49 protein-coding genes, 2 tRNA genes, 1 other RNA gene and 1 pseudogene (1 of these 53 only partly in view) are annotated in these 56,994 nt (G+C 72.7%); 30 read left to right on the top strand and 23 right to left on the bottom strand.

What is annotated here, in order from left to right; genetic code table 11:
* From ACFWP2_RS32360 to ACFWP2_RS32350, 3 genes are all read left to right on the top strand, one after another.
* On the top strand, positions 1-440 hold the 3' portion of the coding sequence (locus ACFWP2_RS32360) for a helix-turn-helix domain-containing protein (RefSeq protein WP_380458120.1). 103 nt of this gene lie to the left of the window's left edge; 440 of the gene's 543 nt are visible here — the last part of the coding sequence; its start codon lies beyond the left edge, outside the window; its stop codon occupies positions 438-440.
* Positions 441-801: 361 nt separating this feature from the next.
* Entirely contained in the window at positions 802-1,107 is a 306-nt protein-coding gene (locus tag ACFWP2_RS32355; RefSeq protein WP_380458118.1) for an excisionase family DNA-binding protein, read from the top strand.
* 10 nt (positions 1,108-1,117) lie between these two features.
* On the top strand, positions 1,118-2,362 hold the full coding sequence (locus ACFWP2_RS32350; RefSeq protein WP_380458116.1) for a tyrosine-type recombinase/integrase: 1,245 nt from the start codon (positions 1,118-1,120) through the stop codon (positions 2,360-2,362).
* A gap of 415 nt (positions 2,363-2,777) precedes the next feature.
* On the opposite strand, the gene ACFWP2_RS32345 is transcribed toward ACFWP2_RS32350, so the two are convergent.
* Genes ACFWP2_RS32345 through ACFWP2_RS32335 form a run of 3 tightly spaced genes read right to left on the bottom strand, consistent with a single transcriptional unit; the run spans position 2,778 to position 4,791 of the window.
* The gene (locus tag ACFWP2_RS32345) at positions 2,778-4,118 is read right to left on the bottom strand and encodes a ThiF family adenylyltransferase (RefSeq protein ID WP_380458114.1); all 1,341 of its coding nucleotides are present in this window, start codon (positions 4,116-4,118) and stop codon (positions 2,778-2,780) included.
* 11 nt (positions 4,119-4,129) lie between these two features.
* Positions 4,130-4,516, bottom strand: coding sequence for a hypothetical protein (locus ACFWP2_RS32340; protein WP_031067563.1), 387 nt, complete (start codon positions 4,514-4,516; stop codon positions 4,130-4,132).
* Positions 4,513-4,791, bottom strand: coding sequence for a multiubiquitin domain-containing protein (locus ACFWP2_RS32335; RefSeq protein ID WP_380458112.1), 279 nt, complete (start codon positions 4,789-4,791; stop codon positions 4,513-4,515). The genes ACFWP2_RS32340 and ACFWP2_RS32335 overlap by 4 nt, the downstream gene beginning before the upstream one ends.
* Before the next feature lie 122 nt (positions 4,792-4,913).
* On the opposite strand from ACFWP2_RS32335, the gene ACFWP2_RS32330 reads away from it, so the two are divergent.
* Together ACFWP2_RS32330 and ACFWP2_RS32325 are read left to right on the top strand one after the other, a co-directional pair.
* A complete protein-coding gene (locus tag ACFWP2_RS32330; protein WP_380458110.1) occupies positions 4,914-5,363 on the top strand; it encodes a helix-turn-helix domain-containing protein in 450 nt (149 codons plus the stop codon).
* A 3-nt stretch (positions 5,364-5,366) separates the two neighbouring features.
* Positions 5,367-5,963, top strand: a complete 597-nt coding sequence (locus tag ACFWP2_RS32325) for an ImmA/IrrE family metallo-endopeptidase (protein WP_380458108.1) — start codon at positions 5,367-5,369, stop codon at positions 5,961-5,963.
* A 123-nt stretch (positions 5,964-6,086) separates the two neighbouring features.
* On the opposite strand, the gene ACFWP2_RS32320 is transcribed toward ACFWP2_RS32325, so the two are convergent.
* Positions 6,087-6,171: transfer RNA gene (locus tag ACFWP2_RS32320), tRNA-Ser, on the bottom strand.
* 111 nt (positions 6,172-6,282) lie between these two features.
* Here ACFWP2_RS32320 and ffs point away from each other — a divergent pair.
* From ffs to ACFWP2_RS32270, 10 genes are all read left to right on the top strand, one after another.
* Positions 6,283-6,373, top strand: an RNA gene (ffs, locus tag ACFWP2_RS32315) — signal recognition particle sRNA small type.
* An 80-nt stretch (positions 6,374-6,453) separates the two neighbouring features.
* Positions 6,454-8,652, top strand: a complete 2,199-nt coding sequence (locus ACFWP2_RS32310; protein WP_380458106.1) for a DNA polymerase III subunit gamma and tau — start codon at positions 6,454-6,456, stop codon at positions 8,650-8,652.
* 145 nt (positions 8,653-8,797) lie between these two features.
* Complete coding sequence (locus ACFWP2_RS32305) at positions 8,798-9,136, top strand: YbaB/EbfC family nucleoid-associated protein (protein ID WP_359905653.1); 339 nt, start codon at positions 8,798-8,800, stop codon at positions 9,134-9,136.
* A 251-nt stretch (positions 9,137-9,387) separates the two neighbouring features.
* Positions 9,388-9,987, top strand: coding sequence for a recombination mediator RecR (gene recR, locus ACFWP2_RS32300; protein WP_218198914.1), 600 nt, complete (start codon positions 9,388-9,390; stop codon positions 9,985-9,987).
* Entirely contained in the window at positions 9,980-10,693 is a 714-nt protein-coding gene (locus ACFWP2_RS32295) for a DUF5063 domain-containing protein (RefSeq protein WP_380458103.1), read from the top strand. The genes recR and ACFWP2_RS32295 overlap by 8 nt, the downstream gene beginning before the upstream one ends.
* A gap of 372 nt (positions 10,694-11,065) precedes the next feature.
* A complete protein-coding gene (locus tag ACFWP2_RS32290; RefSeq protein ID WP_380458101.1) occupies positions 11,066-12,346 on the top strand; it encodes an aspartate kinase in 1,281 nt (426 codons plus the stop codon).
* 118 nt (positions 12,347-12,464) lie between these two features.
* Positions 12,465-13,643 carry an aspartate-semialdehyde dehydrogenase gene (locus tag ACFWP2_RS32285; RefSeq protein ID WP_380458099.1) on the top strand — a complete coding sequence of 393 codons (1,179 nt, stop codon included), beginning with the start codon at positions 12,465-12,467 and terminating at the stop codon, positions 13,641-13,643.
* A 290-nt stretch (positions 13,644-13,933) separates the two neighbouring features.
* Positions 13,934-14,479: a SigE family RNA polymerase sigma factor gene (locus ACFWP2_RS32280; protein ID WP_360347339.1), complete on the top strand. Its 546-nt coding sequence runs from the start codon at positions 13,934-13,936 to the stop codon at positions 14,477-14,479.
* Entirely contained in the window at positions 14,472-15,806 is a 1,335-nt protein-coding gene (locus ACFWP2_RS32275; RefSeq protein ID WP_380458091.1) for a hypothetical protein, read from the top strand. The genes ACFWP2_RS32280 and ACFWP2_RS32275 overlap by 8 nt, the downstream gene beginning before the upstream one ends.
* A 133-nt stretch (positions 15,807-15,939) precedes the next feature.
* A complete protein-coding gene (locus ACFWP2_RS32270; protein WP_380458089.1) occupies positions 15,940-16,719 on the top strand; it encodes an SURF1 family protein in 780 nt (259 codons plus the stop codon).
* An 8-nt stretch (positions 16,720-16,727) separates the two neighbouring features.
* Here ACFWP2_RS32270 and ACFWP2_RS32265 read toward each other — a convergent pair whose 3' ends face one another.
* The 3 genes from ACFWP2_RS32265 to ACFWP2_RS32255 form a co-directional block, all read right to left on the bottom strand.
* Entirely contained in the window at positions 16,728-17,357 is a 630-nt protein-coding gene (locus tag ACFWP2_RS32265) for a hypothetical protein (protein ID WP_380458087.1), read from the bottom strand.
* Entirely contained in the window at positions 17,354-19,255 is a 1,902-nt protein-coding gene (locus ACFWP2_RS32260) for a S9 family peptidase (RefSeq protein WP_380458085.1), read from the bottom strand. Before ACFWP2_RS32260 ends, ACFWP2_RS32265 begins: the two co-directional genes overlap by 4 nt.
* A 203-nt stretch (positions 19,256-19,458) precedes the next feature.
* Positions 19,459-20,400 carry a YDG/SRA domain-containing protein gene (locus tag ACFWP2_RS32255; RefSeq protein ID WP_380458083.1) on the bottom strand — a complete coding sequence of 314 codons (942 nt, stop codon included), beginning with the start codon at positions 20,398-20,400 and terminating at the stop codon, positions 19,459-19,461.
* Positions 20,401-20,612: 212 nt separating this feature from the next.
* Between ACFWP2_RS32255 and ACFWP2_RS32250 the strand changes: the two genes are divergently transcribed.
* On the top strand, positions 20,613-21,713 hold the full coding sequence (locus tag ACFWP2_RS32250; RefSeq protein ID WP_380458081.1) for an MrcB family domain-containing protein: 1,101 nt from the start codon (positions 20,613-20,615) through the stop codon (positions 21,711-21,713).
* Between the two features lie 216 nt (positions 21,714-21,929).
* Here the strand turns inward: ACFWP2_RS32250 and ACFWP2_RS32245 are convergent.
* The 4 genes and pseudogenes from ACFWP2_RS32245 to ACFWP2_RS32230 all read right to left on the bottom strand — a co-directional run bounded on the left by ACFWP2_RS32245 (position 21,930) and on the right by ACFWP2_RS32230 (position 25,381).
* Positions 21,930-22,003: transfer RNA gene (locus ACFWP2_RS32245), tRNA-Pro, on the bottom strand.
* A 100-nt stretch (positions 22,004-22,103) separates the two neighbouring features.
* The gene (locus tag ACFWP2_RS32240; protein ID WP_380458079.1) at positions 22,104-23,048 is read right to left on the bottom strand and encodes a metallophosphoesterase; all 945 of its coding nucleotides are present in this window, start codon (positions 23,046-23,048) and stop codon (positions 22,104-22,106) included.
* A 134-nt stretch (positions 23,049-23,182) separates the two neighbouring features.
* Positions 23,183-23,869: pseudogene (locus ACFWP2_RS32235) on the bottom strand (CGNR zinc finger domain-containing protein); the annotation flags it as partial.
* 213 nt (positions 23,870-24,082) lie between these two features.
* The gene (locus ACFWP2_RS32230) at positions 24,083-25,381 is read right to left on the bottom strand and encodes a helix-turn-helix domain-containing protein (protein ID WP_380458077.1); all 1,299 of its coding nucleotides are present in this window, start codon (positions 25,379-25,381) and stop codon (positions 24,083-24,085) included.
* Positions 25,382-26,155: 774 nt separating this feature from the next.
* On the opposite strand from ACFWP2_RS32230, the gene ACFWP2_RS32225 reads away from it, so the two are divergent.
* Positions 26,156-26,608 carry a GatB/YqeY domain-containing protein gene (locus ACFWP2_RS32225; RefSeq protein WP_380458076.1) on the top strand — a complete coding sequence of 151 codons (453 nt, stop codon included), beginning with the start codon at positions 26,156-26,158 and terminating at the stop codon, positions 26,606-26,608.
* Positions 26,609-26,808: 200 nt separating this feature from the next.
* Here ACFWP2_RS32225 and ACFWP2_RS32220 read toward each other — a convergent pair whose 3' ends face one another.
* Entirely contained in the window at positions 26,809-29,082 is a 2,274-nt protein-coding gene (locus tag ACFWP2_RS32220) for a transglycosylase domain-containing protein (protein ID WP_380458075.1), read from the bottom strand.
* Between the two features lie 501 nt (positions 29,083-29,583).
* Between ACFWP2_RS32220 and ACFWP2_RS32215 the strand changes: the two genes are divergently transcribed.
* A complete protein-coding gene (locus tag ACFWP2_RS32215; RefSeq protein WP_195911063.1) occupies positions 29,584-29,907 on the top strand; it encodes a WhiB family transcriptional regulator in 324 nt (107 codons plus the stop codon).
* 69 nt (positions 29,908-29,976) lie between these two features.
* On the opposite strand, the gene ACFWP2_RS32210 is transcribed toward ACFWP2_RS32215, so the two are convergent.
* Together ACFWP2_RS32210 and ACFWP2_RS32205 are read right to left on the bottom strand one after the other, a co-directional pair.
* On the bottom strand, positions 29,977-31,149 hold the full coding sequence (locus ACFWP2_RS32210; RefSeq protein WP_380458073.1) for an ArsA family ATPase: 1,173 nt from the start codon (positions 31,147-31,149) through the stop codon (positions 29,977-29,979).
* The gene (locus ACFWP2_RS32205; RefSeq protein WP_380458071.1) at positions 31,146-32,234 is read right to left on the bottom strand and encodes an ArsA-related P-loop ATPase; all 1,089 of its coding nucleotides are present in this window, start codon (positions 32,232-32,234) and stop codon (positions 31,146-31,148) included. The genes ACFWP2_RS32210 and ACFWP2_RS32205 overlap by 4 nt, the downstream gene beginning before the upstream one ends.
* A 212-nt stretch (positions 32,235-32,446) precedes the next feature.
* Between ACFWP2_RS32205 and ACFWP2_RS32200 the strand changes: the two genes are divergently transcribed.
* The 5 genes from ACFWP2_RS32200 (at position 32,447) to ACFWP2_RS32180 (ending at position 35,203) form a co-directional block, all read left to right on the top strand.
* Entirely contained in the window at positions 32,447-32,605 is a 159-nt protein-coding gene (locus tag ACFWP2_RS32200; RefSeq protein ID WP_094743074.1) for a DUF4177 domain-containing protein, read from the top strand.
* The gene (locus ACFWP2_RS32195; protein ID WP_380458069.1) at positions 32,602-33,069 is read left to right on the top strand and encodes a RidA family protein; all 468 of its coding nucleotides are present in this window, start codon (positions 32,602-32,604) and stop codon (positions 33,067-33,069) included. The genes ACFWP2_RS32200 and ACFWP2_RS32195 overlap by 4 nt, the downstream gene beginning before the upstream one ends.
* Positions 33,070-33,186: 117 nt before the next feature.
* Entirely contained in the window at positions 33,187-34,053 is an 867-nt protein-coding gene (locus ACFWP2_RS32190) for an NUDIX hydrolase (RefSeq protein ID WP_380458067.1), read from the top strand.
* A gap of 143 nt (positions 34,054-34,196) precedes the next feature.
* Positions 34,197-34,370, top strand: coding sequence for a hypothetical protein (locus tag ACFWP2_RS32185; RefSeq protein WP_380458065.1), 174 nt, complete (start codon positions 34,197-34,199; stop codon positions 34,368-34,370).
* Positions 34,367-35,203, top strand: a complete 837-nt coding sequence (locus ACFWP2_RS32180; protein WP_380458063.1) for an MBL fold metallo-hydrolase — start codon at positions 34,367-34,369, stop codon at positions 35,201-35,203. Before ACFWP2_RS32185 ends, ACFWP2_RS32180 begins: the two co-directional genes overlap by 4 nt.
* Before the next feature lie 121 nt (positions 35,204-35,324).
* Here the strand turns inward: ACFWP2_RS32180 and ACFWP2_RS32175 are convergent, their stop codons facing one another.
* The gene (locus ACFWP2_RS32175) at positions 35,325-35,999 is read right to left on the bottom strand and encodes a Crp/Fnr family transcriptional regulator (RefSeq protein WP_030060009.1); all 675 of its coding nucleotides are present in this window, start codon (positions 35,997-35,999) and stop codon (positions 35,325-35,327) included.
* Between the two features lie 297 nt (positions 36,000-36,296).
* Between ACFWP2_RS32175 and ACFWP2_RS32170 the strand changes: the two genes are divergently transcribed.
* The 3 genes from ACFWP2_RS32170 (at position 36,297) to ACFWP2_RS32160 (ending at position 39,958) form a co-directional block, all read left to right on the top strand.
* Positions 36,297-38,042 (top strand): FUSC family protein, encoded by a 1,746-nt coding sequence (locus ACFWP2_RS32170; protein WP_380458060.1) that lies wholly within the window; start codon positions 36,297-36,299, stop codon positions 38,040-38,042.
* Between the two features lie 42 nt (positions 38,043-38,084).
* Positions 38,085-38,585 (top strand): MarR family winged helix-turn-helix transcriptional regulator, encoded by a 501-nt coding sequence (locus ACFWP2_RS32165; protein ID WP_380458058.1) that lies wholly within the window; start codon positions 38,085-38,087, stop codon positions 38,583-38,585.
* Between the two features lie 140 nt (positions 38,586-38,725).
* The gene (locus ACFWP2_RS32160; RefSeq protein ID WP_380458056.1) at positions 38,726-39,958 is read left to right on the top strand and encodes a sensor histidine kinase; all 1,233 of its coding nucleotides are present in this window, start codon (positions 38,726-38,728) and stop codon (positions 39,956-39,958) included.
* Positions 39,959-40,004: 46 nt separating this feature from the next.
* Here the strand turns inward: ACFWP2_RS32160 and ACFWP2_RS32155 are convergent, their stop codons facing one another.
* Positions 40,005-42,533, bottom strand: a complete 2,529-nt coding sequence (locus ACFWP2_RS32155; protein WP_380458054.1) for an FtsX-like permease family protein — start codon at positions 42,531-42,533, stop codon at positions 40,005-40,007.
* A 238-nt stretch (positions 42,534-42,771) separates the two neighbouring features.
* Positions 42,772-43,386, bottom strand: a complete 615-nt coding sequence (locus ACFWP2_RS32150; RefSeq protein ID WP_380458052.1) for a DNA-binding response regulator — start codon at positions 43,384-43,386, stop codon at positions 42,772-42,774.
* Between the two features lie 123 nt (positions 43,387-43,509).
* Between ACFWP2_RS32150 and nth the strand changes: the two genes are divergently transcribed.
* From nth to ACFWP2_RS32130, 4 genes are all read left to right on the top strand, one after another.
* Positions 43,510-44,388: an endonuclease III gene (nth, locus tag ACFWP2_RS32145; RefSeq protein ID WP_380458050.1), complete on the top strand. Its 879-nt coding sequence runs from the start codon at positions 43,510-43,512 to the stop codon at positions 44,386-44,388.
* Positions 44,385-45,158: an NUDIX hydrolase gene (locus ACFWP2_RS32140; protein WP_380458048.1), complete on the top strand. Its 774-nt coding sequence runs from the start codon at positions 44,385-44,387 to the stop codon at positions 45,156-45,158. The genes nth and ACFWP2_RS32140 overlap by 4 nt, the downstream gene beginning before the upstream one ends.
* 46 nt (positions 45,159-45,204) lie before the next feature.
* Positions 45,205-46,392 carry a MarP family serine protease gene (locus ACFWP2_RS32135; protein ID WP_380458045.1) on the top strand — a complete coding sequence of 396 codons (1,188 nt, stop codon included), beginning with the start codon at positions 45,205-45,207 and terminating at the stop codon, positions 46,390-46,392.
* A 273-nt stretch (positions 46,393-46,665) separates the two neighbouring features.
* Positions 46,666-47,367, top strand: coding sequence for a metal-dependent hydrolase (locus tag ACFWP2_RS32130; RefSeq protein ID WP_380458043.1), 702 nt, complete (start codon positions 46,666-46,668; stop codon positions 47,365-47,367).
* Positions 47,368-47,489: 122 nt separating this feature from the next.
* Here the strand turns inward: ACFWP2_RS32130 and ACFWP2_RS32125 are convergent, their stop codons facing one another.
* From ACFWP2_RS32125 to ACFWP2_RS32100, 6 genes are all read right to left on the bottom strand, one after another.
* A complete protein-coding gene (locus ACFWP2_RS32125; RefSeq protein WP_380458041.1) occupies positions 47,490-47,699 on the bottom strand; it encodes a hypothetical protein in 210 nt (69 codons plus the stop codon).
* A 194-nt stretch (positions 47,700-47,893) separates the two neighbouring features.
* Entirely contained in the window at positions 47,894-49,048 is a 1,155-nt protein-coding gene (locus ACFWP2_RS32120) for an alpha/beta fold hydrolase (protein ID WP_380458039.1), read from the bottom strand.
* A 193-nt stretch (positions 49,049-49,241) separates the two neighbouring features.
* Positions 49,242-49,718 (bottom strand): phage holin family protein, encoded by a 477-nt coding sequence (locus ACFWP2_RS32115; protein WP_380458037.1) that lies wholly within the window; start codon positions 49,716-49,718, stop codon positions 49,242-49,244.
* Positions 49,719-49,907: 189 nt separating this feature from the next.
* Positions 49,908-51,362, bottom strand: coding sequence for a Na+/H+ antiporter NhaA (gene nhaA / locus ACFWP2_RS32110; protein WP_380458035.1), 1,455 nt, complete (start codon positions 51,360-51,362; stop codon positions 49,908-49,910).
* A 442-nt stretch (positions 51,363-51,804) separates the two neighbouring features.
* Entirely contained in the window at positions 51,805-53,763 is a 1,959-nt protein-coding gene (gene acs, locus ACFWP2_RS32105) for an acetate--CoA ligase (protein WP_380458033.1), read from the bottom strand.
* 242 nt (positions 53,764-54,005) lie between these two features.
* Positions 54,006-56,438 carry a SulP family inorganic anion transporter gene (locus ACFWP2_RS32100; RefSeq protein ID WP_380458031.1) on the bottom strand — a complete coding sequence of 811 codons (2,433 nt, stop codon included), beginning with the start codon at positions 56,436-56,438 and terminating at the stop codon, positions 54,006-54,008.
* Between the last annotated feature and the right edge of the window lie 556 nt (positions 56,439-56,994).

The raw sequence follows: 56,994 nt of genomic DNA, 5'->3' as shown, positions 1-56,994 counted from the left end.
AACGCATCAAGATGGAGCGCGAGGCGCGCGGGTGGAGTACTGCCACGCTCGCGGAGCGCCTGACCGAGGCCGGCTACCCGCTCAACCAGTCGGCGGTGTGGCGCATCGAGAGCGGTGAACCGCGTCGCAGGGTGAACCTGGACGAGGCCATCGGCTTCGCCAAGGTCTTCGACATCTCCCTGGACAACCTGGTCGGGCCACCCGAGATCGCTGCCAACGCCCACGTGAAGCGGTTGCTGGCGGAGTTCGCCGAGAGCTGGCAGAAGTCCGTCACCGCTCGCAAGGAGATGAATCGCGCCCGTGACGCGCTCGATGCCTACGGCGCAGCCCACCCGAACCTTGCCGAACTCATCAGCGCGATGATCACCCAGGTCGTGGCTGACGAGGCTGGTGACGACCACCACTCGCCGAGCCTTCCGCCCGGCTCGCCCGACGCCTAGGGTCTCGCTGACCCAGGAGCCGCGACGTAGCCCGTCGCCCTCAACGGCGGCCTTGGCCACTTGAGGGTGCCTGCTACGTTGCCGAGTCCGCACGTCACTCCTGCCGCTGATCCGATGAGGACCAGATCATGCTGGACGTTCGGTGGTTTGGTGCGGCCGTAATCAACCGCTAACGTCCCCTCCCGCCGGTCCGACCACGGGCTTTGCCCGCCCGTGGAGCCTCGACCCGTCATGCCTTCCGCAACCCCTCGGTGCTACGAACGCCGGGGTCACAACGCGGGCCCATACAACCGATTCGCCCATCCCTGGAACACCGACAACGGCGGCGCATAGCCGAAAGCGCCGCCGGGATAGGACACCCATGCCCGAAACATCGTTGGAGCTTGCCCGGGTGGCCCGCGCTCTCGGCACTACCGAGCGCGTCCTCCTCCGCCTGATCGCAGATCAGGGCGGTGGTACAGCCGACCCGACGCTCGTCGCCCTCACCGTCGAGGAAGCCGCCCGCCGTCTCGGCGTCGGCCGGACGACCATGTACGCCCTGGTCGCCTCCGGCGAAGTTCCGTCCGTGACGATCGGCCGCCTCCGCCGAGTGCCCGCCGAGGCGCTCAAGGAGTACGTGGCCGCCCGCACGGCCGCCGCCGCTTCGAACGTCGCCCTTGCGGCCTGAGGGGGCGCAGATGGCGAAGACCCGCAAGCCCAACGGCGACTCCTCGATCTACGAGGGCAGTGACGGCCGCTGGCACGGCCGTGTCACGGTTGGCGTCAAGGACGACGGCACCCCCGACCGCCGCCACGTCAGCGCCAAGACCCGCCCCGAGGTCACGGCCAAGGTCCGCAAGCTGGAGAAGCTGCGCGACAACGGCACCGTGCCCAAGGCCGGCCAGAAGTGGACGGTCGGCAAGTGGCTGACCCACTGGATCACCGAGATCGTGCCCGGCACTGTCGGCGAGAACACGTACGCCGGATACGAGGTCGCTGTCCGCGTGCACCTCGTCCCCGGCCTCGGCGCGCACCGCCTGGAGAAGCTGGAGCCCGAGCACCTGGAGCGCTTCTACAAGAAGATGCAGGCCGCTGGCAGCGCCGCCGGTACCGCCCACCAGGCGCATCGCACCATCCGTGTCGCCCTCGGCGAGGCTCTGCGGCGCGATCACCTCACCCGCAACGTGGCCACGATCGCCAAGGCCCCGAAGCTCGAAGAGGAGGAGGTCGAGCCGTTCGAGATCGAGGAGGTCCAGGCGCTCATGGACACGGCGCGCAAGCGCCGCAACTCCGCCCGCTGGATCTTCGCGCTCGCCCTCGGCCTGCGCCAGGGCGAGGTGCTCGGGCTCCAGTGGAAGGACGTCGACTTCAAGCGCGGTGTCGCATGGGTCAAGCGCGGTCGGCTGCGGCCCAAGTACCGGCACGGCTGTGGCGACCGCTGCGGGCGCAAGCCCGGCTTCTGTCCGCAGAAGGAGCCGATCCGCCGCGAGACCAAGGACACCAAGTCCCGGGCCGGGCGACGCGCGGTGCCGCTGCCCGAGCAGCTCGTCGTGATCCTCCGGCAGCACAAGGAGGAGCAGGACCGCGAGCGGGCCCTCGCGCGCGACCTCTGGACGGACAAGGGCTACGTCTTCACCTCGGAGACCGGCGAGCCGCTCAACCCCAGCACCGACTACCACCACTGGAAGCGGCTCCTGCGCGAGGCCGGCATCCGTGACGGCCGCCTCCATGACGCCCGCCACACCGCCTCGACCGTCCTGCTCCTGCTCGGCGTGCCGGAGCGGATCGTCATGGCGATCATGGGCTGGTCCTCGACCTCGATGGCCCAGCGCTACCAGCACGTCACCGAGCCGATGCTGAACGACGTCGGCAAGAAGATCGGCGCGGCTCTGTGGGGCGACGTCGGATCTGGCCCAGAGGACCCCGCCGAAGACGCGGCCTGAGCGAGCGTCGGCTCAGATCGCCTGATGCCCGAGGGCCCGACCGCATCGCAGTCGGGCCCTCGGCGCGCGTGAACGGCGGCGTCCTGGTCAGCCGACGCTGGGGCTGCGACCTTCAACGAGGATGACGTCCCGCCAGGTGCCGTGGTGGCGGCCGATGCGTTCGCGAGTGATGGTCGGCCCCGAGACGGCGAACTCCGTCCCGATCTCGCATGCACACCTCGCCGGGCCTGTGCCTATGCCGCCCCCGGTGGCCGCTCGGCCTGTTACCGGGATCTCGCCGACGCCGAGACTGCGCTCTCCAGTGAGAGCACCTCCCCTGCGCCCGGCTGGTGCGCCCTACCAACGGCTCGGAGGCGTTCCCAAGCTGCTGGAACGCCTCCGAGTGGTAACCAGTGGAACTCGATCGTGCTGTTGCTCAGAACGGCGTGCTTCCCCGCCGTCCGAGCCCGAGCTGCCCGCTCGATGTGCACCAGCGGCAGCTCGGACCCTGACGAGGAATCTGAAGATCGCGCTGGCGCGTTCGAGGTCGGTGGATGACCGAGGCGTGGTCACCCTCCTCGTCGTGGAGGCCGGCCACCGAGAGTACGAAGTGGTTGACCCCCTCCGCGGCCGCGAGCGTGTTCAGGGTGATCACGCTCGGTGCGGGGACCCCGGGGATGTACTGTGCTGCCTCGCGTTCCTCAGTGGGGTGCATGTCGATGGCCAAGCGGGTCGGATCGACGAGCCGGTTGCACCACAGGCATCCCGAGCCGGGCAGCACGAAGCGAGTGGCGGTGTGGATCTGTCCCACCTCCCCCTGAGGGGTCAGCGGAACCTTGACTCCGACCTGGGTGGCCGGGACGAGGTACTGCTGAACGGCGGCGTTCACCCAATGGCGGGCAGCGTCACCGTCGGCGGCTAGGAAGATCCAGTCGCAGCGAACGAGCTCCTCGAGCGACTCCGGACGCTCCACACGCTGGGCGATCTGGGTCAGGCGGACGTCCGGGTTGGCGCGCCGGGCGTTGCGCGCGGCGAGCTCGGTCTTGAGCCGCCCGATGTCCCCGAGCTCAGAAGCCACGAGCCGGGGAAGGTTCGTCTTCTCAACGGCCTCGTCGTCGATCAGTACGAGCTCACCCACGCCCAGCCGGGCGAGTTCCTCGACGAGGATGCTGCCGACACCACCGAGCCCTACGACGGCAACGCGCAACCGACGGAGCGTCTCCTGGCCCAAGTCGCCGAGGAGGCGTGCCTGGCGGTCGTGCAGGGAATCCGGGCGCTCTTCCGTGGCTGGCTGGGAGCGCAGCCGCAGCAGGTTCCCGGTCGGGACGATCGTCTCTGCTAGCTCTTCCCGGCGGCCGTCGGGCAGCCAGAGATCTCCGGCTGCGGCATGGTCGGTGAGTACGAGCGCTCCAATCACCTGGCCGCTGATCTGGCCAAGGCTTGGGTAGCCGCGCTCGTGGCTGGCCAGGTCGATCTCGGAGAAGCCCACGTGGTCGCGTCCGAGGTGGGCGTGAACAGCGATGTACGCCAGTCCCTCGTCCCGGGCCCTGATCACCGCGTCGCGGACGAAGGTCGGGGCGAGAGCCCGGTGGCCGAACTCGCCGGGGACGTAGTCCGTGCCCTCGTCGGCGAGGATCAGCTCGCGGGCGAGTAGCCGGGGTCCGCGCGGCCCGTCGGCGAGGCCAGCGAGAAGGACAGCGCCGCGGGCGGCGGACCCCAGGACGTGATCAGACAGACGATCCCAGATCTTGGGCGGGATGGTGAGGCTCCAGCCCATGGCGGGCGGGTTCACTGGTCGGCGAGCCACTTGCGAATCCTCTCGGCCTTGAGTGCGGCGCTGTCGATGTTCGGGTCGCGGCGGTTCGAGCGCCTGGAGATCTGCAGGGCCGTCCTGTCCTGCCACGTGACGGACTGGATGGCCTGCCCGTGGGCTCCGCCGTCTGTTCGAGCGAGCGGACCGACGTAGTGCGGGTAGACATCGGCGTCCGGGTACGCCGCGCTGATCTGGAAGCCAAGCCAGGTGGTCGACGGCACGTAGGCCGCTCCGATCTCGACCTGCTCCACGATGACGTAGACCCCGCCGGAGCCGTCCGGGACCACCTCGACCGGATGACCGGCGAAGTGGGCTCGGACGGCTTCGACGGCTTCGGCGATTGCCGGAGTCGGGGAGGTCACGAGTTGTCGTCCGGCGGTACGGCGAGGAACTCCTGGTGGGTGTGGACGCGGATCGGCTCATCGTCGTCCACGACCTCGTACCGGCCATGGCTGCGCTTGACCGAGAGCTGGAAGCCCACGTCGATCGGCAGGCCCTGCGAGATCGCGGCCTGCTTGATCTCCAGGCCGGTCACCTCGCGGTCCGGCAGCGTTACGTCCTGGTTGTTGACCTTCACGGTGACGCTGACGTGCCGGTGGGGGTCCGTCTTGGTGGTCGTGTCGATGGGGGTTTCCATCGGGCACCTCTTTCCGATCTTGATGGTGTCGTTCCTGGAACTGCTCGGGCACCCGGCATGAACGTGTCGAGATACCGTCACTGTTTGAGATATCGAACATCTCTTGAGGATCAAGGTAAGCCGTGGTGTTCGAGATGTCAAACACTGGTAGAAAGGAGGTAGGGAAACAGAGACCGAGGAGGAGGGCGATGGCCCGGACGAAGGTGAACGTGGCTGCCCTCTACGCGGCGCTGGACGCCGCAAGGGCGTCGAGGGACCTTTCGTGGAGGCAACTGGCTGTTCAGGTGGGCGTCAGCCCGTCGACCATGACGCGGTTGGCCAATGGCAACCGTCCGGACGTGGACGCGTTTGCCGCGCTGGTGAGCTGGCTCGGCGAGCCGGCCGAGAGCTTCATGGTGGACGAGGGCGTCCGGCCGGGTGAAGTACCCGAAGAACCTGAGCTTCTTGTGCAGCTTGCTCCGCTACTGCGAGCTCGCTCCGACTTGGGCGAGGCAGATGTGAAGCACTTGGAAGAGCTGATCGGTGCGGCCGTGCGTCGGTTTGCCGCCGACCGAGAGTCTGGTTCGAGGTGAGGCGTGGGGCAGCGGTGGACGAAGAAGGCGCTGGAAGACCTGGCTCTGGAAGAGCGGGCCCGCATCCAGGTCGGGCTTCATCAGTCCATCGATCTCGCTCGCCTCGCGGATGAGTACGGCATTCCGGTCTACCCGCTGAGCGAGCTCGGCGGCTCGGGCTGCCCGGCGGAGACTCTGGAGTACTTTGCCAGCGAGCGTGCGGGCACCTGGTCTGCGGCTCTGGTTCCGGTAGGTACAGCGCGCTTCATCGTCGAGAACAGCTCGCACAATCCGCAGCGTCGCCGGTCGAACGTCGCGCACGAGATGGCACACCTTCTGCTGGAGCACGAGTTCAGCAGTGTCGTGTTCACTGACGGGGGGTGCCGGAGCCTGGACCCGGTCGTGAAGACGCAGGAGGCGCAGGCCCTCGCGCTGTCGGGCGAACTTCTGGTTCCTATGAAGGCTGCCATCGAGGTGGCCTTCAGGGGCTGGACCGACGAGCAGGTGGCGACGCGGTTCGATGTGAGCATCGAGTTCGCGCGTATGCGCATGAACGCGTCCGGTGCGCGGACGATCGTGTCGCGTGCCCGGGCCAAGCAACGCCGCTTCGGAGCGGGGTAGCAGGCGGCGGCCCGGCCACGGGGGTCCAAAAATCGGAACTGAGACCAAAACTGAGACCAGGGCACGAAGAAGGCCCCGACCGGGAACCCGGTCGGGGCCTTCAACTGCCTTGCTAGGCAGAGGCGGAGGATACGAGATTCGAACTCGTGAGGGGTTGCCCCCAACACGCTTTCCAAGCGTGCGCCCTAGGCCTCTAGGCGAATCCTCCGAGAGGAAGCTTAGTACATGTTTCGGGGTGGTCGCGACCACCTGTCCCGAAGGTCGGAGGGTGGGGGTGGCCTGTGGATCGTCGGGGCCGGGATCCGGTAGTGTGGGGGTCAGCCCCTCGTGTGGCGTCATCTCTCTGAACCCCCCCAGGGCCGGAAGGCAGCAAGGGTAAGAGGGCTCTGGCGGGTGCACGGGGGGTCTTTGCGTTCCCGGGCCCGGGTGAGGGCCGGGTGAGGGGTGAGCGGCGACGCGTTTGTCGGTCCGTCCCGATATCGTCGGGGGTGTGTCCCTAGCCCTGTACCGCCGCTACCGCCCCGAGACCTTCGCGGAGGTCATCGGGCAGGAGCACGTGACCGCTCCGCTCCAGCAGGCCCTGCGCAACAACAGGGTCAACCACGCGTACCTGTTCAGCGGGCCGCGTGGCTGTGGCAAGACGACGAGCGCACGCATCCTGGCCCGTTGCCTCAACTGTGAGCAGGGGCCGACGCCGACGCCCTGCGGGGAGTGCCAGTCCTGCCGGGACCTCGCGACCGGCGGGCCCGGGTCGATCGACGTGATCGAGATCGACGCCGCCTCGCACGGTGGTGTGGACGACGCGCGCGAGCTGCGCGAGCGGGCGTTCTTCGCGCCGGTGCACAGCCGGTACAAGATCTTCATCCTGGACGAGGCGCACATGGTGACCTCGGCCGGCTTCAACGCGCTGCTCAAGGTGGTCGAGGAGCCGCCGGAGCACCTCAAGTTCATCTTCGCGACCACCGAGCCGGAGAAGGTGATCGGGACGATCCGGTCCCGGACGCACCACTACCCGTTCCGGCTGGTCCCGCCCGGCACGCTGCGCGACTACCTGGCGGAGGTGTGCGGCCGGGAGGGGATCCAGGTCGAGGACACCGTGTTCCCGCTGGTGGTGCGGGCGGGCGCCGGGTCGGTGCGTGACTCGATGTCGGTCATGGACCAGCTGCTGGCCGGGGCCGGCGAGGGCGGCGTCACGTACCAGATGGCCACGGCGCTGCTCGGGTACACCGACTCCGCGCTGCTGGACGAGGTGGTGGACGCCTTCGCCGCGCACGACGGGGCGACGGTGTTCCAGGTGATCGACCGGGTGGTCGAGGGCGGGCACGACCCGCGCCGCTTCGTCACCGACCTGCTGGAGCGGCTGCGCGACCTGGTGATCCTGGCCACCGTGCCGGACGCGGGGGAGAAGGGGCTGATCGACGCCCCGGCCGACCGGGTCGCGGTGATGCAGGCGCAGGCGGACGCGTTCGGCGCGGCCGAGCTGAGCCGGGCCGCCGACATCGTCAACACCGGGCTGACCGAGATGCGCGGCAACGCGGCGCCCCGGCTGCAGCTGGAGCTGATCTGCGCCCGGGTGATGCTGCCGGGCGCGTACAGCGACGAGCTGTCGTTGCAGGCGCGGCTGGACAAGCTGGAGCGGCGGGCGGCGACGGGCGGGTTCGCCGCGCCGATGGCGGCTCCGGTGGGCATGCCGATGGCGGCGCCGCAGGCTGCGGCGGTTCCTGCAGCTTCGGTGGCTCCGGCGGCTCCGATGGCGGTCGCGCCGGTGGCCGAGGTGCCGGTGGCACCCGCGCCGATGCCGGCCGCGCAGCCCGTGCAGGCTCCGCCGCCCGCCGCCGCCCCCGCCGGGCCGGCGCCGGGTGCCTGGCCGATCCCCCGTAGCTTCCCGCCCGCCGGTGGCGCCCCCGCCGGGGCTCCCGCGGTGCCCCCCGCGGCGCAGCCGCAGGCGGCTCCGGCCCCCGTCCAGGCGGCTCCCGCCGCCGTGCCCGCGCCGGCCCCCGCCCCGGCGGCGGCTCCCGGCGGGCAGCCTTCGGCGTCCGCGCAGCAGGGCGCCGCGCAGGTGCGGCAGCTGTGGCCGCAGATCCTGGAGGCGGTGAAGAACCGCCGCCGCTTCACCTGGATCCTGCTCAGCCAGAACGGCCAGGTGGCCGGGTTCGACGGCAGCGTGCTCCAGGTGTCCTTCATCAACGCCGGCGCCCGGGACAGCTTCGTCGGCAGCAACAGCGACGACGTGCTGCGCGCCGCGCTGGCCGACTCGCTGGGCGTGGACTGGCGGATCGAGTGCATCGTCGACCCGTCCGGCGGTGCCGGCGGCCCGGGTGCCGGTGCGCCGGGCGGCGGTGTCCAGGTCGGCGGTGCCCAGGGCGGCGGGGGCTGGGGAGCCCCGGCGCGTCCGGCGGCCTCCGCGCCTTCGATGCCCGCCCACGCCCCCGCCCCGGCGCCCGTACAGGCTCCGCCGGTCCAGGCCGCGCCGGCGCCCGTCCACGCGCCGCCCGTGCAGCCCGCGCCGGTGCAGGCCCCGCCGCCCGCGGCCGCGTCGGCCCGTCCGGTGCAGTCGGTGGCCCCGGAGGACGACATCCCGGAGGCGGACGACCCGGACCTCAAGGAGGACGTGTTCTCCGGCCAGGAGCTGATCATCCGCGAGCTGGGGGCGACGGTGCTGGAGGAGATCCACCACCAGGGTTCCTGAGCCGTCCCCGGGGCCGCCCCGAGCCGTCCCCGGACCGGGCCCCGGACCGGTCCCCGGCTCGGGGCCCGGAGCGGCGGGCAGCACGTAGGCTCGGCGGTGACGAAACGAAGCACCGCAAGACAGCCGTGACAGCAAGGAGACAGCCGTGTTCCCCGGTGGTGGCCAGCCCAACATGCAGCAGCTGCTGAAGCAGGCGCAGAAGATGCAGCAGGATTTCGCGAAGGCCCAGCAGGAGCTGGCCGAGACGAAGGTGAACGGTTCGGCGGGCGGTGGCCTGGTCGAGGCGACGGTGACCGGTGCCGGTGAGCTGGTGGCGCTGACCATCGCGCCGGCGGCCGTGGACCCGGAGGACACCGAGACGCTGGCCGATCTGATCCTGGCGGCCGTCCGGGACGCCAACCAGACCGCGCAGAAGATGCAGGCCGAGCGCATGGGCCCGCTGACCCAGGGCCTGGGCGGCGGCATCCCCGGCCTGCCGTTCTAACGTCGGCCCCACGTTCCAGCAGGTCTGAAGTTCAGACGACAGACCCATGTGATTTATGTGGGAGTCGGGCGTCGGGCGCTGTGTCCGACGCCCGATTCGTTGGATGATGGCACCGGAGCACCACCGGCCATCCGGCCACCATCCGGCCGTCACCGGCCACCAGCGGCCAGCACAGGCCATCCGGCCACCAGCGGTCATCCGGCCGTCACCGGCCGAACAGCACCACCGACCACCCGAGGGAAGGCGCGACGTTGTACGAGGGTGTGGTTCAGGACCTGATCGACGAACTGGGCAGGCTGCCCGGCGTCGGGCCCAAGAGCGCCCAGCGGATCGCCTTCCACGTGCTGCAGGCCGACCCGACCGACGTTCGCCGGCTGGCGCACGCGCTGCTGGAGGTCAAGGACAAGGTCCGCTTCTGCGCGGTCTGCGGCAACGTCGCGGAGGCCGAGCAGTGCCGGGTCTGCCTGGACCCGCGCCGCGACCTCGCCGTCATCTGCGTGGTCGAGGAGCCCAAGGACGTCGTCGCCATCGAGCGCACCCGTGAGTTCCGCGGCCGCTACCACGTGCTGGGCGGCGCGATCAGCCCCATCGAGGGCGTCGGCCCGGACGACCTGCGCATCCGCGAGCTGCTGTCGCGCCTCGCGGACGGCACGGTCACCGAGCTGATCCTGGCCACCGACCCCAACCTGGAGGGGGAGGCGACCGCCACCTACCTGGCCCGGCTCTGCAAGCCGATGGGCCTGAAGGTGACCCGTCTGGCGAGCGGCCTGCCCGTCGGCGGGGATCTGGAGTACGCGGACGAGGTCACCCTCGGCCGCGCCTTCGAAGGGAGACGACTGCTCGATGTCTGACCGGACGATCAACCAGCAGCCCCACACCCCCCACCAGCAGTCCCACGGGGAACCGGGGGCGCAAGCCCCGCACATCCACGGTCACGGCTCGGAGCCGGACGACTTCGCGGTACAGATCGCCGACTCGGTGGAGAGCTTCGTGCTCGCCGTCACCGAGGTCGCCAAGGGCGACGAGCCCGGCAGCGCGGTCTCGCTGCTGCTCCTGGAGGTCTCGCAGCTGCTGCTGGCCGGCGGCCGGCTGGGTGCGATCGAGGACGTCGTCCCGGAGGACCGCTTCGAGCCCGATGCCGGTCCCGAGCCGGACGGCGAGCAGCTGCGCGAGCGCCTCGCCGAGCTGCTCGCGCCGATCGACGTCTACCACGAGGTCTTCGACCCGTACGGCCCGCCGGAGAAGCCCAACGCCTTCCGGATCTCGGACGACCTGGCCGGCGTGGTCAGCGAGCTCCAGCACGGCCTGACCCACTACCGCGAGGGCCGGATCAGCGAGGCGCTGTGGTGGTGGCAGTTCTCGTACCTCTCCAACTGGGGCACGACCTGCACGGCGGTGCTGCGGGCCCTGCAGTCGCTGATCGCCCACGTCCGGCTGGACAGTCCGATCGGCGCGGTGCCGGACGGCGCGGACACGGACGACGACGGGCTCACCGACGAGCAGCTGGAGCAGCAGGCGGGCGACCTGATGGCGGCCGAGCTCGGGCTCGGGCGCTAGGAGGCTCGGGCACTAGAAGGCTCGGGCGTCAGGAGGCCTGCGGCGCGCGGCTCACGGCGTGCGGTACGCGGTATTCCGCGACGACCCCCTGGGATTGTGACGAATGCCTCAGCGGGCCGGCCGGAAAAGAAATCCGGCCGGATCGCCGTCCCCCGATCCGCCGATTCTTCGGAGCCGTACCGAATCGCCCGAAGACCTGGCGGCGGAGCCGCCCGTACCGCCGTTCACGTGCTGAAACTACCGTCTCACCATATGGAAAGCGCCGGTCGGAGCACCCCTGCTCGGTAGACTGACGACGACCGCACCCCCCTCTTCCCAGGGGGGTACGGGGGCCCGTAGCCCCCGGAAAAGACTTCGAGTCGAGGAGCGCACGTGGGCCTTGTCGTGCAGAAGTACGGCGGCTCATCCGTTGCCGATGCCGAAGGCATCAAGCGCGTGGCCCGCCGAATCGTTGACGCCAAGAAGGCCGGCCATGAGGTCGTCGTCGTGGTGTCCGCGATGGGCGACACGACGGACGAGCTCATCGAACTCGCGGAGCAGGTGTCGCCGCTGCCTGCCGGCCGTGAGTTCGACATGCTGCTGACCGCGGGAGAGCGCATCTCCATGGCGCTGCTGGCCATGGCGATCAAATCCCTGGGGCACGAGGCGCAGTCCTTCACGGGCAGCCAGGCCGGTGTGATCACCGACTCCGTCCACAACAAGGCGCGCATCATCGACGTGACGCCCGGCCGCATCCGCACCGCCCTGGACGAGGGCAACATCGCGATCGTGGCCGGCTTCCAGGGCGTCTCCCAGACCAGCAAGGACATCACCACGCTGGGCCGGGGCGGCTCGGACACCACCGCCGTGGCGCTCGCCGCCGCGCTCAAGGCCGAGGTCTGCGAGATCTACACCGACGTGGACGGCGTGTTCACCGCCGACCCGCGCGTGGTGAAGAAGGCCCGCAAGATCGACTGGATCGCCTACGAGGACATGCTGGAGCTGGCCTCGTCGGGTTCCAAGGTGCTGCTCGACCGGTGCGTCGAGTACGCCCGTCGCTACAACATCCCGATTCACGTACGCTCGTCCTTCTCGGGTCTTCCCGGGACGATCGTCAGCAACGACAACCCGAACAAGCCCGAAGGGGGCGAGATGGAGCAGGCCATCATCTCCGGAGTCGCCCACGACACCTCCGAGGCCAAGGTCACCGTCGTCGGCGTGCCCGACAAGCCCGGTGAGGCGGCGCGCATCTTCCGCGCCATCGCCGACGCCGAGGTCAACATCGACATGGTGGTGCAGAACGTCTCCGCCGCGTCGACCGGCCTGACCGACATCTCCTTCACCCTGCCCAAGACCGAGGGCCAGAAGGCCATCGACGCGCTGGGACGGGTCAAGGACGGCATCGGCTACGAGTCGCTGCGCTACGACGACGCGATCGGCAAGATCTCGCTGGTCGGCGCCGGCATGCGCTCCAACCCGGGCGTCACGGCGACCTTCTTCGAGGCGCTGTCCGCCGCGGGCGTCAACATCGAGCTGATCTCCACCTCGGAGATCCGCATCTCGGTGGTCACCCGCGCCGACGACGTGCCGGAGGCGGTCCGCGCCGTGCACACGGCCTTCGGCCTGGACAGCGAGAGCGACGAGGCCGTCGTCTACGGCGGCACCGGGCGATGACCCGCACGCGGAGCGGGGGCGCCGGGCCGAACCGGGACGCCTGGCTCCGCGGGGACGCCGGGTCGAACCGGGTCAGCGGGGCGAACCGGGGCACCGGGTCCTTCCGGGGTGCCGGGCGATGACCCGGCGCCCGAACCTCGCCGTCGTCGGCGCCACCGGCGCGGTCGGCGAGGTGCTGCTCGGGCTGCTCTCCCTCCGCCAGGACGTCTGGGGCGAGATCCGACTCGTCGCCTCCCCGCGCTCGGCCGGCCGCAAGGCGGTGGTGCGCGGGGAGACCGCCGAGGTCGTCCCGCTGGCCGAGGAGGCCTTCGCGGGCGTCGACGTGGCGGTGTTCGCCGTCCCCGACCCGGTCGCGGCGCAGTGGGCGCCGATCGCGGCGGCCAAGGGCGTCGTGGTGATCGACGACTCGACCGTCTTCCGCACCGCCGAGGACGTGCCGCTGGTCGTCCCCGAGGTCAACGCGGCCGCGCTGCGGATCCGCCCGCGCGGCATCGTCGCCAGCCCGGCCGGCACCACCCTCGCGATGATCGCCGCGGTCGGTGCGCTGCACGCCGAGTACGGGCTGGCGCAGCTCGTGGTCGCCTCCTACCAGGCCGCCGACGGCGAGGGCCGCGCCGGCGAGGCGGCGCTGCGCGCGCAGACCGGGCTGGTGGCGGGTACCGCCGTCGGCCGGCAGACCGGTGACCTGCGCGCGCTGATCATCGATCAGGGGCCGTTCGCCGCCCCGCTCGCGCTCAACGCGGTGCCCTGGACCGGCGGGCTGCGCGAGGGCGGCTGGTCCGCCGAGGAGATGGGCATCCGCGACGAGTCCCGCAAGGTCCTCGGCCTGCCCGCCCTGAAGGTCTCGGCGACCTGCGTCCACATCCCGGTCGTCCGCACCCACGCGCTGGCCGTGCACGCGCGCTTCGAACGCGAGGTCACCCAGGAGCACGCGCAGGACATCCTGCGGGACGCGCCCGGCGTGGTGCTCTACGACGACCCGGCGGCGGGCGAGTTCCCCACGCCGAACGACGTGGTCGGGACGGACCCGGTCTGGGTCGGGAGGGTTCGGCGGGCGCTGGACGAGCCGGACGCGCTGGACCTCTTCCTGTGCGGGGACAACCTGCGCAAGGGGGCGGCGCTCAACCTGGTGCAGCTGGCCGAGTTGGTGGCGGCGGAGCTGACGGCGGGTGAGCCGACGGACGCGGCGTCGGACGCGCCGTCGGGTGTGTCGTCGGTCGCAGAGTCGGACGCGCCGTCGGACGCGCCGTCGGATGTGTCGTCGGATGTGTCGGAGCAGCGGGAGCCCGAGGAGTAGGGCTTCGGGGGCCCTCGCGCGTTCCGAAGTGCCCGCTGTGTCCACAGGTATGTCCACACCTGTGTCCGCTCCTCGACACAATCCGTCCGGAATCCCGTGGGAATCCCCTGGAGGCCTCTTCCGCCGATGCGGAAGAATGGGCCCCGGCCGGGCAACCATGACAGGGGATCGAGTGTCCAACGTGCGTGGCGAACGTGATGGTGGGGGCAAGGGCGGGCATCCCGGCGAGAGCCGCTGTGTCCTTCCCGTCGCGCGCCCCGTGGCCTGCGAGTAGGCCGGAAGAAGACCAGATGACGGCGGCCGCACACGGTGCGGCGGACTCCGGCGCCGGTACCGACGCGGGTACCAGCGAGGACCTGCTCACCGAGACCTACCAGGCGCACTACCGCTCCCTGCTGCGGCTCGCGGCGCTGCTCCTGGACGACCTCTCGACCTGCGAGGACGTCGTCCAGGAGGCGTTCATCCGGGTGCACGCCGCCCGGCGCCGGGTGCGCGAGCCCGAGAAGACCCTCGCCTACCTGCGGCAGACGGTCGTCAACCTGTCCCGCTCCACGCTGCGCCGCCGCATCCTCGGGCTGCGACTGCTGCCGAAGCCCATGCCTGACATGGCCAGTGCAGAAGAAGGTGCCTACGATGCCCTGGAGCGCGACCAGTTGAAGGCCGCGCTGCGTGGTCTGCAACGCCGTCAGCGGGAGGTTCTGGTGCTGCGTTACTTCGTGGACATGACGGAGGCGCAGGTCGCCGAGACCCTGGGCATCTCGCTCGGCTCGGTGAAGGCCTACGGGTCCCGTGGGCTCGCCGCCCTCCGCGTCCAGATGGAGGCCGGACATGGCTGAGGCGGACGAAGGCCGTCGGCGGCCGGTCGGCGGGACGCCTGGAACGCCCGGGACGCCTGAACCGCCGCCCGGGACGCCTGAAACGCCCGAGACGCACGCGCCCGGCCCTGAGGCGCCCGGTCCGAACCTGCCCGGCCCGAAGGCGCCACGTTCGAAGGCAGCCGGGCAGGCCGGTGCGAACGGCCCCGCGGGTGAGGTCCCGGAGCTCCTGGACCTGTCCGCCGAGGAACGCGCGCTGCGCGAGCTGCTGCACGGCGCCGTCTCCGGCATCCAGCCCGCGGTCGGCGGGCTGCCGCGGATCCGGCGGGCCGTGCCCCGCCGCCGGGCCGCCCGGCGCGGTGCCTGGACCGGAGCGGCCGCACTCGCCTTCGTCGTCGCGATCGGCCTGCCCGTCCTGCACGAGGGGGAGCACCTCGGGCTCTCCGGCGGTCCCGGCTCGGCCGACGCCAAGAGCCCGGCGGCCGCGTCCCCCAGCGGTGGTGCGGGTACCGCCGGCGGCACCGGCGCGGTCTCGCAGGCGGATTCAGGCGGTACCGGCTCGGCCATCCCGTCCAGCGGTACGGCCACGGCCCCGCACACCCCCGGCGGCGGGCTGACGCACACCGACGGCGGCCTCGCGCCCACCGGGACCTCCGGGGCCGGCGACGGCGGCATCGTCCCGCTCTGCACCCGGACGGACCTCGGCGACGGCGTCGCGCAGATCGGCGCGGCCGACGGCGACGGGCGGATCTACGGCTCGTTCACCGTCTACAACGTCTCCGCGCGCAGCTGCCGGCTCGGCGGGCCGGGCTCGGTGGCGGTCACCGCCGTCAGCGGCGGCGACCGCGGCCGCATCCGCACCGCCGACCACGTGCCGGGCGATCCGGCGGCCGGCCTGCCCGCGATGGACGGGGAGCCGCCGGTGCTCGCGCCGCGGGCCGCGTACCGGGTGCCGTTCGCGTGGGTCCCCGACCGGACCTGTACCGGCTCCGGCAGCCTGACCACCCCGTCGAACGGCGTCAACCAGGCGGCCCTGCGCTCGGACGCCCCGGCCGTCGAGCCCGGTGCCCCGGCGTCCGTCCCCGCCGGTGAGCCCAGCGCCAACCCGCCGGCCTCCTCGTCCCCGTCGGCGGGCCCCACCACGGCTCCCAGTCCGACCGCGACCCCGACCGGCGGCCCGACCGCGGCGCCGTCGACCGTGACCATCGCCCACACCCCCGCGCCCGGCAGTCCGGCGGCCGCCACGGCGACCCTGCCCGTGGCGTGCGGCGGCACCGTCTACCGCGGCGGCGTCGAGGGCCCGGGCGGCCCGGCGCCGCAGCCGTCGGGATCGCCGACGGCGGGGTGACCGCGGGCAGCGGCGAAGAGCCGGCCACGGGCACCGGCGGACGAGCAGGCGGACGGGCCGGTGGACGGGCTGGTGGCCGCCGGGTTCGGGGCCCGGGGGCCGGGCGGGTGTGAGGAGTGGTTACCGTGGGGGTGTGTACCGGTTCCTCCTGACTCCGCGCTGGCTCGGCGGCACCGTCGTGGCCGTGGCGGCCGTGGCGGTCTGCCTGTTCCTGGGCTCCTGGCAGCTCGGCCGGTTCGAGGACCGGGTGTCCACGCACCAGGAGATCAAGCAGGCGGTCACCGCTTCGAGTGACGCCCGGCCGATCGACGCGCTGCTCAACCAGGCGACGCCGCAGGTGAGCACGGAGACCGTCGGCAAGGCCGTCACGGTGACCGGCAGCTATGACGCCGAGCACCAACTCCTCGTCCCCAACCGGGTGGTGGACGGCAAGCAGGGCTACTACGTGCTCACCCCGCTGCGCACCGCCGACGGACACGCCGTCGCCGTGGTGCGCGGCTGGGCCGCCGGGGACCCGGCCGCCGCCGTGCCGCCGCCGGGCGGACAGGTGACGGTGACCGGGCGCCTGCAGGCCAACGAGGCCGTGGGCAGCAACGGCGCGGTGGCGGGAGGTCTGCCCGCCGGGCAGCTCGGCATGATCAACCGGGCGTCGCTGCTGAACGTGCTGGAGTACGACGGCTGGTACGACGGCTGGGTGGCCGTCGACGACGCGCCCGCCGGGCTGGCCTCCGTGCCGACCGTGCAGCCGCAGGGCGGGGACGGGCTCACCCTGCGCGCGTTCCAGAACCTGGGCTACACCCTGGAGTGGTTCGTCTTCGGCGGGTTCGTGGTCTTCATGTGGTTCCGCCTGGTGCGCCGCGAGGCGGAGGCGGAGCAGGACCGGGCCCTCGGGCTGGACCCGGTCCTGGACTGAACCCGCCCTCAGCGCTTGGTCGGCAGGGCCGGCGCCGGGGTCGGCTTGACCGCCGGCGGGGGCGCCGTCGGTGCCGCTGGTGCCGGTGCCGCCGGTGTCGGCGTCGGGAACGGTGGCTGGGTCGGCGACGACGAGGCGGTGGGCAGCGGCGTCGGGTCGCTGTGGCAGTGGCTGTTGTTCTTGCCGCTGCCGTTGCCGCTGCCGTTGTGGTCGTCGTCGGAGTCGTAGTGGTCGATGTGGTGGTGCACGGTGCGACCGGTCTTCGAGCCCTTGGAACCCTTCGAGCCGCTGGACCCCTTCGAACCCTTGGCGAGTGCGACCGTGCCGTCCGGGTCGGTCGACTCGTACACCGCCGCCAGGACGGCCGTGCCGGCGGTCCCGCTCGCCCTTCCCGCGTCCGGTGCGCTCGCCTTGGTCGCCGTGGCGCGTGGTGCGGCAGGCGGTGCGGCGGGCGGGGTGGCCGACGGCGGCGCCGTGGCGGTCGGAGCGACCGGCGTGGGCGCGACGGCCGAGGAGCTCGGCACCGGCGGGCCGGTCGGGGGCGGGCAGGAGGCGATGTCCCGCTGCGAGCCCGAGCAGCCGCTGAGCACCAGGGCCCCGGCCACCGCCGCCCCCGCGACCATCAGCAGACGTCTCACGCGGCTCCTCCGGCCGCGCCGTGCCCGTCCGTGCCGGGCCCGTCCGCGTCGCGCCCGGCCGCGCCGCGCTCGTCCGTGCCCAGGTGTCGCCGGACGAAGTCGATCTCCAGCCGCAGCTGCTTGATCCGCTCCTCCACCACCAGCGACCCGTGCCCGGCGTCGTAGCGGTACACCTCGTGCGGCTTGCCCAGCTGCTCCAGCCGCTCGACGTAGTTGTCGATCTGCCGGATCGGGCAGCGCGGGTCGTTGACCCCGGCGCTGATGTACACCGGCACCCGCACCTTCTCGACGTAGGTCAGCGGCGAGGAGGCGGTGAAGCGCTCCGGCACCTCCTCCGGGGTGCCGCCGAAGAGCGTGCGGTCCAGCGACTTGAGCGCCTCCATCTCGTCGGCGTACGCGGTGTGGTAGTCCGCGACCGGCACGGCGGCGACGCCGAGGGCCCAGCTGTGGGGCTGGACGCCGAGACCGAGCAGGGTCAGGTAGCCGCCCCAGCTGCCGCCGGTGAGCACCAGTCGGTCCGGGTCGGCGAGGCCGCTGTCGACGGCCCAGGCGCGGACCGCCGCGATGTCCTCCAGCTCGATCAGGCCGACCCGCTCGTGCAGCGCGTCCGTCCAGGCCTGGCCGTAGCCGGTCGAGCCGCGGTAGTTGACCCGGACCACCGCGAAGCCGTGGTCCAGCCAGGCGGCCGGACCGGCGGCGAAGGAGTCGCTGTCGTGGTAGGTCGGGCCGCCGTGGATCTCGAACACGGTCGGGTACGGGCCCTGCGCGGCCTTCGTGGGCCGCTGCACCAGGGCGTGCACCCGGCCGCCGGGCCCGTCCACCCAGACGTCCTCGACCGGCACCGAACCGGGCGGCACCGGGCCGGGCGCCCGCAGCACGACCGAACCGGCGGTGGAGCGGACGGCGGACGGCTCGGCGGCGGAGGACCACAGGTACTCGACGGTGCCGTCCGGACGGGCGGTGGCGCCGCCGACGGTGCCGCGCGGGGTGTCCAGGCGGGTCAGCCGGCCGTCGGCGAGCCCGTACGAGAACAGCTCGCTGCGCGCCTCGTACTCGTGCTCCACCAGCAGCTCACCGGCGCCGGGGCGCCACTGCGCGGAGACGTCGCCGGGCAGTTCGCGGCCCTGCTCGTCGCGCAGCGGGAGGGCGGTCTCGACACCCGTGGCGACGTCCCAGATCATCGGCTCCCAGCGGCCGGTGCGCTGGTGGGCGACCAGCAGCCGGGTGTCGCCCTCGACCGGGGCGAAGCCCAGGCAGGCGACGCCGCGCGGCTCCTCCCGGCCGGTGGCCTCGTCCAGCTCGGCGACGGTCTCGACGCCGCCGTCCGCGGTGATGCGGACGACCCGGATCGCGGAGTGCATCGCGTCGCCGTGCTCGGTGTGGTCGATGGCGAGCAGCGTGCTGTCGTGGCTGAGGTCGCCGACGCCGCCGTACTCCTCGTGCCGGTAGATCTCGACCGGCTCGGCGCTGCCGGGGCGGCGCAGGTGCAGGGTGGTGCCGTCCTCGTCGGTGGAGCGGCCGACGACCACCGTGCCGTCGCGGCCGAGGGCCAGGCCGGCCGAGTAGGAGGCGGCGAGGCCGGGCACGGCCTCCTCGTCGGGGCCGCCCGCGAACGGCTGGCGGCGCCAGACGCCGAACTCGTCACCGTCGTGGTCGTCGAACCACCAGACCCAGTCGCCGTCGGGGGACAGCTCGGCGTCGGTGGTGCCGTTCGGACGGTCGGTCACCTGACGGTGGGCGCCGGTGGCGCGGTCCCAGGCGTAGACCTCGTAGGTGCCGGTCGCGTTGGACACGTACAGCGCCCGGTCGGGGGCGTCCTCGGCCCAGTCGGGCAGGGACACCCGGGCCGCCCTGAACCGCTGCTCCCACGCCGGTACGGCGCTCTTCTCCTCGCTCATCCGACCATCCAACCCGATCGGGGGGACGGAAGGGAACGGCCGGGCGGCCTTCGGGCCACCCGCCCGGCCCGCCACTCGGCGCGTGCGGCCCCGGCCCGCGTGCCGAGGCCGCGCCCGCACCGACCTCCCCGCCACTTTCTGTTCCGCCCCAGGACACGTCGAGGGCCCTGCCGAAGATCTCGGCAGGGCCCTCAGAGCATTCGCTACTGGTTGGTGTCCGGAGAGTGCTTCCAACCCTCGGAGTAGTGATCCCGGTGGTAGGCCAGGTGAGCCCGGTCCACTTGATGGCCGGGTGCCTCGCGCAGCTTCCCGATCTCCGTGCCCGTGGCGCGGTCAGTGATGGTCAGCTCTTCCGAGATCGCCAGCGTGCCGAAGTCGAACAGCGTGTGGTGGTTGGGGCACAGGCAGAGCACATTGCCAGCGACATCAGGCCCGTTGTGCGGCTGCCCCAGCCCTCGGATGTGAGCTGCTTCTGCGTAGGCGCCCGTAGGTGTGCGAAGCCGCTCTCCGCATACCTGGCAGGCGAAGTCGTGCGCCCGCTTCACGAAGTTCGCCACCTGGATGCTGCGAACTATCCGCTTGACCTTGGCTTCGAGCCGTGTGGGGGTGTTGCGACCGGCCGGTTCCTGCAGTATCGGCTCCTGGTGGGCCGGCACGTAGCCGGAGAGACTCACGAGGCGGTAGCGCCAGATCCGGAATCCGGATCGACCGATGTCGTGCCAAGAGTCTTCGACCCGGAAGAGCCCGTCATAGCGGTAACTGGGGTTGGCGGAGCGCTTGGAGCTGTGGCGCACTGCACGGATCACGCGTACCGGTGAGTCGATGGTCTGGCTGGTGACCAGGGCGGCGTTGCCAAGGGTGAGCTCTTGGTCCCGCACCTGTCGATGCGTTTCCGGATCGCGTCCGCCCTGCCCGGTGTAGACGATGACGTCGCCGTGGTCCTCGTCGTCCTCGTAACCTCCGGAGACGACGATGGACTCGGCCCCGAGCTCTGCCGTGCCACAGATACCGGCCTGCAAAGGCCGGTGCACCTTGGCGGCTGCCAGGTCCCGTCGGCTGGCGAAGGAACGCCCGACTTCTATCCCCGGGACCCCTCCGAAGCCGTCGAAGTCGATGGGTGCGGTGGTGAGGACTTCTTCCTGCAAGGCTCGGACCTCTCGACGTCAGAGGATCGATGGACTCATCGATGCATTAGGGGCTGGGTTTCGTAGCGCAAACGCTCACACTCACCGCACGGTTCCAAGTTCTGTAGTGCCGGCTGCCGGGACGAAGCCATCAGGCGAACTGTCCAGTGGTTGGATCCAGTTGGAGAACGAATGCGGCGTCGATGTCGGGGACTCGGCCTACCATGCCCTCCATGACGCTTCGAAGCTTCTTGCATGAGGTTGGTACCACCTACGACCGCCTTCAGGGCACTGGCACACCAACGGCGCGTCTCCTCCGGGACGCGCCGTCCCACTTCGCCAGCTGTGTGCAGGGCGAATACATCATCAAGGGGAGTGCGGGGACTGGTACGGCTGCCGCCTGCCCGTGGGTCGCGTTCTTCGACCCGGACGAAACCGTCACGGCTCGGCACGGCATGTACGTGGTGTACCTCTTCGCCGAGAACATGGAGACGGTGTCGCTCAGTCTGAACCACGGTGTCACTGAACTTCGCGAGAAGTACGGATCCGCGGAGGCGAATCGCAAGCTTGAGGCGGAAGCGGGCGCCATTCGTGGAGCGTTGTCCGCCGAGGACTGCCAGGACTTGGACGCCAGTATTGATCTCGGTGGCCGGCCGGGGCTGCCCCAGTCGTACGAGTGCGGGAACGTCTTCGCCCGTACCTACAGGGTTGACGATCTTCCCGACGAAGGCGTGCTGTGTGCTGACCTCCGGAGGTTCATTGCGCTCTACCAAGATGCCCTGGCCATCCGGGAGTACCTGCGGCAGACGACGCGCGACGTCATCTACACGGTTCGGGCTGAGGGCACGTGGCTTCATGAGCAGAACAAGGACGGACTGCTCCACTTCGCACCCAAGAGTGACGAAGAGTACGTACAGACCATTGAGAGCCGCAGGATAGTGAAGACCAGGAAGCACGAAACCCTAGTCCGGGACTACGGAACTCACCTCCACGCCAACGGATTCGAGGTGGGAACGAACGTGCATCCGAGGGACATCGTGGCACGCCATGAGTCCGCGCACTGGTTGATCGAAGCCAAGGTCGTGCGGCAGGGGAATGCCACGCATGCAGTGCGAGAAGCACTTGGGCAGTTGGCGACGTACTCCTTCCTGCTCTACCCGCCCAAGGAGCAGCCAGCACAGGTAGCCCTCTTCACCGAGGGGATCGGCGATGTCTATGTCCGGCTTCTGGAACACCACGGCATCGCTTCCGTCTGGCGTTCTGCAACTGGATGGTCGGGATCGCCCAGCGCAGTTGCCGCGGGATTGGCCGAACCGGCGGTAGCAGGCGCCTAGGCACTGCCCATCCCCGAACCCACAAGATCGTCGAGTGAGTGGCGAACCCAGTCCGGGGAGCCCACTGCGCCGGGCCCAGTCCGACACCGAGGTGCCATGTGAGCTGCGCCACGCTCGTGTGACTTTCTCCTTCGGATCGGGCTTGGCCTGTGATCGGTAGTCACGTACAACGACAGAGGGCCTGCCGGATTTCTCCGGCAGGCCCTCTGTGCTGGGTCGGGGTGGCGGGATTTGAACCCACGGCCTCTTCGTCCCGAACGAAGCGCGCTACCAAGCTGCGCCACACCCCGGTCTTTCTGTTTGTCGCTCCGTCTCCTTCGCGACGAGTAGAACTCTACCGGACGCTCGCCGAGACACGAAATCCGGTTTCGGGCGGGCGTCCGGCGGGGGTCATCGGGGGGCCGGGACGAGGGTGAGGAGGGTGGCCTCGGGCGGGCAGGCGAAGCGGACGGGGGTGTAGCGGTTGGTGCCGCAGCCGGCCGAGACGTGGAGGTAGGAGCGGTGGCCGCCGGCGGCGTGGGTGGAGAGGCCCTTGACCCGGCGGGTGTCGATGTCGCAGTTGGTGACCAGGGCGCCGTAGAAGGGGATGCAGAGCTGGCCGCCGTGGGTGTGGCCGGCCAGGATCAGCGGGTAGCGGTCGGCGGTGAAGGCGTCGAGGACGCGCAGGTAGGGGGCGTGGACGACGGCGAGGGAGAGGTCGGCGTCGGCGGAGGGGCCGCCGGCGACGTCGCGGTAGCGGTCGCGGCGGATGTGGGGGTCGTCGAGCCCGGTGAACTCCAGGTCGAGCCCGTTCACGGTGAGCCGGCCGCGGGTGTTGGTGAGGTCGAGCCAGCCGGCCCCGTCGAAGCCGTCGCGGAGCTTCTCCCACGGGTTGTGGACGGCGCCGGTGATGCCGCGGCGGCCGGTGCCGTCGGCGTTGTTCAGGCCGTGGGCGCCGCTGCGCATGGCCTGGAGGTAGCGCGCCGGGTTCTTGCGGGCCGGGCCGTAGTAGTCGTTGGAGCCGAAGACGTAGACGCCGGGGAACTCCATGAGCGGCCCGAGCGCGTCGAGGGTGGCCGGGACGCCGAGCGGGTCGGAGAGGTTGTCGCCGGTGTTGACCACCAGGTCGGGGCGCAGGCCGGCCAGGCTCTTCAGCCAGCGCTGCTTCTTGCCCTGCCCGCTCACCATGTGGATGTCGGACACCTGGAGGACCCGGATCGGGCGGGCGCCGCGGGGGAGGACGGGGACCTCGATCCGGCGGAGGCGGAAGGCCCGGACCTCGTACCCGACGGAGTAGGCGAGACAGGCGGCGCCCACGGCGGTGACGCCGAGGGGAACGGAGTACAGCGGTCGCATCAGCCCATGCTCTCAGACGGTGGATCAGCCGGCGCACGCCCGGAGTCGGCGGGGAGAGCGGAGGGGAGAGCGCAGGGGAGGGCGGGGGCGCGGACGGGGTCGAGGGCGACGGGGAGGCCGGCGGCCGGCGGCGCCTCCTCGGACTCCCGGCGGGCCCGCAGGGCGCGGACCTTGTGGCGGTTGCCGCAGCGTTCCATCGAGCACCAGCGCCGTCGGCCGGGCCGCGAGGTGTCGACGAAGATCAGCCGGCAGTCGTGGGCGCCGCACTCCCGGACCCGGTCCGCGGAGGGGCCGGTGAGCAGGGCGATGGCGTCCCGGGCGAGGGTGGAGGCCAGCTGCGCCCCGTCGGCGGGCGGTGGGGCGGCCGCGGTGCCGTCCGGGGCGATTCGGGGGACCAGGGGCGGGTGCTCGGCGGCCCGGTTGAGGGCGGCGTAGTCCTCGGGCTCGCCGGGGAGGCCGTGGGCGCGGGCGGCGGCCAGGCGCCACAGGGCGTCGCGCAGGGTGCGGGTGGCGGCGAGCTCGGCGGGGGAGATCCGTACGGCGTCGGCGGGCAGCCGCAGCCGGGAGGGCGGGAGCCAGGCGGCGAGGTCGGCGGGCCGGTGCAGCACCTCGTACCGGGCGTACGGGCCGGGGCCGCCGGTGGTGAGCAGTTCCAGGCAGAGGGCGCCGGGGTCGAAGTGGAAGCGACTGCCCCCGGGGGTGGTGAGGACCAGCCCCGGCGGGGTGTCCCGGCCGGCCGGGACAGGGACAGCCGGAACAGGGGCAGCCGGGACGGCTGTGGTCCCGGGGCGCCGGGGCGACGGGGCGTCTCCGTCGGTCATGCGGCCCAGTCGGTCATGCGGCCCAGGATAGGTGTCACCGGGATGACGGGTTACGGCGCCGGAGCGGCGGTCGGTGCCGGGCGGGGGAGCTGAGCCCCGCTCAGGAGGGCCGCCCCGGCGGTGCGCAGGACCCGCTGCCCGGCACCCCGCTGCCCGGCGCGCCCCGTGCCCGGAGCGGTCTCCGGGCACGGGGCGCGGGGGCGCGGGCCGACCTCAGGCCGGAATGGCGTTGACGTACTCGCGCATCATCCGGGGGACCCGGTACTCGTACTGGTGGCCGCGCTTCACCTGGACGACGGAGAAGTCGACCAGCTCGGCCAGCACGTCGAGGTTGCGGGAGGGCTCCCGGCCGGCCGGACCGACGCCGTCGACGGGTTCCTGCCGGACGTCGTCGATGGAGAACTCCTCGGGGAACCGGGAGAGCTGTCTGAGGGCCCGGCGCTGCCGTTCGTCGAGCAGCCCGTACGCCCAGGCGAGGCTGCGGTGCAGCGAGCGGTGGTGGGAGAGCCCGCCGACCTCCTCCTGGCCGAGGATCGGCAGCACCCGGCACTCGTCCACCAGGACGTGCAGGGGCACCGAGCGCATCCGGACGGCGGCGTTCTCGATCGCGAGGGCCAGGCCGCCGAGGCGCCGGCAGAGCTCGACCACCTGCGGCATCTGGTCGCCGAGGTCGAGCGTGGGGGCGACCGAGCGCACCCGGTGGCAGAACAGCTCGGCGGCGGGCGGGCAGCCGTAGGGGCCGTCCGGGTGGTCGACCGACAGGGGTGAGACCTCCCACAGGTCGGCGGGGACCCCGGCGGGCGCCCGCAGTGAGGTGATCATGATGTGGAGCGCGGGGTGCCGCGCCAGCAGCGCCCTGACCTGCCGGGCCACCGTGTCGATGACGTGCTCGGCGTTGTCGACGACCAGCAGCATCTGCAGCTCGGGGCCGGTTCGCGGGTCGCGGTCGAGACCCCGGAGGAGGGCGTCGAGCGCGCGCTGGGCCTGGGCCGAGGCGGCCGCGGGGTCGACGCCCTCGGGGGTGACCGAGCCGAGTTCCAGGACCACGACGCCGTCCCGGAAGCGGTCCAGCAGGTGGGCGGCCGAGTCCAGTGCCAGCCGGGTCTTGCCGACCCCGGCCGGTCCGGTGAGCACCAGCGGACGGCCCGGTCGCAGGGCGGTCACGACGTGCAGCAGGTCGGCCCGGCGGCCGACGGTGATGTCCGTCTTGGGCCGCAGCCCCCGCCACCGCGCGTTGTCCGGGAGCTCGGCGACACGGGTCGGGAATCCGGGTTCCGGCCGGGCGGGCAGCAGTCCGGCCGGGGCGCCCGCGTGTACGGCCTGGGAGAGCAGGGTGTCCTCCCGGCTGGTCGCCGCGGAGAACAGCGCGCCCACCAGGAGTTCCACGGAACTGCGTCGCGGATTCTTGATGGCGCCGGTTTCCAGGTTGCGAATGGTGCGGACGCTGACGGTGGAGTGTTCGGCTAATTGCTCCTGGCTCCAGCCGACCATCTTCCGTTGGGTTACCAACATCGAACGAAGCTGATTGTTGTCCATTCCCCCGCGCTTCCTGCTGTTGTGAGCAGAATATGAAGTCAGAATTCGATGAGCCGCTGCCGCGGCGCCGAGTACTCCGAAAAACGATCACTGTCGCCGGGCGGTCGGCCGGTCGGGCGGAGCGCCGACGTGAACGCTCGTGCTGGCAGTGGGCGCAAGCGTCCCGGACCGCTGGGTGTCAGGGCTGCCAGGCGCCTGGTCGGCGGCGCGCCAGTGCCGTGGAATAATGAATCGGGGACGTGGTGACGGTTTGTCGCAGCTGTTCGTAGCGGTCTTCGGTGATGATCTGAGGGCGATTCGGCGATGATTCGGCGGTTATCCGGTGGTTATCCGGCGGTGATCAAACGTGATTCGACGGTGAGGTGATCGCCGCCAACGGGCTGCTCCAGCGACGCGCGAACGAGTGTACTACGCGGACTATTTTCGGCGAAGTGGTCACAGCGTTCGATTTGCCCCGTCGGGACCGGCAACTTCGTCCCGGATCCGGCAATTTTCGGCATTGCGGCCGAGAATGTGCAGGCATTATCGGCCAGCGTGGCCGAATCGCGTCGCCCCGTTCGCGGAGCCGGGCATCGATTGTTCACGGAATCGTCCGCCGCCCGTTCCCGGACCGGATCGTCGGCGCCCGGGCGCTGTCGGGCAACCCCGGCCGGGGTTGTCGGGGGATACTCGTTCAACTGCGGAAACCCCGTTGGACGCCTACGGGAAACCCGGTTGAGCCCACCCACAGCCGAAGGATAAGAAGAGGAAATGACAACGCTCAAGGAGCAGCTGCACGAGGACCTCACGGCTGCCATCAAGGACCGGGACGAGCTGCGCTCGTCCACCATCCGGCTCACCCTGGCCGCCGTCACCAGCGAGGAGGTGGCGGGCAAGCAGAAGCGCGAGCTGTCCGACGCCGAGGTGCTGAAGGTGATCGGCCGCGAGGCGAAGAAGCGCCGGGAGGCGGCCGAGGCCTTCGACACGGCCGGCCGGACGGAGCAGGCGGCCCGGGAGCGGGCCGAGGGTGAGGTGCTGGCGACCTACCTGCCCAAGCAGCTCTCCGACGAGGAGCTGGCCGCGATCGTGGCGGGCGCCGTCGCCGAGAGCGGGGCGAGCGGCCCGCAGGCGATGGGCGCCGTGATGAAGCTGGTGAAGCCCAAGGTCGACGGCCTGGCCGAGGGCGGCCGGGTCGCCGCGGCGGTGAAGGCCGCCCTGTCCTGAGCCGAGTGCCCGGGCGCCCTCGGGTGGCGCCCGCCCACCGGCCCCGGCGACAGGCCACCCCGGGTGACAGGCCGACGCCGACCCCGGCGACACGCCGCCCCAGCAACACCCCGAAGGGGCGCCCTCCGCACTGGAGGGCGCCCCTTCGGCGTGTCTCGGTGTCCCTGTGTCCCGGTGTCTCCGGTCGTTCCCCGGACGGGTCAGCCGTTCCCGTTGCCGCCGCCGTGCCGGCCGCCGTTCCCGTTCCCGGGGAAGGGCGGGAAGGTGAACCCACCGGGGAAGCCGCCGCCCACCCCACCCGGCAGGCCGCCGGGCTGACCGCCGGGCTGGCCGGGGTTGCCGCCCTGCGGCGGCGGCGGGTTGCCGCCGGGCTGCGGGGCGTTCGGGTCGGCGGCCGGGGCGGTGGCGCCCGGCGGGGGAGTGGCCGGCAGCGGGTCCGGGATGTTGGCGGTCTGGATCGTCTCCAGCGGGGTTCCCTTGAGTGCCTGGTTCATCGCCATCGCCCAGATCGGGCCGGGGCCGTCGGCGCCGAACACCTCGGAGTAGTACTTGCCGCCGATGTTGATGTTCTTCATCTTGACGCCGCCGGCCGGGCCGCCGAGCCAGACCGCGGCGGCCAGCGACGGGGTGTAGCCGCTGAACCAGGCGGCCTTCTTCTCGTCGGTGGTGCCGGTCTTGCCGGCGATCTTGCGGCCGTCGTCCATGGTCAGGGCGGCCGCGGTGCCCTTCTCGGTCACGTTCAGCAGGACGGCGTTGAGGGAGTCCGCGGTCTGCTCGGAGAAGGCCTGGCTGCACTGGGCCTGCGGGACCGGGATGTCCTTGCCGTCCACCGTGGTGATCTTGTTGATCGCGATCGGGGTGCAGTACTTGCCGCGGGCGGCGAAGGTCGCGTAGACGTTCGCCATGGTCAGCGGGGAGAGCTCCAGGGTGCCGAGGACCATCGAGGGCACCTCCTGGAAGGCGTCTCCCTTGGCGGACTGGGTGATGCCCAGCTTGTTCGCCATCTGCTTCATCGCGCAGAGGCCGACCTGCTGCTCCATCTGCACGAAGTAGGTGTTGACCGAGCGGGCCATGGCCTCCTTCAGCTGGTACGGCCCGATCTCGCTGTCCTGCTCGTTCTTGACCGTCTCCTTGGGCTTGACGGTGTTCTTCCAGGTGCCCGAGCAGGTGGACATCTGCGGGTACTCGATCTTGTTCTCGGACGGGAACGCCTGGGTGTTCGACATGCCCGACTCCAGCGCGGCCGCGGCCAGGATCGGCTTGAAGGTCGAGCCGGTCTGGAAGCCGTTGCCGCCGCCCATCGCGGCGTCCACGTTGAGGTTGACGACGGTCTGGTTCTTGTTCGGGTCCAGGCCGTACGGGCGGGTCTGGGCCATCGCCAGGATCTTGCCGGTGCCCGGCTCCATCATGGTCGCGGCGGCCGACACCGGGTCGGTGACGTTGACCTTCTTGGTGACGGCGTTCTGGGCGGCGGCCTGCTTGTCCGGGTCCAGCGTGGTGTAGATGTTCAGGCCGCCGGTGTTCCACACCTTCTTGCGCTCGTCGGCGTTCTTGCCGAAGGCCGGGTCCTGCTTGACCACGTGGCGGACGTAGTCGCAGAAGAAGCCCATCCCGGCCTGGGCGGTGATGCAGCCGTTCTGCGGGTCCTTGTACTTCAGGCCCAGCGGGGCGGCCTTCGCCTCCTTCGCCTGGTCGGCGGTGATGTGCTTGTTCTCCAGCATCTTGTCGATCACGACGTTGCGGCGCTTGACCGTGTTCTCGGGGTAGCGCACCGGGTCGTAGGACGACGGGTTCTGCACCATGCCGGCCAGGGTGGCGGCCTCGGCGACGGTCAGGTCCTTGTTGCTCTTGCTGAAGTAGCGCTGGGAGGCGGCCTCGACCCCGTAGGCCTGGTGGCCGTAGAAGGTGATGTTGAGGTAGTTGGTGAGGATCTGGTCCTTGGACAGGTCCTCCTCCAGCTTGATGGCGACCTTGAGCTCCTGGATCTTGCGGCCCAGGGTCTTGCGCTGGGCCTCCAGGACGGCCGCCTGGTCGTCGCCGGCCTTCTCCACGTTGACGTTCTTCACGTACTGCTGGGTCAGCGTGGAGGCGCCCTGGGAGGCGGTGCCGCTCTCCGCGTTCTTGCTGACCGCGCGGAGGATGCCCTTGAGGTCGACGGCGCCGTGCTCGTAGAAGCGGGCGTCCTCGATGTCGACCTGGGCGTGCCGCATGAACGGCGACATCTGGTCGGCGGTGATGACGGTGCGGTCGCGCTCGTAGACCTTGGCGATCAGCCCGCCCTTGGCGTCGAAGATCTGGGTCGCCTGGGTGAGCGGCGGGGTCTTGAAGTCGTCGGGGATGTTGTCGAAGCTCTCCGCCGTGTCCTTGGCGGTCAGCCCGATGGCGCCGACGGCGGGCAGGGCGAGGCCTGCCAGCAGGACTCCGGAGAGCACGCTGACGCCCAGGAACTTCACGCCGTTTCCGGCGTGCTCCATCGGTGATCCGCCGGTCCTGCCGCGCGGAGCTCCGGTGTTGCCTGGGGGCTGGGGTGCCTGTGGGCGCTTCGGTGCCATGGGGAGAACCCTACGTCGCGGATTCCCGCACGCCGGGGCAGGTGTTCCCCTAGGCTTGTCACAAGCTTGCGACAGCTTCGGTGCGTCAACATCATTCACTCTTGTGGGCGAGGAGACTTGCCCGAAATACCCATCTATCGCCGGGTTTTGAGGCAGCTGTGGCCTGCTGTACCCGTGTGTTCGGTTGCGCTCCGTGATGACGCCTGTGACTAGAGTGCAGGCTCCATTCCTGGCAAGGCGTGCGACCTGCGATCACTCCAACGAGTGAGCTGATCGCCACCCATAGTCCAATCGGGTCATTCGAGATTGAGCCCGAAGGGGCTGTTGCAAGCTGTCGTTCTTCCGTAACGTCCTCAACTGGCAACGGTGAATATGCCGTTGCCGCCGTGGGGGAGCCTCGATACGGGAGAGGACGGCGCCGGCATGGGCTGGGTTGACGACTGGAGTGCGCAGGCCGCCTGTCGCACGAGTGATCCGGACGAACTGTTCGTCCAGGGGGCGGCGCAGAACCGCGCCAAGGCGGTGTGCAGCGGCTGTCCCGTCCGGACGGAGTGCCTCGCGGACGCCCTGGACAACCGGGTGGAGTTCGGGGTGTGGGGCGGGATGACGGAGCGCGAGCGCCGGGCGCTGCTGCGCCGCCGCCCGACGGTCATCTCGTGGCGGAAGCTGCTGGAGACGGCACGCACCGAGTACGAGGAGTCCCTCGCGACCGGAGTGATACTGACGGACTACGCCCAGGCGGGCTGAGTCGGGCCCGCACCGGCCCGCACCGCGCGGTCCGGGCCGTCGGCCCCGGGCACGGGCCACGACACCGGGCTACACCGCGCCGTTGAGCCGCTCCCCGATGGCCCGCAGCCCGTCCAGGTCGTGCACATCGCCCGGCAGCGCCGGCACCTCCACGATCGGCACGTCCGGGTACACCGAGACGAAGCGGTCGCGGGTACGGCGTTCGCGCCCCATGATCTGCATCCGCTCGGCGTGCAGCCGCAGCAGCCCGGCAGCGAGCAGTTCCGCCGCGGGCGAGGCGTGCTCCGAGCCGTTCTCCTCCAGGGCCTCGGCGGCCGCCAGCGCCCGCTCCGCGGTGAGCTGCGGCGCGCCCGTGCCGTGCACCCGGTTGAGCACCAGCCCGGCCAGCGGCATCCGGTCCGCGGCCAGCCGGTCCACGAAGTACGCCGCCTCGCGCAGCGCGTCCCGCTCCGGCGCGGCCACCACCAGGAACGCCGTGCCCGGCGCCTTGAGCAGCTGGTACGTGCGGTCCGCGCGCTCCCGGAAGCCGCCGAACATCGAGTCCATCGCGCTGACGAAGGTCTGCACGTCGGTGAGCAGCTGAGCGCCGAAGATCTTGCCCAGGGTGCCGGTGAGCAGCCCCATCCCGACGTTCAGGAAACGCATCGCGCTGCGCCCGCCGACCTTGGCCGGGGCGGTGAGGATCCGGATCACCCGGCCGTCCAGGAAGGACCCGAGCCGGTTGGGCGCGTCCAGGAAGTCCAGCGCCGAGCGGGACGGCGGGGTGTCCACGACGATCAGGTCCCACTCCTCGGCGGCGCGCAGCTGCCCGAGCTTCTCCATCGCCATGTACTCCTGCGTGCCCGCGAAGCCGGCCGACAGGGACTGGTAGAAGGGGTTCTCCATGATCGCCTTGGCCCGCTCGGGCTCGGCGTGGGCCAGCACGACCTCGTCGAAGGTCCGCTTCATGTCCAGCATCATGGCCTGGAGCTCTCCGTCGCCGGTGACCCCCTTGACCACCCGTGGGGTGTTGTCGAGCTCGGTCAGGCCCATCGACTGGGCGAGCCGGCGGGCCGGGTCGATGGTCAGCACCACGACCTTGCGGCCGCGTTCGGCCGCCCGCAGACCGAGCGCCGCGGCGGTGGTGGTCTTGCCGACGCCGCCGGAGCCGCAGCAGACGATGATCCTGGTCTTCGGGTCGTCGATCAGCTCGTCCACCGCGAGCCGCCGCCCGGTGCTCCGCACCCCGCTGTTCGTGGTCATGCCGCCCCCTGCCGCTTCAGTTCGCCCGCCAGCCGGTACAGCCCGCCGAGGTCCACGCCCTCGCCCAGCAGCGGCAGTTCGTACGTCGGCAGGCGCAGCTGCTGGATGTCGGCGCGCTGCGCGCGCTCCAGCTCGACCCGCTCGGCGTGCTCCCTGGCCTGCTCCAGCAAGGGGTCGAGCAGCGGCTCCACCGCCGCCCGGACCTTCTCACCGGTGCGCGTGCGGCCGCCGAGCCCGGCCTCCCCGAGCGCCACGGCGACCTCCTCGCGGTGGTTCCCGTCCACCGCGGCCACCGCCGCCGCGTCCAGCACCGGCGGCCGGACCATGTTGACCATCACCCCGCCCACCGGGAGCTTCGCCTCGCGCAGCTCCGCGATGCCGTCGACCGTCTCCTGCACCGGCATCTCCTCCAGCAGGGTGACCAGGTGCACCGCGGTCTCCGGCGACTTCAGCACCCGCATCACGGCCTGCGCCTGGGTGTGTATCGGGCCGATCCGGGCCAGCCCGGCGACCTCGGCGTTGACGTTCAGGAACCTGGTCAGCCGTCCGGTCGGCGGGGCGTCCATGACCACCGCGTCGTAGCGCCGCCGGCCGTCCGGGTCCTTGCGCCTGGTCGCCTCGCAGGCCTTGCCGGTGAGCAGGACGTCCCGCACGCCGGGCGCGATGGTGGTGGCGAAGTCGACGAAGCCGACCTTCTGGAGCGCCTTCCCGGCCCGGCCGAGCTTGTAGAACATCTCCAGGTACTCCAGCAGCGCCAGCTCGGTGTCGATCGCCAGCGCGAAGACCTCGCCGGGCTGTACCCCGCCCGCGAGGGCATCCCCGGCCGGGAGCCCCAGCTGGGCGCGGGAGACCGAGGCGATCCGGCGCTCCTCGTACGGGAGCGCGGCGATCCCGAACAGTTCGGCGATGCCCTGCCGGCCCTCGACCTCGATCAGCAGCACCCGGCCGCCGTCGGCGGCGAGCGCCAGGGCCAGCGCCGCGGCCAGCGTGGTCTTCCCGGTGCCGCCCTTGCCGCTGACCACGTGCAGCCGGACGCCCTCCCAGTCGGGGTCGCGCCGGGCCGCCTGGCCGGGGGTGCGTGCCACGCTCCGTCTCCGTCCGTCTCCGTCCTACGGGCGTCCCCTCCTGACGAGGGTGCCCCTCACCAGGGTGCCCTCCCGCGAGGGTAACCAGGGAGCGCACCGGATGCCCGGAGCACCTGGGCCGTCAGGCCCGATCATGCCCTCTTTGTGCCCCACCTCACACGCCCCGCGGCCGGCGTCGCCGTTCGCCGCGGCGGCTCGTCTAGAGTCTGGCCATGACCAAGTGGGAATACATGACGGCCCCCCTGCTGGTGCACGCCACCAAGCAGATCCTGGACAACTTCGGCGAGGACGGCTGGGAGCTCGTCCAGGTCGTGCCCGGCCCGAACCCGGAGCAGCTGGTGGCCTACTTCAAGCGGGAGAAGAACGCATGAGCAAGGTCGAGGAGAAGCTCGCCGAGCTGGGCCTGACCCTGCCTCCGGTGGCCGCCCCGGTCGCCGCCTACGTGCCGGCCGTGCACTCCGGCGACCTCGTGTTCACCTCCGGCCAGCTCCCGGTCGTCGGCGGCAAGCTGCCGACCACCGGCAAGGTCGGTGCCGAGGTCTCCCCGGAGGAGGCCAAGGACCTCGCGCAGATCTGCGCGCTGAACGCCCTGGCCGCCGTGAAGTCCGTGATCGGCGACCTCGACCGGATCGAGCGGGTCGTCAAGGTCGTCGGCTTCGTCGCCGCCGCCCCCGACTTCATCGGCGTCCCGGCCGTCGTCAACGGCGCCAGCGAGCTGCTCGGCACGGTGCTGGGCGACGCGGGCGTGCACGCCCGCAGCGCCGTCGGCGTCGCGGTGCTGCCGCTGGACGCCCCGGTCGAGGTCGAGCTCGTGGTGCGCGTCACGTCCGTCTGAACCCGATCACGGAGGCGGGGCCGGGTCCGTCCGGCCCCGCCTCCGTGTGTGGCCGGAGTGTGTCCGGTCGATCCGTGAGCCTGGCGGGAATTGTCGGACACGCCCTAGCATCCGGGCATGGACCATCGAGCGACGACCCGGCCGATGCCGCCCGGCTGGCCCGCCCGGATCCGGGCGGCCGCATCCGGCGCGGTGACCCCGCCGGTGCCCAGGCCCGCCGCGACCGTCGTGCTGCTGCGCGACACCGCCGAAGGGCCTGAGGCCTACCTGCTGCGCAGGCGCACCTCGATGGCCTTCGCGGCCGGGATGTACGCCTACCCCGGCGGCGGGGTGGACCCGAGGGACGCCGAGATCGAGCCGGACTGGGCCGGGCCGGCACCGGAGGAGTGGGCGCGGCGGCTCGGGGTGGACACCCGGACGGCGCGGGCCGTGGTCTGCGCGGCCGTCCGGGAGACCTTCGAGGAAGCCGGCGTGCTGCTGGCCGGCCCGGACGCCGACAGCGTCGCCGCGCCGCGCGACTGGTCCGCCGAGCGGGCCGCGCTGGAGGCGCACGAGCTGTCCTTCGCCGAGTTCCTCCGGGACCACGGCCTGGTGCTGCGCAGCGACCTGCTGGGCGCCTGGGCCCGTTGGATCACCCCCGAGTTCGAGGAACGGCGCTACGACACCTGGTTCTTCGTCGCCGCGCTGCCGGCCGGGCAGCGCGCGGCCCTGGAGGTCGGCGAGGCCGACAGGGTCGCCTGGCTGACCCCCGCCGAGGCGGTGCGCGGCCACCGGGAGGGCCGGTTCGGCATGATGCCGCCGACCGTGACGGTGCTGCGCGAGCTGTCGTCGGCCCGCACGGTGGCCGAGGCCCTGGCCGCGGCGGGCGACCGCCCGCTGGCGCCGGTCCTGGGCCGGGCCGAGATCCGCGGCGACCGCCTGACGGTCCGGTGGCCCGGTTACGAGGAGTTGACCGTCGACGGGGAGTTCCCGGAGGGCCCCTGACCGTTCCACCGAGCGGGGCCACCCGTGGCCCCGCACCGCTCGTACCGCTTGCACCGCTCGTCCTGCTCGTACCGCTCCTACCGCTCGTACGACCCGCAGGACACGACCTTCCCGTACCGACGCAGAGAAAGGACCGACGCCCGATGACCCACAACGACGTGGCTCGCCGGACGGCGCCCGAGATGCCCGCCCGCCGTCTGACTCCCCGTGCCCCCGCCTGCGAGAGCCAGGTCCCGTTCGTCGAGGTGGCGCAGCGCGCCCTCGTCCGGGCGCTGCCGCTGCGGGCCCTGCATCGAGACGGCGGAGGCGGCCGGTGAGCGGACTCCTGCCGGGCGACCCCGCCGCCGCCGTCGGCGGCGAGGCCACCCCTCGGGCGCTGTGCGTGCTGGCGCCGAACCCGTCGCCCATGACGCTGGACGGCACCAACACCTGGCTGCTCTCCGAGCCCGGCTCGGACCTCGCGGTGGTGATCGACCCGGGCCCGCTGCACGAGGGCCACCTGCGCCGGGTGGTCGACCTCGCGGAGGAGCGGGGGAAGCGGATCGCGCTGACCCTGCTCACCCACGGCCACGCCGACCACTCCGAGGGCGCGGCCCGCTTCGCCGAGCTGACCGGCTCCGAGGTACGGGCCCTGGACCCGGCGCACCGGCTCGGCTCGGAGGGCCTGGTGGGCGGCCAGCGCCTGGATGTCGGCGGGCTGGACCTGCGGGTGGTGGGCACCCCGGGGCACACCTCGGACTCGCTGACCTTCCACCTGCCGGACGACGGCGCGGTGCTCACCGGTGACACCGTGCTCGGCCGCGGCACCACGATGGTCGCGCACCCGGACGGCCGGTTGGGCGACTACCTGGACTCGCTGCGCCGGCTGCACACCATGGCCTCCGAGCACGGCGTGCGGACCGTGCTGCCCGGCCACGGCCCGGTGCTCGGGGACGCGCTGGGCGCCGTCGACTTCTACCTGGCCCACCGGGCCGCCCGGCTCGCCCAGGTGGAGACCGCGGTCGAGGCGGGCTGCCGGACGGTGGACGAGGTGGTGGCCCGGGTCTACGCCGACGTGGACCGGGCGCTCTGGCCGGCCGCCGAACTGTCGGTGCGGGCCCAGCTGGACTACCTGGAGGAGCACGGGCTGATCCCGGGCGCCGCCGAGTGATCCCTTGAACGCGGGAGCGAGCATGTGAAAGCGGAAGCGACCGTGTGAACGCGGAAGCGACCGTGTGAACGCGGAAGGGCCCGTCCGGAGAATCGGACGGGCCCTTCCGCGTTCGCGGGCGTCAGCGCGAGCGGCGCGACAGCCGCTCGACGTCCAGCAGCACCACCGCGCGGGCCTCCAGCTTCAGCCAGCCGCGGCCGGCGAAGTCGGCGAGCGCCTTGTTGACCGTCTCGCGGGAGGCGCCGACCAGCTGGGCCAGCTCCTCCTGGGTGAGGTCGTGGGCGACGTGGATGCCCTCGTCGGACTGCACGCCGAACCGGCGGGAGAGGTCCAGCAGGGCCTTGGCGACGCGACCGGGCACGTCGGAGAAGACCAGGTCGGACATCACGTCGTTGGTGCGGCGCAGGCGGCGGGCGATGGCCCGCAGCAGCGCGATGGAGACCTCGGGGCGGGCGTGCAGCCAGGGCTGGAGGTCGCCGTGGCCGAGGCCGAGCAGCTTGACCTCGGTCAGCGCGCTGGCGGTCGCGGTGCGCGGGCCCGGGTCGAACAGCGACAGCTCGCCGATCATCTCGCTGGGGCCGAGCACGGCGAGCATGTTCTCGCGGCCGTCCGGCGAGGCGCGGTGCAGCTTGACCTTGCCCTCCGCCACGACGTACAGCCGGTCGCCCGGGTCGCCCTCGTGGAACAGCGACTCCCCACGGGCGAGGGTGACCTCGGTCATGGAAGCGCGCAGCTCGCCGGCCTGTTCGTCGTCGAGTGCCGCGAAGAGTGCGGCGCGCCGCAGAACGTCGTCCACGTGCTTCCTCCTTCTCGGCCGTACGGCGGGTGGGCCGTCCGGCGCAAGTTCCGTTCAGTGTTCTGCATCACCAAGCATGGCGCATGTCGCTCCGATCATATGAGGAGGGGGTGTGCCGAGGTGTGCCGTGCGGGGCCATTCGTACCGGGCGCTCGCCGGGCGGGCCCGGCCGGAGGGCGCCAGGGATGCCTGTCGACCGAACTCCTGTGCGCTTCTCTCGAACGGGGAATCGACCGTTGTCGCGCGGGCGTGTCCGTGCATATGTTTCACGGGTAAATTACCTGCTAATCTTTTTGCATGGTCACAACCGCCCAGTTCCGCCAGGCACTTCGGGTCGGTCCGGCCGGGGACGGCTGGCACAAGCCCGCGCTCAGCGCCGTGGTCACGCTCGGCGCGCTCAACCTCACCCTGCTCGGCCTCGGCCGGCTCGACCTCGCCCTCTACACCTCGGCCGGAGGCCTGGGCGCGCTGTACGGACACGGCCTGCCGTACCGGGCCCGGGCCCGGACGCTGGCCGGCGTGCTGCTCGGCACCGTGCTCAGCACCGGCGCCGCCCTCACCGCCGCCGCGCTGACCCGCGACGCAGCCGTCCTGGTCGCGGTGGCGGCCGGGCTCGCCGCCCTGCACAAGCTGCTCTGCGACGCCGCCCGGGTCGGCCCGCCCGGCGCTCTGATCATCACCTTCACCACCGCCAGCTGCGCCTTCGTCCCGCAGCGGCTCGCCGACGTCCCGCCGCACCTGGCGCTCACCGTGCTCGGCGCCGCGCTGGCCTGGCTGGTCTGCATGGCCCCGGCCCTGGTGCGCCCGTACGGGCCCGAGCGGATCGCCACCGCCCGCGCCCTGGAGGCCGCCGCCCGCCTGCTGCGCGCCGAGCCCGGCCGGCCGGACGCCGCCGCCCGTACCGCCCTGGTCGGCGCGGTCGAGGCGGCCTGGCAGAGTCTCGCGCTCTCCAGCCCGGCCCGGCGGCGCGCCCTCGGCGACGCGCCCGAGCGGCTGCTGGTGCGCGCGGAGGCCGCACTGGCCGGACCGGCCCGGCCCGAGGACGCCGCGCGGTACCTCGACCTGGCCCGCGACCTGCGGCGCGACCGTCCGCTGCCGTCGCTCGACCTCACCGAGGCGGAGGCGACCGAGGCGGCCGAGCCGGCCGCCCGACGCCCCGGCCCCCGGCCACCGCTCCGGCAGGCGCTGCGGCCCGGCTCGGCGCTGCTGCCGATCGCGCTGCGGGTCGCGGTCGGCTGCGCCGGCGCCGGCTGGCTCTCGCTGGCGCTCGGCGTCGGCCGGCCGTACTGGGCGGTGGTCACCGCGGCCTCGGTGTTCCAGGCGAACAGCACGCTGTCCTGGCAGCGCGCACTGCAGCGGGTGCTGGGCAACCTGCTCGGCCTGCTGCTGTTCACCGCCGCGCTTCCCCTCGCGCACTCGGGTCCGGTGGCGCTGATCGGGCTCGGGCTGGTCTGCAACTTCGGGGCGGAGGCGACGATCGCCCGCAGCTACTGGCTGGCGACGGTCTTCGTCACGCCGTTGGCACTGCTGATGACGGAGTTCGCGGGTCCGCAGCCGACCGGGGCGCTGGTCGCCGACCGCTGGCTGGACACCTGTGTCGGGGCGCTCGCCGGTCTCGCGGCCTGCCTGCTGGTCACCAACCGCCGCACCGCCGCCCGGCTGACCCGCGCCCTGGCCGGAGCGGAAGCGGCCGGCCGGCGTGCGTCGGCCGCCGTCCGCGCCTCCGTCTCCGCTGCCTCCGCCTCTCCCTCGCCCGGGTCGGCGGTCTCGGGTGCGAGCGCCCCGGAGGCCCTCGCCGCCCGCACCCGCCTTGCCGCGGCTCTGCTGGAGCTGCGGGAGGCCACCGACACCGCCGCCGGCGAGTGGCGCCGACCCGCCCTCCCGCACCAGCGCGCCACCGACACCGAGGAGCAGGCCCACCGCCTGCTGGCCGCCCTGCTGGAACGCCGCGGCCGACCGGGCCCGCCGGACCGCGCCCCGGGCCCGCCGGACACGGCTCGGGCCCTGCCGGGCACCGCAGAGGCCTTGCCGGGCACGGCCTAGGATCGAAGCCGACCGGCAGGCCGCAGAACGGGAGCAGCGCACGTGGAGGACGTCGTCGCAGGTGTGCTGCGCCAGTGGGAGCGGGCCTACCCGGGGCTGGACACCGGTCCGATCGCCGTCCTCGGCCGGATCAACCGCTGCGCCGCGCTGCTCCAGCAGACCCCCGACCCGCTCACCCGGGCCGGCCTCACCCGCGCCGAGTTCGACATCCTCGGCGCCCTGCGCCGCCTCGACCGCGAACTGACCCCCACCCAGCTGGCCCGGGAGAGCTTCGCCTCCGGCGCCGCCGTCACCAAGCGCCTGCGGCTGCTGGAGGAGCGCGGCCTGGTCAGCCGCCGCACCGACGACCGGGACCGCAGGGTCGCCCACCTCGCGCTCACCGAGGAGGGCCGGACGCTGGTGGACGGCCTGATCCAGGAGCTCGTCGCCTACGACCGCGCCCTGCTGGCCGGACTCACCCCCGCCGAGCTGGACCGGCTCGCCGAGGCCCTCAGCGGGCTGCTGAACAGCCTGGAAGGGACGATCGGCCGCACCCTGGGCTGAGTCGACCCGATCTGACGGAGCGTCAACGAGGCGGCCCGGACGGGAAACTATGCTCGGGGTGCGGGCGTACGGGGGCGCGCCGGGTACGGCGGGCTCCCGCTCCGCGCGCGGTGTGTCGAGTCGTCTACCGGGAGCTCCCCTTGGGCCACAGCGCGGACCGAACCGACGGCGATCGCTCCCGCCCCGAGCGCCCAGGCGGCTCCGGAGACCCGCTCGCACGGCTCACCCGGGGCATCGTGGTCATGGTCGCCGTCGGCTTCTGCGCCGCCTCGGTGGTGGCCACGGTCCGCAACCACGACGGCCTGGCCTACCAACTTCCGGCCGTCGCCCTCCTGTTGGTCCTGCTCGCCCTGCAGCTCGGCCACGCCGGCCCGTGGCGCCTGGCGCGGCGCTGGTGGCCGTGGAGCCTGGTCGCCCACGGGGTGCTCACCTACCTGCCGTTCCTGCTCCTCGACGGCGCGTGGGTCGGCATCCCCGGGTCGTTCGCCGGGTCGGTGCTGCTGACCGTCACGGCGCCGCGCTCCTGGGTGCTGTTCGCCGTACTGGTGGCCGTCCAGTACCCGCTCTGCGCGGCACTGGGCGGGAACATCGGGCAGTGCGTCAACGCGTCGGTGACCACCGCCGTGGGCGGTGCCGTGGTGTACGGAGTGGCCCGACTCGCCCATCTGATCACCGAGTTGAGGGAGGCCCGGACCGAGCTGGCCGAGCTCGCGGTGGACCGCGAGCGGCTGCGCTTCGCGCGCGACCTGCACGACCTGCTCGGCTCCAGCCTCTCCGTGGCGGCACTGAAGTGCCAGCTCGCCGAACGGCTGGCCGCGGAGGAGCCGGAACGCGCCCGCGCGGAGATGGCCGAGGTGCTGGCACTGGTGCGGCAGGCGATGGCGGACACCCGTCGGCTCTCCAACGGCGACCTCCGGATGTCCCTGGCGCGGGAGGCGCGTTCGGCGGTCTCGGCGCTGCGGACGGCCGGCATCGAGGTCGAGACCGACCTGGACTGCGAGGGGCTGCGGCCCGAACTCGAGGCGGTGCTGGCCACCGTGCTGCGCGAGGCGGTCACCAACCTGCTGCGGCACAGCGCGGCCAGGCGCTGCCGGATCCGGGTCGGCCGGGACGAGCCGGGTACGGTGCGCCTGGCGGTCTCCAACGACGGTGTGCCGCGCGAAGCGGGCGATGCTCCAGGCGTAGCAGGCGATGCTTCGCTCGGCGGGTGCGGCGGGCGCGGTACGGAGGGCGGCCGCGGCATCGGCAACCTCGCCGAGCGGCTGCGGGCCGTCGGCGGCCGGCTGACCGCCGAGCGGGACGGCGCGGGCTGGTTCCACCTCACCGCCGTCGTCGAGGCCGCGCCCGCCCGGGAAGCCGCCCGCGCCGCCTGACTGGGGCCAGGGCCGGGGCCGGGGCCGGGCGCGGGGGCCGGTCGCGCTACTCGCGCATCCCCATCGTCTCGACCGGCTTGCGGCGCAGCGCCAGCCAGGTGGTCAGCAGGACGGTGCCCACCCCCAGCAGTGCCGCCCCGCCCAGCACCGCGGCCACCCAGTTCCCGGGCGGCGCGGGCCAGGCCGTCCCGGTGAGCGCCAGGCTGACCGGGACCAGGACGGCGGCGGTGACCGCCGTACCGAGGGCGAGCGCCACCGCGACCGTGATCCCGCCCTCCCAGGCCGTCATCCGCAGCACCTGCTGCCGCGTGGCGCCGACCACCCGCAGCAGCGCGAACTCGCGCAGCCGCTCGCCGGTGGCCATCGCCAGGGTGTTGACGACGGCGATCGCGGTGAACAGGCCGATCATGCCGAGCAGCAGCCGCCCGACCGCGGTGGCGGACTCCTGCTGACGCCGACGCGCCGCGTCGTAGGCGGCCCGGTCGTCGACCCGGGCCATCGGGTAGACCGAGGCGAGGCCGCGGAGTTCCCGGCCCACCTGCCGGGGGTCGGTTCCGGGGGCGGTGCGGACCAGGACGGTGGGCGTGAGCGGGTCCGGGACGTGGGCGGCGGCGAAGGAGGCGGGCAGCAGCACGTCCGCGAACCGCGTGTCGCGGTCGTACACGGCGGCCACCGTCGCGGTGTCGCCGGTGCCGTCCGGCCATTCGATCCGGACGCTGCCGCCGACACCGGCCTTGAGCGCGGCGGCCGTCCGCCGCCCCAGCGCGATGCCCGCGCCGCGCAGCCCGTCCAGCGAACCGGCCGTGACCCCGGGGTCGACCAGCTGCGCCAGCCCCCGCGGCTCGACGATCCGGGCGTCCAGCGCGCGCCGGTCGACCTCCCCGGCGGAGGCCAGGACGGTCGTGGAGACCAGTCCGTCGGCCGCCGCGACACCCGGCAACTGCCGTACGGCGGCGGTGAACTCCGGGGGCAGGCCGATCCCGTCGGCCCGGACCACGTGGTCGGCCAGCAGCCGCCGGCCGTCCTCGGCCGCCGTGGCCCGGGCCTTGACCACCGGGACGAACAGCACCGAGCCGGCGAAGGCCACCGCCAGCACCAGCGGGGTGACGGCGGCGGCGAAGCGGCGCGGCTGGGCCCGCAGAGCGGCGGAGGCGAGGCGGCCGGAGACCGGGGAAAGCCGGCTCACCGGCCGGCCGATCGCCACGCTCGCCACCCGGCCGATCAGCGGTCCGAGCAGGGCCACCGCGAGCAGCAGCACCAGCACCATGCTCTCGGCCGTCCCCGCCCCGCGGCGGCCGTCCGTCGAACCGGCCAGCACCGCGCCGCATCCGGCGAGCGTCAGGAGCCCGAGCCCGGTCCGGATCCGGCCGACGCCGGGCGGCGGCGCCGAGGAGTCGCGCAGCGCCCGGGTGGGCGCGACCCGGGAGGCCCGGCGCGCGGTGGCCCCGACGGCCAGCTGTGCGGTGAGGACGACGACGCCGAGGACGATCAGCGGGGCGGTCGGCCCGACGTGCAGCGGCACGTCCGAGCCGACCACCCCGCGGTCGACCAGTTCGCCCCGCAGCAGCGCGGCGAGGCCGGTCCCGGCGGGGAGGCCGACGACCGCGGCCGCGAGGGTCAGCACGAGCGTCTCCAGGGCGATCATCCGCCGCACCTGTCCGGTGGTGGCGCCGACCGCCCGCAGCAGGGCCATCTCGCGCAGCCGCTGCTGGACGGAGAGCGCGAGCGCCCCCGCCACCACGAAGACCGCGACGAACAGCGACAGCACGCCGGTCGTCCCGGCCAGTGAGGAGAGGCCGTCCCCGGGGCCGGGAGCGCCGGAGAACTCCAGCTCGCCCCGCTCGTCGCCGGTGTGCGCCCGGGGCCCGGACCAGTCGGCCGCGCCGTCGCGGGCCCGGGCCGCGGCGAGCGCCGGCCGGGCCCGCTCGGCCACGTCCCGCGGGTCGGTCCCCTCCCGTACGGTCAGCCCGATCGCGTCCGCGCCGGCCGTCGTCCCGGCGAGCCCGGCGGCCTGCCCGGGGCTGAAGAAGAGCACGCTCTGCCGGGACAACTCCCGTGGTGCCGCGGCCAGTCCGGCCACGGTGTAGTCGCGCGGCGCCCCGGTGGTGGCCAGCCGTACGGTGGCGCCGGCCGTGACCCCGGCGCGGGCGGCCGTCGCGGTGTCGAGGACCACCTCGTCCGGCCCGGCCGGGGCGCGGCCGGTGGTCAGCCGGAACGGGGTGAGGGCGGCGCTCGTCCAGGAGTGCCCGAGCGAGGGGCCGCCCTGCGGCCCGGTGAGGACCTTCCCGGTGGCGGCGACCACGGCAGCCGGGAAGGAGACCTCCGGGACGGCGGCCGTGACACCGGGCAGCCGGGCGAGTTCCGCGGCCAGTGGTCCGGCGTCCGGGATGCGGGTGCCGTCGCCGATCACCACCGGGGCCGCGGCGTAGCGCTCGGTGGGGGTGCCCGCGCGCAGGGCGGACTCCAGCAGGACGCCGCAGGCGGTGGTCAGGACCAGGGCGCAGGCGAGCGCGGTGAAGGCGCCGGCGAAGCCCGCCTTCCGGGCCCGCACCGTCCGCCAGGCCAGCTTCAACACGTGGCTCAGCCCCCCGGTGGTTCGCCCTCGATGACATCGCGAGCCTAGCTCCGGGGGTGCCGACCGGATTTCGGTTCGTCGACGAAGGAAGGCCTCGGAAGGCCTCGCCGTGGGCGGTCCACGGACGGATCCGTGCGAAACGCACGGTCCGTCGACCTGAAAGCGGTGTGCCCCGTGGTGCCCGCCCCGTGGCGCGCACCACGGGGCACATCGCGGTACACCGCGGCACACCGCGCGGCTACGCCGTCGGCAGCCAGCCCATCTCCTCGGCGATCCGGATCGCGTCGACCCGGCCGCGCCCCCCGGTCTTGGCCACCGCGGCGGCCAGGTGGTTGCGCGCGGTACCCGTCGAGATGAACAGCCGGGCGGCGATCTCGCTGACGGAGTCCCCCCGCGCCGCGAGCCGCAGGACTTCGGACTCCCGGGGCGTCAGCGGGTTCTCCCGGGTGTCCAGGGCGGCCAGCGCCAGCTCCGGGTCGACGACGCGCTCGCCGGCGGCCACCCGGCGGATCGCCGCGGCCAGCTCCCGCGCCGGAGCGTCCTTGCCGAGGAACCCGAGCGCGCGGGCGGAGAAGGCGGCGCGCAGGTGGGCGGGGCGCACCAGCCCGGTGAGGACCAGCGTCCGGCACCCGGGGAGCTTCTCGTGCAGTTCGGCCGCCGCCCGCAGCCCGTCCAGCCCGGGCAGGTCGATGTCGAGCACCGCGACGTCCGGGCGCACCGCCAGGGCGGTCGGCACCACCTCGTCCCCGCGCTCCACGTCGGCGACGACCTCCAGGTCCTCCTCGTACGCGAGGAGGGCCATCAGCGCGCCGCGGACCATGCTCATGTCCTCGGCCAGCAGGACCCTGATCATCCGTACTCTCCCCCTGTCAGATGACGGCCACGAGCGGACTTCATTAGACAACAGGCCTTGCCAGAGCCGGTTTCCGCGCTTGATCGGCCGCGAGCGGTCCGCCGGTCGGCGTAGCCTTCGTGCATGGCAGAGAGCAAGGTCCGGAAGGCCGCGGCGAAGACGCCGGTGGCGAAGAAGGCGGCGGTGAAGCCGAGGAAGCCGGAATCGCACCTGGCGATGGTGCGGCGGGCCCGGCGGATCAACCGCGAGCTGGCGGAGCTGTACCCGTACGCGCATCCGGAGCTGGACTTCGAGAACCCGTTCCAACTGCTGGTGGCCACCGTGCTGTCGGCGCAGACCACCGACCTGCGGGTGAACCAGACCACCCCGGCGCTGTTCGCGAAGTACCCGACGCCGGAGGACATGGCGGCGGCGAACCCGGAGGAGCTGGAGGAGATCATCCGCCCGACCGGCTTCTTCCGGAACAAGGCGAAGTCGCTCCTGGGCCTCTCGATAGCGCTGCGCGACGAGTTCGGCGGCGAGGTCCCCGGCCGGCTGGCCGACCTGGTGACCCTGCCCGGTGTCGGCCGCAAGACCGCCAACGTCGTCCTCGGCAACGCCTTCGGGGTCCCCGGCATCACCGTGGACACCCACTTCGGGCGGCTGGCCCGGCGGTTCGGCTGGACCACCGAGGAGGACCCGGTGAAGGTCGAGGCGGCCGTCGCCGAGATCTTCCCGAAGTCGGAGTGGACGATGCTCTCGCACCGGGTGGTCTTCCACGGCCGCCGGATCTGCCACTCCCAGAAGCCCGCCTGCGGCGCCTGCCCGATCGCGCCGCTCTGCCCCTCGTACGGCGAGGGGGAGACCGACCCGGAGAAGGCACGCAAGCTGTTGAAGTACGAGATGGGTGGCCAGCCCGGTCAGCGGCTGCGGCCGCCGGCCGACTTCCCCGGTGAGGCGGCCGCCCGCGCGGACGCCGCCGTCCACCACGGACAGGTCGCGGACCTGGCGGTGGACGCATGAGCGGGCGGTGCGGGCACCCGGGGCCGGAAGCCGGGGAAGTCGTGCGGGGCGTCGAGGCGGACGGGCTGCCGACCTGGCTGGAACCGGTCAGGGAAGCGGCCGAGCGGGTGCTGCCGGAGCAGCTGAGCCGCTTCCTGCCGCCGCCCGAGGGCGGCCGGCCGGCGGCCGTGCTGATGCTGTTCGGCGAGGGGCCGCAGGGCCCGGACCTGCTGCTGATCGAACGGGCCCGCTCGCTGCGCTCGCACGCCGGCCAGCCGTCCTTCCCGGGCGGCGTGCTGGACCCGGAGGACGGCGATCCGAACGGACCGGGCCCGATCGCGGCGGCGCTGCGCGAAGCCTGGGAGGAGACCGGCCTGGACCCGGCCGGGGTGCAGGTGTTCGCCGAGCTGCCCCGGCTGTACATCCCGGTGAGCGGCTTCGTGGTGACCCCGGTGCTCGGCTGGTGGCGCGAGGAGTCGCCGGTGCGCCCGGTGGACACGGCCGAGACCGGCGCGGTGTTCCGGGTCACGATCGCGGAGCTGGCCGACCCGGAGAACCGGGTGCGGCTGCGCCACCCGTCAGGGCACATCGGGCCGGCCTTCAAGGTCGCCGGACGGCTGGTCTGGGGCTTCACCGCCGGGGTGATCGACCGGGTGATGCACCACAGCGGCCTGGAACTGCCCTGGGACCCGTCCCGGATCGTCGACCTCTCGGACGACGCGCTGGCCCTGGTCCAGGGGGACCTCGAACACTCCCGGGTGCTGTCGAGCGGCGACGCCGACGCTTCGTGACCGGCCGTCGGCGCGCGCGGCGGACGGACCGTGGGAGGGTGTCCGAGTGAACGTCCTGGATGTGCTGCTGATCGCCGCGGCCGTGGCATTCGCCGTGTCGGGCTATCGGCAGGGCTTCGTGGTCGGCGTGCTCTCGCTGGTCGGATTCCTCGGCGGCGGCCTGCTCGCCGTCGAACTGCTGCCGCTGCTGGTGCTCGACCACATCGGCCCGGGCACCACGGCCTCGGTGGTGGCCGTCGTCGTGGTGATCGTCCTCGCCGCGATCGGCCAGGCGATCACCGCGCACTTCGGCTGGAAGCTGCGCGGACACATCGGGCGCCGCCCGGCCCGGGTGCTGGACTCGAGCGGCGGCGCGGTGGTGAACGTCGTCTCGATGCTGCTGGTGGCCTGGCTGATCGGATCGGCGCTGGCCGGGGCCTCGCTGCCGACGGTCTCCAAGCAGGTGCGCACCTCGGCGGTCCTCGGCGGGGTGCAGAACGCGCTGCCCGGCGACGCGCCGAACTGGTTCTCGGACTTCTCCAAGGTGCTCGCCCGCAACGGCTTCCCGCAGGTCTTCAACCCCTTCGAGCACGAGCCGATCACCCAGGTCGACAGCCCCGACCCGGCGCTGGCCGCCAGCCCGGCGGTGGCGCGGGCCAAGCAGAGCCTGGTCAAGGTGGTCGGCACGGCGACGTCCTGCGGCAAGACCCTGGAGGGCAGCGGCTTCGTCTTCGCCCCGCACCGGGTGATGACCAACGCCCACGTGGTCGGCGGGGTCAACGAGCCGACCGTGCAGATCGGCGGGGTCGGCCAGCTGTACGACGCGACGGTGGTCCGCTACGACTGGCAGCGCGACATCGCCGTCCTGGACGTGCCCAAGCTGAACGCGCCCGCGCTGTCCTTCGCCGGCGAGGCGAAGACCAACGACAGCGCGATCGTGGCCGGCTTCCCGGAGAACGGCGCCTTCAACGTCCAGCCGGCCCGCATCCGCGGCCGGATCCAGGCCAACGGCCCGGACATCTACCACCGCGGCCAGGTGGTCCGCGACGTCTACTCGGTGCGCTCGGTGGTCCGGCAGGGCAACAGCGGCGGCCCGCTGCTCACCCCGGACGGCGAGGTGTACGGCGTGGTCTTCGCCAAGTCGCTGGACAGTGCGGACACCGGGTACGTGCTGACCGCGGCCGAGGTGCGCGAGGACGTCGAGCAGGGCGGCGCGGCGACCGCCCGGGTGGACACCCAGGGGTGCGCGCTCTGACGGGTGGCGTTCCGGTGGGCGTCGGTCTGGTGGGCGCCGGCCCGGTGGGTGGCGTTCCGGTGGGCGTCGTTCTGGTGGGCGTCGCTCCGGTGGGTGCCGTGCCGGCGTGGGCCCGACGGGCGCGTGACGCGGGCGCGGGGCGGGCGCGCCGGGCCGGTCGGTCCGATATCCGTCGCCCCGTCAGGTGGCCCTGGTAGCGTCGGCCGCGCTCACCCGTTCGGCTCAACCGGGCGCCGTCCCGGCGTGGGCCCGACGGGAGGTCGTGGCAGTCCGATGATGGGTCACTCGCACGCGGTGAGCGGGGCGATGCTGTACGCGGCCTCGGCTCCCTTCCTGCCCCCGCTGCTGCTGCACACCACCCTGCAGCCGGCGGACATACTGATGGGCACGGTGCTGTGCGCGGGCGCGGCCCTGCTGCCGGACCTCGACCACCACGACGGCTCCATCGCCAACTTCCTCGGCCCCGTCTCCAAGGTGCTCTGCCGCTTCGTGGCCTGGGTCTCCGGCGGCCACCGGCACGCCACCCACTCGCTGCTGTTCGTCGCGCTGATGGGCGGCGGCACCTGGGCCGGGGTCACCTACCTGGGCCGCAACTTCACCCTCGGGCTGACCTTCTTCCTCCTCGCGCTCGCCATCCGGGCCCTGCGGCTCTGCCCGCCGGGCGACGGCCCGGAGGCCTGGATCACCGTCATCGGCCTGGCCGCGCTCGGCACCTTCGGGATGAACACCTGGATGCCCAACTCGCCGGGCTGGCTGCCGTACGCGGTGGCCCTGGGCACGTTGGCGCACCTGCTCGGCGACTGCCTGACCAAGAAGGGCGCACCGCTGCTCTGGCCGCACAAGGAGCGCTACGAGGTCGTGCTGATCAAGCGCAGCGGCAACAGCGTCGAGACCAAGGTGCTGGTGCCGATCATGTCGGTGGCGACCTTCGTGCTGCTCTGGTTCACCGCGCTGTCGCCGACGATCGTGAACTGAACGGGCCTCGCCGGGCCGGGCCGGGTGCTCGGGGCTCGGGCCTCCGGCCTCGGTTTGCCGGGGCTCGGGTGCTTCAGGGCTCGGGGCTCGGCGTGCCGGCCGATGCGGGGCGGCGCGAGGCCTCAGGTCTCGCGCCGCAGTCGCGCGCCCACCCAGCGGGCGCGTCGGCCGAGGATGCGGGGGATGCCGAGCTGCCGCCGTTCCGTGCGCCGGTGGCCGTCGGGGCCGTCGAAGCCGAGGTCGTCCGCACGGTCGGGCCGGTGGGCGGAGCGCTGGGGGCTGTTGTGACGTCGGCCGCGCGGGGCGCCGCCGCTTTCGGGCATCCAACTCATACCGGAATGGATGCCCCTGGGCCGGTGGAGGTAACCGCTCGGGCTCCGCCGAAATTGGCCTATGCGGTTGTCATATGAGCGACAACGCAAGGGAGTTGGGCCCAAGGACCCTTCCGGTCGACCGCACGTACGGACGCCTGCGGACGCGTGCGGCCACGTACGGACGCCTCCGGCCGGGGCCGGCTGCGTCCGGGTCACTCCTTGTGACGGCCGACCCAGTCCAGCAGCTCGGCGGTGAACTCCTCCGGCGCCTCCTCGTGCGGGAAGTGCCCGACGCCCGGCAGCAGCCGCCAGCGGTACGGCGCCGCCACGTACTCGCCGCCGCCGAGTGCGGTGTGCGACAGCAGCACCGGGTCCGCCGCGCCCTGGACGTGCAGGGTCGGCGCGGTGATCGGCTTCTTCATCCGCCGGGCGAACTGGATGCCGTCCGGCCGGGCCATCGAGCGCAGCAGCCAGCGGTACGGCTCGATCGAGCAGTGCGCCGTGCTGGGGATCTGGATCGCCTGCCGGTACGCGTGGACCGCGGCCTCGTCCAGGCCGTTCGGACCGGTCCAGGAGGTCAGGTAGCGGCCGACCAGCTCGGCGTCGTCGGCCACGAGACGGCGCTCCGGTATCCACGGCCGCTGGAAGCCCAGCACGTGCTCGAAGGCGGCGAACTGCCGGCGGTCGGTCAGCAGTGCCCGGCGCAGGTCCCGCGGGTGCGCGGCGGAGACGACGGTCAGGCTCTGGATGACGGACGGTCGCATCACGGCCGCCACCCAGGCGAGGGTGCCGCCGGAGGCGTGCCCGACCAGGTGCGCCCGGCGTTCGCCGAGCGAGCGGATCACCCCGGTGATGTCCAGAGCGAGGTTGCCCGGGTCGTACCCGCGCGGGGTGCGGTCGCTGCCGCCGATGCCGCGCAGGTCGAGCGCCACCGCCCGGTAGCCGGCCTCGGCGAGCGCGGTCAGCTGGTGGCGCCAGGCCCACCAGTACTCGGGCCAGCCGTGGACCAGCAGGACCAGCGGGCCGGAGCCCAGCTCGGCGATGTGGAAGCGGGCGCCGTTGGCCGCGAGGTCGCGGTGCGTCCACGGGCCGGTCTGCCGGACGCTCCAGGCCTCCTCGCCGCCCGTGGCCGGGGCCCCGGAGGAGGCCGCTTCGACGGGTTCCCGTCCGGGCTCCCGGCTGGGTTCCCGTCCGGGTTCCCGCGCGGGTGCCGGGCCGTTGCCCTTCGGGGCGGTGCCGGGGACTTCGGGGCCGGCCGGGCCTCCGGGGGTGAGTCCGGCATCGGAGTCGGCGCCGGAGCCGGCACCGGAGTTGGCACCGGGGTCGGCGGACGGCTGCGCGGGCACGGGCGTCTGGTCAAGCGGCATACCGAGAGCGTGTCACATCCGCGCGCCGGACACGTGCCCGGCACTCGTGGCGGCGGGTCCGGTGCCCGCCGGTGCGGGGCCGCCCCGCCCGCCGAGGCCGGGCAGTGGCCTCGGTGGGGCGCCGGTGCGGGGACGGCCCGTTGATGCGGGGACGGTCCGCTGACGCGGGGACGGTCCGCCGACGCGGGGTCGGTTACGGGATGCGGCCGAAGGCCCGGTCGATCTCCTCCTGGGTGGCCGGGCGCGGCCGGGCGTTCTTCAGCACGTCGGCGGTCTTCTGAGCGCCCTCGATGGTGCGCACCGGCTTCTCGATCTTCTTGAACGAGCGCCAGGCCAGCATCCCGAGCAGCACCGCGAGCAGCAGGTAGGCGCCCGCCACGATCAGGAAGGACCAGCCCAGCGACAGGCCCAGCGCGTGGATGCCGAAGGCCGCCGCGGCGCTCAGCATCGGGATGGAGAACAGCGCCACCACACCGGCGACGATCAGCGAGACGCCGCCGGAGACGCCGCGCTTGACGTCCGCCCGGATCTCGGCCTTGGCGAGCGCGATCTCGTCATGGACCAGCGCGGACAGGTCGGCGGTGGCCGCCGCGAACAGCTGCCCCACCGAACGCTCGCCCTCGTAGGGCGCCCGGCCGTTGCTGGACGGGTCTGCGGCTCCTGCGGGCATCAGCGGTTCTCCTCTGCGGCTGTGCGGCGTGACGCCGCCGCGGGTGTGCGGTTCCGGGGCCGGTGGGGGGTCCGGAGGCGTCTGTGGGTTGTCGACAGCTCAGAATCATGCCCCTACCGGTCAGTCGGACACCACTCCGGGGCCCCGCCGGAGGGATGTGTCCCGGCCATCGGGGGCGCTCCGGGCGCCTCAGCCCGGGTTTCCGGACCGCCCCTGGCGGCCGGAGCCGGAGCCGGGGCGGGGGTCGGGGCCGGGGCCGGGGCGGGGGTCGGGGCCGGAGCCGCGTTCCTCGCCGGTCGCGGGGCGGGCCGACTCGCCGACCCGCGCCTGCCAGGCCGGGTCGTCCTCCTGGTAGATGTCGGGGATGCCGTCCCCGTCCACGTCCCGGTCCTCCTCCTCGCACAGCTCGCGGTAGTGCCGGTTGCGCAGCTTCAGCAGGACGGTGGCGACCACCGCGGAGAGCACGGAGCCGACCAGCACCGCCGTCTTGGCCCGGGCGGCGAGCGCCGGGTCCTCCGGGAAGGCGAGCTCGCTGATCAGCAGCGAGACGGTGAAACCTATGCCCGCCAGCACCGAGACCGCGACCATGTCGGCCCACTTGAGCCGCGGGTTCAGCTCGGCCCTGGTGAACCGGGCGGTCAGCCAGGCGCCGCCGAACACGCCCACCGACTTGCCGACCAGCAGGCCGATCACGATGCCCAGCGGGGCGGCCTGGGTGAACACCTCGCGCAGCTTCGGGCCGGAGACGGCCACTCCGGCCGAGAACAGCGCGAACAGCGGGACGGCGAGACCGGCCGAGAGCGGGCGGACCAGGTGCTCGATGTGCTCGCCGGGGGAGTGCTGCTCGTCGCCCTCCCGGTGGCAGCGCAACATCAGGCCCATCGCGACGCCCGCCACCGTGGCGTGGATGCCGCTCTCGTGCATCAGCGCCCAGGTCACGAAGGCCAGGGGTACGAAGAGGTACCAGCCGTGGACGCCGCGCCGGTGCAGGAACCAGAACAGCGCCAGCCCGACGAAGGCGAGGCCGAGCGCCCAGAACTTGATGCCGTGGCTGTAGAAGATCGCGATGATCAGGATCGCGATCAGGTCGTCGACCACCGCCAGGGTGAGCAGGAAGGCGCGCAGCGGGGACGGCAGGTGGCTGCCGACCACGGCCAGCACACCGAGCGCGAAGGCGATGTCGGTGGCGGTCGGGATCGCCCAGCCGCCGAGGTGCCCGCCGCTGCCGGAGTTCACCAGGGCGAAGAGGATCGCGGGCAGGGCCACCCCGCAGACGGCGGCGACCACGGGCAGCAGCGCGGCACTGGGCGTACGCAGCTCACCCGCGACGAACTCGCGCTTGAGCTCGATCCCGGCGACGAAGAAGAAGATCGCCAGCAGGCCGTCCTGGGCCCAGGTGGCCAGGGAGAGGTGGAGGTGGAGCGGGGCGGAGGGGCCGACGGTGTAGTCGAGCACGCTCTGGTAGGCCTGCGGCCAGACGTTGGCCCAGATCAGCGCGATGACGGCGGCGCCCAGCAGCAGCATGCCGCCGACCGTCTCGGTGCGCAGCGCGTCGGTGATGAAGGTGCGCTCGGGCAGTGACAGCCGGCCGAGGAACTGCCGGCGGCGGGTCGTCGGCTCGTGGACGGGCGGCTGGTCGGTCACGCGGACCTCCTGGGGCTGGGAGCGGCAACGGATGCACGGGTGGTGCAGTTGCCGACCAGACTTCCCGGCGCGCCCTGTGACGCCCGCGACTCCTGTCAGGGGATCTTGATGCGTCCTTAACAGTCTAGCGGGACGTTTGGGTGACATCCGGATTGTCCTAACAAAGGACTTAATCCCTACGGGCCGGTTTCGCACTCCGGAGGAGCGGTGGCCCTGAACTCGAACGTTGGTTCGATGCCCGGATGGGCGGATTTGCGGCGGCTCGATGCCCGGGTGGCGGTTGACGAAACGGCTGTGCCCCGGGCGGTGATCACCGCCCGGGGCACAGCCGTCGTCTCAGTGGCGCTCAGCCGTGGCCGGCGTTGCCGGCTCAGCCGTTGTCAGTGGTGCGGGCTCGGCCGCTGCCGGCGCCGTGGGCTCAGCCGTTGCCGGCGCCGTGGGCTCAGCCGTTGCCGTTGTCCGAGGTCGGCAGCTGGGCCTGGATCTGGCTCATTACCGTGCTGTCGGCCAGGGTGGTGGTGTCACCGACCTCGCGGCCCTCGGCGATGTCGCGCAGCAGGCGGCGCATGATCTTGCCGGAACGGGTCTTCGGCAGCTCGCCGACCACCTTGATCTGCTTCGGCTTGGCGATCGGGCCGAGCGTGCGGCCGACGTGCGCCCGCAGCTCCTCGACCAGCTCGGGGCTCTCGGTGACGCCCCCGCGCAGGATCACGAAGGCGACGATGGCCTGGCCGGTGGTGGCGTCGGTCGCGCCGACCACGGCGGACTCGGCCACCGAGGGGTGGCCGACCAGGGCCGACTCGACCTCGGTGGTGGAGATGTTGTGGCCCGAGACGAGCATGACGTCGTCCACCCGGCCGAGCAGCCAGATGTCCCCGTCGTCGTCCTTCTTGGCACCGTCACCGGCGAAGTAGCGGCCTTCGAAGCGCGACCAGTAGGTGTCGATGTAGCGCTGGTCGTCGCCCCAGATGGTGCGGAGCATGGACGGCCACGGCTCGGTGAGCACCAGGTAGCCGCCGGAGCCGTTCGGCACCTCGACGGCGTTGTCGTCCACCACGGTGGCCGCGATGCCCGGCAGGGCGCGCTGGGCCGAGCCCGGCTTGGTCTCGGTGACGCCCGGCAGCGGGCTGATCATCATGGCGCCGGTCTCGGTCTGCCACCAGGTGTCCACGATCGGACACCTGCCGCCGCCGATGTGCTCGCGGTACCAGACCCAGGCCTCGGGGTTGATCGGCTCGCCGACGCTGCCCAGTACCCGCAGCGAGGACAGGTCGAACTTCGCGGGGATGTCGTCGCCCCACTTCATGAAGGTGCGGATCGCGGTCGGCGCGGTGTAGAGGATGGTCACGCCGTACTTCTGGACGATCTCCCAGAACCGGCCCTGGTGAGGGGTGTCCGGGGTGCCCTCGTAGACGACCTGGGTGGCGCCGTTGGCGAGCGGGCCGTAGACGATGTACGAATGGCCGGTGACCCAGCCGATGTCGGCGGTGCACCAGTAGACGTCGGTCTCCGGCTTGAGGTCGAAGACCGCGTGGTGGGTGTAGCTGGCCTGGGTGAGGTAGCCGCCCGAGGTGTGCAGGATGCCCTTGGGCTTACCGGTGGTGCCCGAGGTGTAGAGGATGAACAGCGGGTGCTCGGCGTCGTGCGCCTCGGGGGTGTGCTCGGTGGACTGGCGCGCGGTGATCTCGTGCCACCAGACGTCGCGGCCCTCGGTCCACGGGATGTCCTGCCCGGTGCGGCGGACCACCAGGACGTGCTCGACGCCGTCGACCTTGGTCAGCGCCTCGTCGATGGCCGGCTTCAGGGCGGAGGGCTTGCCACGGCGGTAGCCGCCGTCGGCGGTGATGACCAGCTTGGCCTGGGCGTCCTGGATACGGGAGGCGACGGCGTCGGAGGAGAAGCCGCCGAAGACCACCGAGTGGGCGGCGCCGATCCGGGCGCAGGCGAGCATCGCGATGACCGCCTCGGCGATCATCGGCAGGTAGACGGCGACCCGGTCGCCCTTGCGGACGCCGAGCTCCAGCAGCGCGTTGGCCGCCTGCGAGACCTCGTCCTTGAGCTGGGCGTAGGTAATCGAGCGGCCGTCGCCGGGCTCGCCCTCGAAGTGGATCGCGACCCGGTCGCCCAGGCCGTTCTCCACGTGGCGGTCGACGCAGTTGTACGCGACATTGAGCTTGCCGTCGGCGAACCACTTGGCGAAGGGAGGGTTGGACCAGTCGAGGGTCTCGGTCGGCTCGACGGCCCAGGTGAGGCGACGGGCCTGCTCGGCCCAGAAGCCCAGACGGTCCTCGGAGGCCTGCGCGTACGCGGCCGCGGTGACGTTGGCGGCTGCGGCGAGCTCTGCCGGCGGGGCGAAGCGCCGCTCCTCCTTGAGCAGGTTGGCCAGGCTCTCGTTGCTCAACGCGCACTCCTCATCGAGTCATGATCGGGGGCGTTCCCGTGCGTGGGGATTGTCCCGTGTGTCCCAGCGCACAGCTCACCAGGCGAACGGGGCAGTTGACAAGAGGCTCCTGGGAATTGGTGTAGACCTTTGACCGATGGCCGACCGGTTCCCCGCGCGGTCCGCCGGGCAGGACCGGACGGCCGTTCGGGGGTGGATGGGCCCGTGCCCCGGCCCGCCCGGCGGGGACACGGACCCGGCTCTCAGGCGGCCAGTCGGGGGCCCTCCTCGCCGCCCTCGACCGGAACCCGGTCGTCCTTCCTCACCCGTTCGGCCGATGCTGCGTTCGGCCGGACAGCGGGACCGGTTCCGGTGGGGTCCTCGGCGTGGTGTTCGATTCCGTTCGCCCGCTTCCCGGCGCGGGCCTCGACCGGGCTGAACGTCCCGGCGGCCCGGTCCAGGACGTAGGCCTGGGCCGTCGCGAAGTCGAAGTACATCCCGACCAGCCGCAGGGTGCCCTCCTCGACCCGGCGCTCCACCGCCGGGTTCGCCATCAACTGGTCCAACTGCTGGACCACGTTGGTGATGCAGAGCTGTTCCACGACGTCCACCGCGGGGCGGGTGGCGAACTCCGCCGGGACCCGCCGGAGCCGGTCCAGCGAGCCGCGGCCGTTGCGCAACCAACGGGCCAGCGGGGTGGGCGGCCCGGGGCGCTCGTGCACGCCGTCCAGCAGGGCCTGCATCGCGCCGCAGCCGGAGTGGCCGCAGACCGTGATCGAGCGGACCTCCAGCACCTCCACCGCGTACTGCACCGCGGCGGCCACCGAGTCGTCCGCCGCTCCGGGTTCGTGCGGGGCGGGCACCAGGTTGCCCACGTTGCGCACGGTGAACAGGTCCCCGGGGCCGCTGTTGGTGATCATGCTGGTGACCATCCGGGAGTCCGCGCAGGTCAGGAAGAGCTGGGAGGGCGTCTGCCCCTCGCGCGCCAGCCGGGCGAGTTCCGGCCTGATCAGCGGGGCGGTGTGCAGCTGGAACACCCGGACTCCGTCCAGCAGCCGCCCGTGCGGGTCCTCCTGCTGCTCGATGCAGTGGTGGCCGACCCAGGGCGTCCAGGCCCGGCAGCGGTGCGGGCTCGCCGAACTGCCCGCGCGCACGGTGCCGTCCGGGTCGAGCACCTCGTCGTCCTGGCGGCGCGTCACCATCGAGACCCGGCCGCCCTCGCCCTGGTGCCCGGCCCGCCAGGTGTGCAGCGTCTCGTACGCGGCGTGGTCCAGGAAGGAGCCGTCGTGGACCACCGTGACCTCGGCCCCGGCCGGGATGCCGGCCAACGCCCGGCTGAGCCGGGGCACGGCGGTGAAGGTGAGCGGGCCGTGCGTCTGGACGGTGACCACGCCGTCCGGGCCGGTCGCCACGTCCACGTGGGCGCGGGTCAGCCGGTAGAGGGCGAGCAGTATGGCGGTGCCGGCGCCGATCGCGACGCCCCACAGCGCGCCGGCGGCCACCACGCCGAGCACGGTGATCAGGTAGACGGGGAACTCGCGGTGCCGGTGCACCTTCCGGATGTGCGCGAAGCTCACCATCTGCAGCCCGACCACCAGTACCAACGCGCCGAGCGCGGCCAGCGGGATGTGGCGCAGCCCGCCGGTCAGCGCCAGTGCGGCGGCCAGCACCCAGACGCCGTGCAGCACCGAGGCCCACCTGGTCCGGCCGCCGGCCCGTACGTTGGCAGTGCTGCGCACCGCGCCCCCGGCCACCGGCAGCCCGCCGACCAGTCCGCTCACCAGGTTGGCGAGGCCCTGGCCGCGCAGTTCGCGGTCGAGGTCGCCGGTGCGCCGGGACATCCGGTCGATCGCGACGGCGGACAGCAGTGACTCCACGCTGGCCACGGCGGTGACGGTGAGGACGGCGGCGAGCAGCCCGAGGACCGGGCCGTGCGGCAGCGCGGGCAGGAGCGACTCCGGCCGCCAGGCGGGCAGCTCGACGCGGGCGAGCCGCAGGTCCAGGGCGAAGACGAGGGCGGTGGCCAGTGCGACCCCGGCCAGCGGAGCGGGCACCTTGGCCAGCCGGGCGCCGAACTCGCCGGCACGGCCGGGGAGCCGGCGGAGCCGGGGCCAGCCGACCAGGACGGCCACGGTCACCGCGCCGGCCAGCACCGCGGGTGGGTGCGGGCCGGCCAACTGGCCGGGCAGGGCCAGGATGTCGGCGATCGCGGAGCTCTGCGGGGAGCCGCCGAGGACGACGTGGAGCTGCGCGATGGCGATGGTGATCCCGACACCGGCCAGCATGCCGTGCACGATCGCGGGTGAGACGGCGAGTGCCGTCCGGGCCACCCGGCGTGCGCCGAGCAGGAGTTGGAGCAGGCCGGCGGCCACGGTGATGGCGCAGGTGGCCTGCCAGCCGTACCGGGCGATCAGTCCGGCGGTGATCACCGTCAGCGCCGCCGAGGGGCCGCTGACCTGGAGCGGTGTGCCGCCGAACAGCCCGACCACGATCCCGCCCACGGCGGCGGCGACCAGGCCGGCGGTGAGCGGGGCGCCGGTGGCGAGCGCGATGCCGAGGGAGAACGGCACGGCGATGAGGAAGACCACGAGGGACGCGGAGAGGTCCTGGGCCCATCGGATCCGGGCGCTCGGGCCCGGCGGCGCGTGGTCGGTGGTGTCGGAGGCGATGGGGGCGGTGGAGATGTCGAGGGTCATTGTCTTCCCGTCTGTCCGGGGGAGCGAACGCAGTCAGGTCCGGCGGTGAGTCCGGGGTGGGGCTCCGGGGCGGATCGGCTGTCGTGGGCGCGACGGTGTGGCGGGATGGCGTGGGCGCGGCGGGGGAGTGCGGGTGTCACCGGCCGGCGTTGACCATCAGGCCCACCAGGGCTCCGGGCGAGGTGCGGGACGTCTCACCGGGGGCCGCCGGGCGAACCATCAAGACTCGGTAAACCGAGGGTAATGAAAGCTTTGCACAGCGTGGTTCCGGGAGGGAAGCGGAAAACCCCCTGATTCACCCCAATGGGTGGTGGCCGAACGGTCGGGAATCTGCTCGTGGCGGCGGGCGCGGCACTCTCCGGTCTGCGGGCCGGGGCCGGGGCCGGGGTGGGTCTGGGTCGGGGCGGGGATGGGCAGGGCATGGCGAAACGGGCCGCGGGCGCCCCGGGGGGGGGGGGGGGGGCCCGGCCGCGGTTGTGGTGGGGTTGCGGGGGGGGGGGCCCCGCGGGGGGGGGGGCCCCCCGGGGGCGCCCCACCCCCCCCGCGGCAGTAAGGG

Source organism: Kitasatospora sp. NPDC058444, from assembly GCF_042721415.1.
Classification (GTDB): Bacteria; Actinomycetota; Actinomycetes; order Streptomycetales; family Streptomycetaceae; genus Kitasatospora.
This window is presented reverse-complemented; position numbering and strand designations above follow the sequence as displayed.

Coding starts and splice junctions, on each gene's coding strand:
- ACFWP2_RS32280 (WP_360347339.1), top strand. CDS start 13,934: ATGACGGCGGCCGCACACGGTGCGGCGGACTCCGGCGCCGGTACCGAC.
- nth (WP_380458050.1), top strand. CDS start 43,510: ATGGCAGAGAGCAAGGTCCGGAAGGCCGCGGCGAAGACGCCGGTGGCG.
- ACFWP2_RS32285 (WP_380458099.1), top strand. CDS start 12,465: ATGACCCGGCGCCCGAACCTCGCCGTCGTCGGCGCCACCGGCGCGGTC.
- ACFWP2_RS32150 (WP_380458052.1), bottom strand. CDS start 43,386: ATGATCAGGGTCCTGCTGGCCGAGGACATGAGCATGGTCCGCGGCGCG.
- ACFWP2_RS32185 (WP_380458065.1), top strand. CDS start 34,197: ATGACCCACAACGACGTGGCTCGCCGGACGGCGCCCGAGATGCCCGCC.
- ACFWP2_RS32210 (WP_380458073.1), bottom strand. CDS start 31,149: ATGACCACGAACAGCGGGGTGCGGAGCACCGGGCGGCGGCTCGCGGTG.
- ACFWP2_RS32220 (WP_380458075.1), bottom strand. CDS start 29,082: ATGGAGCACGCCGGAAACGGCGTGAAGTTCCTGGGCGTCAGCGTGCTC.
- ACFWP2_RS32335 (WP_380458112.1), bottom strand. CDS start 4,791: ATGGAAACCCCCATCGACACGACCACCAAGACGGACCCCCACCGGCAC.
- ACFWP2_RS32115 (WP_380458037.1), bottom strand. CDS start 49,718: ATGCCCGCAGGAGCCGCAGACCCGTCCAGCAACGGCCGGGCGCCCTAC.
- ACFWP2_RS32355 (WP_380458118.1), top strand. CDS start 802: ATGCCCGAAACATCGTTGGAGCTTGCCCGGGTGGCCCGCGCTCTCGGC.
- ACFWP2_RS32275 (WP_380458091.1), top strand. CDS start 14,472: ATGGCTGAGGCGGACGAAGGCCGTCGGCGGCCGGTCGGCGGGACGCCT.
- ACFWP2_RS32170 (WP_380458060.1), top strand. CDS start 36,297: ATGGTCACAACCGCCCAGTTCCGCCAGGCACTTCGGGTCGGTCCGGCC.
- ACFWP2_RS32240 (WP_380458079.1), bottom strand. CDS start 23,048: ATGCGACCGCTGTACTCCGTTCCCCTCGGCGTCACCGCCGTGGGCGCC.
- ACFWP2_RS32350 (WP_380458116.1), top strand. CDS start 1,118: ATGGCGAAGACCCGCAAGCCCAACGGCGACTCCTCGATCTACGAGGGC.
- ACFWP2_RS32200 (WP_094743074.1), top strand. CDS start 32,447: ATGACCAAGTGGGAATACATGACGGCCCCCCTGCTGGTGCACGCCACC.
- ACFWP2_RS32250 (WP_380458081.1), top strand. CDS start 20,613: ATGACGCTTCGAAGCTTCTTGCATGAGGTTGGTACCACCTACGACCGC.
- ACFWP2_RS32215 (WP_195911063.1), top strand. CDS start 29,584: ATGGGCTGGGTTGACGACTGGAGTGCGCAGGCCGCCTGTCGCACGAGT.
- ACFWP2_RS32225 (WP_380458076.1), top strand. CDS start 26,156: ATGACAACGCTCAAGGAGCAGCTGCACGAGGACCTCACGGCTGCCATC.
- ACFWP2_RS32140 (WP_380458048.1), top strand. CDS start 44,385: ATGAGCGGGCGGTGCGGGCACCCGGGGCCGGAAGCCGGGGAAGTCGTG.
- ACFWP2_RS32190 (WP_380458067.1), top strand. CDS start 33,187: ATGGACCATCGAGCGACGACCCGGCCGATGCCGCCCGGCTGGCCCGCC.
- ACFWP2_RS32100 (WP_380458031.1), bottom strand. CDS start 56,438: ATGACCCTCGACATCTCCACCGCCCCCATCGCCTCCGACACCACCGAC.
- ACFWP2_RS32195 (WP_380458069.1), top strand. CDS start 32,602: ATGAGCAAGGTCGAGGAGAAGCTCGCCGAGCTGGGCCTGACCCTGCCT.
- ACFWP2_RS32130 (WP_380458043.1), top strand. CDS start 46,666: ATGATGGGTCACTCGCACGCGGTGAGCGGGGCGATGCTGTACGCGGCC.
- ACFWP2_RS32260 (WP_380458085.1), bottom strand. CDS start 19,255: ATGAGCGAGGAGAAGAGCGCCGTACCGGCGTGGGAGCAGCGGTTCAGG.
- ACFWP2_RS32230 (WP_380458077.1), bottom strand. CDS start 25,381: ATGTTGGTAACCCAACGGAAGATGGTCGGCTGGAGCCAGGAGCAATTA.
- ACFWP2_RS32125 (WP_380458041.1), bottom strand. CDS start 47,699: ATGAGTTGGATGCCCGAAAGCGGCGGCGCCCCGCGCGGCCGACGTCAC.
- ACFWP2_RS32345 (WP_380458114.1), bottom strand. CDS start 4,118: ATGGGCTGGAGCCTCACCATCCCGCCCAAGATCTGGGATCGTCTGTCT.
- ACFWP2_RS32295 (WP_380458103.1), top strand. CDS start 9,980: ATGTCTGACCGGACGATCAACCAGCAGCCCCACACCCCCCACCAGCAG.
- ACFWP2_RS32120 (WP_380458039.1), bottom strand. CDS start 49,048: ATGCCGCTTGACCAGACGCCCGTGCCCGCGCAGCCGTCCGCCGACCCC.